General features: G+C 71.7%; 51 protein-coding genes (2 of these 51 cut by a window edge). 27 read left to right on the top strand and 24 right to left on the bottom strand.

The genetic code is table 11. The features are described 5' to 3' along the window. A protein-coding gene (locus KV102_RS19690; RefSeq protein WP_220344523.1) for a M15 family metallopeptidase crosses the window boundary here: on the top strand, window positions 1-254 show its end. The gene continues 1,105 nt to the left of window position 1, outside the view; the window shows 254 of its 1,359 coding nt (coding positions 1,106-1,359); the start codon falls outside the window, past its left edge; the stop codon is at window positions 252-254. A 17-nt stretch (window positions 255-271) separates the two neighbouring features. Here KV102_RS19690 and rsgA read toward each other — a convergent pair whose 3' ends face one another. After that, a complete protein-coding gene (gene rsgA / locus KV102_RS18160) occupies window positions 272-1,276 on the bottom strand; it encodes a ribosome small subunit-dependent GTPase A (protein WP_220344521.1) in 1,005 nt (334 codons plus the stop codon). 54 nt (window positions 1,277-1,330) lie between these two features. On the opposite strand from rsgA, the gene KV102_RS18155 reads away from it, so the two are divergent. From KV102_RS18155 to msrB, 8 genes are all read left to right on the top strand, one after another. Then, window positions 1,331-2,977, top strand: coding sequence for an acyl-CoA dehydrogenase family protein (locus KV102_RS18155; RefSeq protein ID WP_220347116.1), 1,647 nt, complete (start codon window positions 1,331-1,333; stop codon window positions 2,975-2,977). Between the two features lie 346 nt (window positions 2,978-3,323). Further along, window positions 3,324-5,006: a nitrite/sulfite reductase gene (locus KV102_RS18150; RefSeq protein ID WP_220347115.1), complete on the top strand. Its 1,683-nt coding sequence runs from the start codon at window positions 3,324-3,326 to the stop codon at window positions 5,004-5,006. After that, window positions 5,003-5,161, top strand: coding sequence for a hypothetical protein (locus tag KV102_RS18145; protein ID WP_220344516.1), 159 nt, complete (start codon window positions 5,003-5,005; stop codon window positions 5,159-5,161). Before KV102_RS18150 ends, KV102_RS18145 begins: the two co-directional genes overlap by 4 nt. Further along, on the top strand, window positions 5,158-5,883 hold the full coding sequence (locus KV102_RS18140; RefSeq protein WP_220344514.1) for a phosphoadenylyl-sulfate reductase: 726 nt from the start codon (window positions 5,158-5,160) through the stop codon (window positions 5,881-5,883). The genes KV102_RS18145 and KV102_RS18140 overlap by 4 nt, the downstream gene beginning before the upstream one ends. Before the next feature lie 46 nt (window positions 5,884-5,929). Beyond that, entirely contained in the window at window positions 5,930-6,679 is a 750-nt protein-coding gene (locus tag KV102_RS18135; protein ID WP_220347114.1) for a sirohydrochlorin chelatase, read from the top strand. A gap of 60 nt (window positions 6,680-6,739) precedes the next feature. Further along, window positions 6,740-7,504: an SDR family oxidoreductase gene (locus tag KV102_RS18130; protein ID WP_220347113.1), complete on the top strand. Its 765-nt coding sequence runs from the start codon at window positions 6,740-6,742 to the stop codon at window positions 7,502-7,504. 47 nt (window positions 7,505-7,551) lie between these two features. Beyond that, window positions 7,552-8,109 (top strand): hypothetical protein, encoded by a 558-nt coding sequence (locus KV102_RS18125; protein ID WP_220344510.1) that lies wholly within the window; start codon window positions 7,552-7,554, stop codon window positions 8,107-8,109. A 90-nt stretch (window positions 8,110-8,199) separates the two neighbouring features. Continuing rightward, the gene (gene msrB, locus KV102_RS18120) at window positions 8,200-8,607 is read left to right on the top strand and encodes a peptide-methionine (R)-S-oxide reductase MsrB (protein WP_220344508.1); all 408 of its coding nucleotides are present in this window, start codon (window positions 8,200-8,202) and stop codon (window positions 8,605-8,607) included. A 70-nt stretch (window positions 8,608-8,677) separates the two neighbouring features. Here msrB and hemQ read toward each other — a convergent pair whose 3' ends face one another. Genes hemQ through hemE form a run of 3 tightly spaced genes read right to left on the bottom strand, consistent with a single transcriptional unit; the run spans window position 8,678 to window position 11,923 of the window. After that, complete coding sequence (gene hemQ, locus KV102_RS18115; protein WP_220347112.1) at window positions 8,678-9,382, bottom strand: hydrogen peroxide-dependent heme synthase; 705 nt, start codon at window positions 9,380-9,382, stop codon at window positions 8,678-8,680. Between the two features lie 4 nt (window positions 9,383-9,386). After that, the gene (gene hemG, locus KV102_RS18110) at window positions 9,387-10,799 is read right to left on the bottom strand and encodes a protoporphyrinogen oxidase (RefSeq protein ID WP_308290368.1); all 1,413 of its coding nucleotides are present in this window, start codon (window positions 10,797-10,799) and stop codon (window positions 9,387-9,389) included. Window positions 10,800-10,807: 8 nt separating this feature from the next. Next, window positions 10,808-11,923 (bottom strand): uroporphyrinogen decarboxylase, encoded by a 1,116-nt coding sequence (hemE, locus tag KV102_RS18105; RefSeq protein ID WP_220347111.1) that lies wholly within the window; start codon window positions 11,921-11,923, stop codon window positions 10,808-10,810. A 71-nt stretch (window positions 11,924-11,994) separates the two neighbouring features. Between hemE and KV102_RS18100 the strand changes: the two genes are divergently transcribed. The 6 genes from KV102_RS18100 (at window position 11,995) to secD (ending at window position 18,820) form a co-directional block, all read left to right on the top strand. Then, window positions 11,995-12,597, top strand: coding sequence for a DUF3000 domain-containing protein (locus KV102_RS18100; RefSeq protein WP_220344502.1), 603 nt, complete (start codon window positions 11,995-11,997; stop codon window positions 12,595-12,597). Next, window positions 12,594-13,826 (top strand): ribonuclease D, encoded by a 1,233-nt coding sequence (locus KV102_RS18095; RefSeq protein WP_220347110.1) that lies wholly within the window; start codon window positions 12,594-12,596, stop codon window positions 13,824-13,826. The genes KV102_RS18100 and KV102_RS18095 overlap by 4 nt, the downstream gene beginning before the upstream one ends. Window positions 13,827-13,846: 20 nt before the next feature. Then, the gene (locus KV102_RS18090) at window positions 13,847-14,446 is read left to right on the top strand and encodes a hypothetical protein (RefSeq protein ID WP_220347109.1); all 600 of its coding nucleotides are present in this window, start codon (window positions 13,847-13,849) and stop codon (window positions 14,444-14,446) included. 163 nt (window positions 14,447-14,609) lie between these two features. Further along, on the top strand, window positions 14,610-16,007 hold the full coding sequence (locus KV102_RS18085; RefSeq protein WP_220347108.1) for an NAD(P)/FAD-dependent oxidoreductase: 1,398 nt from the start codon (window positions 14,610-14,612) through the stop codon (window positions 16,005-16,007). An 82-nt stretch (window positions 16,008-16,089) separates the two neighbouring features. Beyond that, the gene (locus KV102_RS18080) at window positions 16,090-16,446 is read left to right on the top strand and encodes a hypothetical protein (protein ID WP_220344497.1); all 357 of its coding nucleotides are present in this window, start codon (window positions 16,090-16,092) and stop codon (window positions 16,444-16,446) included. 67 nt (window positions 16,447-16,513) lie between these two features. After that, window positions 16,514-18,820 (top strand): protein translocase subunit SecD, encoded by a 2,307-nt coding sequence (gene secD / locus KV102_RS18075; RefSeq protein WP_220344495.1) that lies wholly within the window; start codon window positions 16,514-16,516, stop codon window positions 18,818-18,820. 114 nt (window positions 18,821-18,934) lie between these two features. Here secD and KV102_RS18070 read toward each other — a convergent pair whose 3' ends face one another. From KV102_RS18070 to KV102_RS18045, 6 genes are all read right to left on the bottom strand, one after another. After that, a complete protein-coding gene (locus tag KV102_RS18070) occupies window positions 18,935-19,465 on the bottom strand; it encodes a DUF6636 domain-containing protein (protein ID WP_220347107.1) in 531 nt (176 codons plus the stop codon). Window positions 19,466-19,520: 55 nt separating this feature from the next. Next, entirely contained in the window at window positions 19,521-19,964 is a 444-nt protein-coding gene (locus KV102_RS18065) for an SRPBCC family protein (RefSeq protein ID WP_220347106.1), read from the bottom strand. Next, window positions 19,961-22,579 carry an ATP-binding protein gene (locus KV102_RS18060; RefSeq protein ID WP_220347105.1) on the bottom strand — a complete coding sequence of 873 codons (2,619 nt, stop codon included), beginning with the start codon at window positions 22,577-22,579 and terminating at the stop codon, window positions 19,961-19,963. Before KV102_RS18060 ends, KV102_RS18065 begins: the two co-directional genes overlap by 4 nt. Window positions 22,580-22,590: 11 nt before the next feature. Next, window positions 22,591-23,724, bottom strand: coding sequence for a metallophosphoesterase (locus KV102_RS18055; protein WP_220344488.1), 1,134 nt, complete (start codon window positions 23,722-23,724; stop codon window positions 22,591-22,593). A gap of 163 nt (window positions 23,725-23,887) precedes the next feature. Further along, the gene (locus KV102_RS18050) at window positions 23,888-24,673 is read right to left on the bottom strand and encodes a ribokinase (protein WP_308290373.1); all 786 of its coding nucleotides are present in this window, start codon (window positions 24,671-24,673) and stop codon (window positions 23,888-23,890) included. Window positions 24,674-24,732: 59 nt separating this feature from the next. Beyond that, entirely contained in the window at window positions 24,733-25,770 is a 1,038-nt protein-coding gene (locus KV102_RS18045; RefSeq protein ID WP_220347103.1) for a nucleoside hydrolase, read from the bottom strand. 179 nt (window positions 25,771-25,949) lie between these two features. Here KV102_RS18045 and KV102_RS18040 point away from each other — a divergent pair, with 179 nt between their 5' ends. Both KV102_RS18040 and tgt read left to right on the top strand, forming a co-directional pair. After that, window positions 25,950-26,876, top strand: a complete 927-nt coding sequence (locus KV102_RS18040) for a hypothetical protein (protein ID WP_220347102.1) — start codon at window positions 25,950-25,952, stop codon at window positions 26,874-26,876. Between the two features lie 19 nt (window positions 26,877-26,895). After that, entirely contained in the window at window positions 26,896-28,107 is a 1,212-nt protein-coding gene (gene tgt, locus KV102_RS18035; RefSeq protein ID WP_220347101.1) for a tRNA guanosine(34) transglycosylase Tgt, read from the top strand. Between the two features lie 39 nt (window positions 28,108-28,146). On the opposite strand, the gene KV102_RS18030 is transcribed toward tgt, so the two are convergent. Both KV102_RS18030 and KV102_RS18025 read right to left on the bottom strand, forming a co-directional pair. Continuing rightward, window positions 28,147-28,872 (bottom strand): queuosine precursor transporter, encoded by a 726-nt coding sequence (locus KV102_RS18030; RefSeq protein ID WP_220347100.1) that lies wholly within the window; start codon window positions 28,870-28,872, stop codon window positions 28,147-28,149. Window positions 28,873-28,882: 10 nt separating this feature from the next. Next, window positions 28,883-30,124, bottom strand: a complete 1,242-nt coding sequence (locus KV102_RS18025; protein ID WP_220347099.1) for a geranylgeranyl reductase family protein — start codon at window positions 30,122-30,124, stop codon at window positions 28,883-28,885. Between the two features lie 74 nt (window positions 30,125-30,198). On the opposite strand from KV102_RS18025, the gene KV102_RS18020 reads away from it, so the two are divergent. The 3 genes from KV102_RS18020 to KV102_RS18010 all read left to right on the top strand — a co-directional run bounded on the left by KV102_RS18020 (window position 30,199) and on the right by KV102_RS18010 (window position 33,175). Continuing rightward, window positions 30,199-31,737 (top strand): ATP-dependent DNA ligase, encoded by a 1,539-nt coding sequence (locus tag KV102_RS18020; RefSeq protein ID WP_220347098.1) that lies wholly within the window; start codon window positions 30,199-30,201, stop codon window positions 31,735-31,737. A 17-nt stretch (window positions 31,738-31,754) separates the two neighbouring features. After that, window positions 31,755-32,171, top strand: coding sequence for an MmcQ/YjbR family DNA-binding protein (locus KV102_RS18015; protein WP_220347097.1), 417 nt, complete (start codon window positions 31,755-31,757; stop codon window positions 32,169-32,171). Between the two features lie 179 nt (window positions 32,172-32,350). Further along, a complete protein-coding gene (locus tag KV102_RS18010) occupies window positions 32,351-33,175 on the top strand; it encodes a hypothetical protein (protein ID WP_220347096.1) in 825 nt (274 codons plus the stop codon). Window position 33,176: 1 nt separating this feature from the next. Here the strand turns inward: KV102_RS18010 and KV102_RS19410 are convergent, their stop codons facing one another. Together KV102_RS19410 and KV102_RS18000 are read right to left on the bottom strand one after the other, a co-directional pair. Further along, on the bottom strand, window positions 33,177-35,999 hold the full coding sequence (locus tag KV102_RS19410; RefSeq protein WP_220347095.1) for a helix-turn-helix transcriptional regulator: 2,823 nt from the start codon (window positions 35,997-35,999) through the stop codon (window positions 33,177-33,179). A gap of 52 nt (window positions 36,000-36,051) precedes the next feature. Continuing rightward, on the bottom strand, window positions 36,052-36,948 hold the full coding sequence (locus KV102_RS18000; protein ID WP_220347094.1) for a sulfurtransferase: 897 nt from the start codon (window positions 36,946-36,948) through the stop codon (window positions 36,052-36,054). 24 nt (window positions 36,949-36,972) lie between these two features. Between KV102_RS18000 and KV102_RS17995 the strand changes: the two genes are divergently transcribed. Beyond that, a complete protein-coding gene (locus tag KV102_RS17995) occupies window positions 36,973-37,629 on the top strand; it encodes a thymidine kinase (RefSeq protein ID WP_301022708.1) in 657 nt (218 codons plus the stop codon). A gap of 3 nt (window positions 37,630-37,632) precedes the next feature. Here KV102_RS17995 and KV102_RS17990 read toward each other — a convergent pair whose 3' ends face one another. From KV102_RS17990 to KV102_RS17970, 5 genes are all read right to left on the bottom strand, one after another. After that, window positions 37,633-39,033, bottom strand: a complete 1,401-nt coding sequence (locus tag KV102_RS17990) for an adenylate/guanylate cyclase domain-containing protein (RefSeq protein WP_220347093.1) — start codon at window positions 39,031-39,033, stop codon at window positions 37,633-37,635. Further along, window positions 39,026-40,756: an FAD-dependent oxidoreductase gene (locus tag KV102_RS17985; protein ID WP_220347092.1), complete on the bottom strand. Its 1,731-nt coding sequence runs from the start codon at window positions 40,754-40,756 to the stop codon at window positions 39,026-39,028. The genes KV102_RS17990 and KV102_RS17985 overlap by 8 nt, the downstream gene beginning before the upstream one ends. 54 nt (window positions 40,757-40,810) lie before the next feature. Next, on the bottom strand, window positions 40,811-41,938 hold the full coding sequence (locus tag KV102_RS17980) for an alkaline phosphatase family protein (protein WP_301022680.1): 1,128 nt from the start codon (window positions 41,936-41,938) through the stop codon (window positions 40,811-40,813). Beyond that, complete coding sequence (locus tag KV102_RS17975; RefSeq protein ID WP_220344468.1) at window positions 41,935-42,570, bottom strand: DUF5998 family protein; 636 nt, start codon at window positions 42,568-42,570, stop codon at window positions 41,935-41,937. Before KV102_RS17975 ends, KV102_RS17980 begins: the two co-directional genes overlap by 4 nt. A gap of 65 nt (window positions 42,571-42,635) precedes the next feature. Then, window positions 42,636-45,347 carry a bifunctional GNAT family N-acetyltransferase/acetate--CoA ligase family protein gene (locus KV102_RS17970; RefSeq protein ID WP_220344467.1) on the bottom strand — a complete coding sequence of 904 codons (2,712 nt, stop codon included), beginning with the start codon at window positions 45,345-45,347 and terminating at the stop codon, window positions 42,636-42,638. A gap of 118 nt (window positions 45,348-45,465) precedes the next feature. Here KV102_RS17970 and KV102_RS17965 point away from each other — a divergent pair, with 118 nt between their 5' ends. Next, window positions 45,466-47,925 (top strand): DNA topoisomerase (ATP-hydrolyzing) subunit A, encoded by a 2,460-nt coding sequence (locus KV102_RS17965; RefSeq protein ID WP_220344466.1) that lies wholly within the window; start codon window positions 45,466-45,468, stop codon window positions 47,923-47,925. Between the two features lie 2 nt (window positions 47,926-47,927). Here the strand turns inward: KV102_RS17965 and KV102_RS17960 are convergent, their stop codons facing one another. Continuing rightward, window positions 47,928-48,356 carry a VOC family protein gene (locus tag KV102_RS17960; RefSeq protein WP_220344465.1) on the bottom strand — a complete coding sequence of 143 codons (429 nt, stop codon included), beginning with the start codon at window positions 48,354-48,356 and terminating at the stop codon, window positions 47,928-47,930. Window positions 48,357-48,406: 50 nt separating this feature from the next. On the opposite strand from KV102_RS17960, the gene KV102_RS17955 reads away from it, so the two are divergent. The 3 genes from KV102_RS17955 (at window position 48,407) to KV102_RS17945 (ending at window position 51,503) form a co-directional block, all read left to right on the top strand. Further along, the gene (locus KV102_RS17955) at window positions 48,407-49,102 is read left to right on the top strand and encodes an LppX_LprAFG lipoprotein (protein WP_220347091.1); all 696 of its coding nucleotides are present in this window, start codon (window positions 48,407-48,409) and stop codon (window positions 49,100-49,102) included. Then, window positions 49,099-50,943 (top strand): MFS transporter, encoded by a 1,845-nt coding sequence (locus tag KV102_RS17950; protein ID WP_220347090.1) that lies wholly within the window; start codon window positions 49,099-49,101, stop codon window positions 50,941-50,943. Before KV102_RS17955 ends, KV102_RS17950 begins: the two co-directional genes overlap by 4 nt. 62 nt (window positions 50,944-51,005) lie before the next feature. Further along, window positions 51,006-51,503, top strand: coding sequence for a carbonic anhydrase (locus tag KV102_RS17945; protein WP_220347089.1), 498 nt, complete (start codon window positions 51,006-51,008; stop codon window positions 51,501-51,503). 37 nt (window positions 51,504-51,540) lie between these two features. Here KV102_RS17945 and KV102_RS17940 read toward each other — a convergent pair whose 3' ends face one another. Further along, complete coding sequence (locus KV102_RS17940; protein WP_220344461.1) at window positions 51,541-51,972, bottom strand: VOC family protein; 432 nt, start codon at window positions 51,970-51,972, stop codon at window positions 51,541-51,543. Window positions 51,973-52,012: 40 nt separating this feature from the next. Continuing rightward, complete coding sequence (locus KV102_RS17935) at window positions 52,013-54,088, bottom strand: type IIA DNA topoisomerase subunit B (RefSeq protein WP_220347202.1); 2,076 nt, start codon at window positions 54,086-54,088, stop codon at window positions 52,013-52,015. A gap of 275 nt (window positions 54,089-54,363) precedes the next feature. Between KV102_RS17935 and KV102_RS17930 the strand changes: the two genes are divergently transcribed. After that, window positions 54,364-54,594 (top strand): hypothetical protein, encoded by a 231-nt coding sequence (locus tag KV102_RS17930; RefSeq protein WP_220344459.1) that lies wholly within the window; start codon window positions 54,364-54,366, stop codon window positions 54,592-54,594. Window positions 54,595-54,707: 113 nt separating this feature from the next. Here KV102_RS17930 and KV102_RS17925 read toward each other — a convergent pair whose 3' ends face one another. Together KV102_RS17925 and KV102_RS17920 are read right to left on the bottom strand one after the other, a co-directional pair. Next, a complete protein-coding gene (locus KV102_RS17925) occupies window positions 54,708-56,810 on the bottom strand; it encodes a glycoside hydrolase (protein WP_220347088.1) in 2,103 nt (700 codons plus the stop codon). Between the two features lie 103 nt (window positions 56,811-56,913). Then, window positions 56,914-57,267: a hypothetical protein gene (locus KV102_RS17920; RefSeq protein ID WP_220347087.1), complete on the bottom strand. Its 354-nt coding sequence runs from the start codon at window positions 57,265-57,267 to the stop codon at window positions 56,914-56,916. A 74-nt stretch (window positions 57,268-57,341) separates the two neighbouring features. Here KV102_RS17920 and KV102_RS17915 point away from each other — a divergent pair, with 74 nt between their 5' ends. After that, a protein-coding gene (locus tag KV102_RS17915; protein WP_220347086.1) for a DUF456 domain-containing protein crosses the window boundary here: on the top strand, window positions 57,342-57,671 show its 5' portion. It continues 153 nt past the right edge of the window; only the first 330 of its 483 coding nucleotides appear in the window; the start codon lies at window positions 57,342-57,344; the stop codon falls past the right edge of the window.

Genomic DNA, 57,671 nt, shown 5'->3' with positions numbered 1-57,671 from the left:
ACAGCACGGGGCGCAGCATCGACCTCAACACCTGGGAGAACCCGTACCGCTCGGCGTGGGGCCTCGTCCCCAACCGCGACTGGGACTCCCGACGCAGCCCGGCGGCGTTCGTCTACCGCAGCCGCAACCATGCGGTGGTGCGGATCTTGGCGCGGCACGGGTTCCGGTGGCTGGGGAGCGCGGATTGGCAGCACTTCCAGTACTCCGGTCGCGGTGCTCGCCACCTGCCGGCGCCGAAGACGTTCTGGGACTGACCCGCCCCGGTCCTGGTTCAGTGCCCTCGCTCGCGACGCAGGCGGCGCTGGGCCCGGGTCGCGCGACGGAGGTGCCGGTTCTGCTCGGCGGCGAGGCGGGCGTCGGCGCGTCGTCGGAGCCACATGGCCTCACGCTGCAGCGCCTCCCAGCTCTCGTACCGCCGCAGGCTCAGCGTCCCGTCGTCCAGCGCCGCGCGCACTGCGCAGCCGGGCTCGACGTGGTGGCCGCAGTCGGCGAAGCGGCACGACTCGACGAGGTCCTCCACGTCGGCGAACGCACCTGCCAGCCCGTCTGGATCGGTGACTCCGACGCCACGCAGACCGGGTGTGTCCACGACCCAGCCGCCACCGGGGACCGCGACCAGCTCGCGCCAGACTGTGGTGTGCCGGCCCCGGCCGTCCGCTCGGATCGACGCCGTCTCGATCAGCTCCTCTCCGGCCAGCGCGTTCACCAGCGACGACTTCCCCGCGCCGGACGAGCCCACGAGGGCGAGCGTGGCACCGACCGGAACGAGCGCCGCGACCTCTGCGACCCCCTCCCCGGTCCTGATGCTGCAGACCATGACGTCGGCGCCGAGCTGCGTCGCGACGTCCTCGGCGACGTCGCCGGCATCCGGCGCGAGGTCGGCTTTGGTGAGCACGACACGCACGGACGCTCCGCTCGACCAGGCGACCACCAGCAACCGCTCGACCTTCTCCAAGGACGGCATCTGGTCGAGCGCGACGACGACCCCGACGGTGTCGACGTTGGCGGCGAGCGCCTGGCGCCGCGAAGACCCTCCCGGCTCCGCCCGCTCCAGCAGCGTCCGTCGGGGCTGGACCTCGACCACGGCACGGTCGTCGCCGTCCACGGCGACCGTGACCCAGTCGCCGACGCACGGAGCGTCCACCGGCTCGGAGACGGGGACGGCCACCCGCGCGGTCACCGCGTCACCGTGAGGCTCAAGAACCCGGACCTGTCCGCGGTCGACGCGGACCACCCGGCCGCTCCAGGCCGTCGCGCCGCCGTTCTGCGTCTCCATGAGCCTGACCGTACGAACGGCCGGCAGCGCGCGCGAACGATTTAAGGTGTCGCCATGGACCCGTTGCAGCGTGCCTCCACCAACCAGGCCGCCCCTCTCGTCGGCTACGACGCGGTGAGCTCCGACGCCGCGCTCGTCGCCGCGGTGCGGGCGTTCGCCGGTGACGACGCCCCGGCAGTCCTCTCGTCGCTGGAGCCCGTCGGACGGCTCGCCGGCTCGGCGGAGGCCCGCGAGCACGGGATGCTCGCCAACCAGAACGGGCCCGTCCACCACCCGGTCGACCGCTACGGCAACCGGGTGGACGAGATCGCGTTCCACCCGTCCTGGCACTGGATGATGAGGCAGGGGATCGGGTTCGGGCTGCACGCGACACCGTGGGTGAGCGACCAGCCCCAGCCGCACCTGCGGCGTGCTGCGGCGTACGTCGCGTGGACCCACAACGACCCGGGGCACGGCTGTCCGCTGACCATGACGTACGCCGCGGTCCCCGCGCTCCGCGCCGACGACGCGCAGGCCAAGCAGTGGACGGCACTGCTCGCCTCCACCTCGTACGACTTCGGGCTGCGCAACCCCGCGGAGAAGACGGGGATCCTCGCCGGGATGGGGATGACGGAGAAGCAAGGCGGCTCCGACGTCCGGACCAACGTCACGACGGCCACGCCGACGGCCGTCGACGGTGAGTACGTGCTGCACGGTCACAAGTGGTTCACGAGTGCTCCGATGAACGACCTCTTTCTGGTGCTTGCGCAGGCGCCGGGCGGACTCACCTGTTTCGTGGTGCCGCGGGTGCTCCCCGACGGGACGCGCAACCCGCTCCAGGTCGTCCGCCTCAAGGACAAGCTCGGCAACCGGTCCAACGCGTCCTCGGAGCTGGAGTTCGCCGGCACCTGGGGAGTCCGGCTCGGCGACGAGGGCCGCGGTGTCCGGACGATCATCGAGATGGTGGCCTCGACCCGCCTCGACTGCGTCCTGGGCTCGTCGGCGCTGATGCGCCGCTCGGTGGCGGAAGCCACGTGGCACGCCGCGCAGCGGTCCGCGTTCGGCGCGCCGCTGTCGCAGCAGCCGGCGATGCAGAACGTCCTCGCCGACCTCGCGATCGAGTCCGAGGCCGCGACGCTGCTCGGGCTCCGGCTGGCCGCGAGCGTGGAGAGGTCCGACGACGAGCACGAGAAGGCGCTGCGCCGGATCGCGCTGCCCCTCGCGAAGTTCTGGGTGTGCAAGCGCACGCCCTTCCACGTTGCGGAGGCGCTCGAGGTCCTCGGCGGCAACGGCTACGTCGAGGAGTCCGGCATGCCGCTGCTCTTCCGAGAGTCGCCGCTCAACTCGATCTGGGAGGGCAGCGGCAACGTGAACGCGCTCGACGTCCTCCGCGCCCTCCAGCGTGAGCCCCAGGCGCTCGAGGCGTGGTTGACCGAGATGGGTGCCGTACGGGGTTACGACCCGCGCGTCGACGGCATCGTGGACGACGTGCTGGTCGAGCTCGCCGATCTCGACGACGCCGAGTTCCGGGCCCGGCGCATCGCCGGTCAGATGGCGGTCGCGCTGCAGGCGTCTCTCCTCATCCGCCACAGCGATCCGGGGGTCTCCGACGCGTTCGTCGCCTCGCGGATCGGGGGCGACTGGGCGGGCGCCTTCGGGACGCTCCCCCGCGGGGTGGAGGCGGCCCGCATCGCCGAGCGGGCCACGCCCGTCCTCGGCTGATCTCCGCCCCGTCATTTCGGTCACGCCGTTGGGTTAAGCCGTTGCCGCTGTGGTGCGGGTCACAAAGACCCCTGTCGATCCCTGCAACGGCGGGAGGAGAGACGGCAAAGTCTCATCATATGGATGAGGATCTCATCTTGTGAGATGAAGCGTTGCTCTCGACGGGGTACCCGGCGCAGACTGACGACCATGCTCACAGCGCAGACGACCCACCTGGCGGTACGCCGTCACGTGGACTTCGGTCGGATGCGCAGCATGATGTGTCGCTGCGGTTGATCGTCCCCGCCCCGGCCCTCTGACGCGCCGGCTGACCATCGCACCCGAGCATTCTTCGACAGGACGCCACATGACCGCGACCACCGACGCCCCCGTGCGCGTCGCCCGCCCCCGCCGCGCCAAGGGCGACGGCCAGTGGGCCCTGGGATACCGCGAGCCGCTCAACGCCAACGAGCAGTCCAAGAAGGACGACAACCCGCTCAACGTGCGTGCTCGCATCGAGAACATCTACGCCCACGGTGGGTTCGACTCGATCGACAAGGCCGACCTCCGGGGACGCTTCCGCTGGTGGGGCCTCTACACCCAGCGCAAGCCCGGCATCGACGGCGGCAAGACTGCCACGCTCGAGCCCGAAGAGCTCGAGGACTCCTTCTTCATGCTCCGCGTCCGCATCGACGGAGGCCAGCTCGACCTGCGCCAGCTGCGGACCATCGCCGGCATCTCGACCGAGTTCGGCCGTGACACCGCCGACCTGACAGACCGCCAGAACGTGCAGTACCACTGGATCCGCGTCGAGGACATGCCCGAGATCTGGGACCGGCTGGAGTCGGTCGGGCTCAGCACCCAGGAGGCCTGTGGCGACTGCCCTCGGGTCATCCTCGGCTCCCCCGTCGCCGGCATCGCCTCCGACGAGATCATCGACGGCACCTGGGCGGTCCAGGAGATCGAGCGCCGCTACATCGGTGACCCCGAGCTCTCCAACCTCCCCCGCAAGTTCAAGACCGCGATCAGCGGGCACCCGAGCCACGACGTCGTCCCGCAGATCAACGACGTCGCCTTCACGGGTGTCGTGCACCCCGATCACGGCCCAGGCTTCGACCTGCTCGTCGGAGGCGGCCTGTCGACCAACCCGATGCTCGCGCAGCGCCTCGGCGCGTGGGTCCCGCTCGAGGAGATCCCCGAGGTCTGGCACGGCATCGCGTCGGTCTTCCGCGACTACGGCTACCGGCGGCTCCGGACCCGCGCACGCATCAAGTTCCTCATCGCCGACTGGGGCCCGGAGAAGTTCCGCGACGTGCTCGAGAACGAGTACCTCAGGCGCAAGCTCGTCGACGGGCCCGAGGCGCCCGCACCTCGTACGCCCGGGGACCACGTCGGCGTCCACCGCCAGGTCGACGGCAGCTACTACGTCGGCGTCGCGCCGAAGGTCGGTCGCGTGACCGGCACGATCCTCTCCCGGCTCGCCGACGTCGTGGAGGCCCACGGGAGCAACCGGATCCGTACGACGGCCCAGCAGAAGCTGCTCGTCCTCGACGTCGCCCCCGACAAGGTCGACTCGTTGGTCGCCGAGCTGGCCGCGATCGGTCTGGAGGCGGACCCGTCGCCGTGGCGCCGCAACACGATGGCCTGCACGGGCATCGAGTTCTGCAAGCTCGCGATCGTCGACACCAAGAACCGCGCGGACCTCCTCATCGACGAGATGCAGCGCAGGATCCCCGAGCTCGACGAGCCGATCACCGTCAACGTCAACGGGTGCCCCAACTCCTGCGCCCGGATCCAGACCGCCGACATCGGTCTCAAGGGCCAGCTGGTGCTGGACGGCGGCCGACAGGTCGAAGGCTTCCAGGTCCACCTCGGCGGCGCCCTCGGCCTGACACCAGGCTTCGGGCGCAAGCTGCGTGCGCACAAGGTCACCGCGGAGGCGCTCCCCGACTACGTGGAGCGGGTCGTCCGCGGATACCTCGACCACCGCAGGGACGACGAGTCGTTCGCCGAGTGGGTCTCCCGAGCCGACGAGGAGCAACTGCGATGAGCGGGCGCGCGGCTCCCTTCCACTGCCCCTACTGCGGCGACGAGGACCTGCGTCCTCACGGGACCCGTCACGGCGCCTGGGAGTGCCGCGCCTGCCTCCGCGCCTTCTCGCTCTCGTTCATCGGGTTGATCCCCGCGGGGGGTGACGTCGCATGACGCCCACCGCGATCCGTCACGACGTCCCCGCGCGGTCCACCGAAGAGCTCGAGGAGCTCGCCCGCATCGCCGGACCGGAGCTCGAGCTCGCACCGGCCGAGCTGATCCTGGAGTGGGCGGTCGAGCACTTCGGCGACCGCTTCTGCGTCACGTCGTCGATGGGTGACGCCGTCCTCGCCGACATCGCGAGCAAGGTCGCTCCGGGGCTCGACCTTGTGTTCCTCGACACCGGCTACCACTTCGCGGAGACCATCGGGACCCGCGACGCCGTCGAGGCCACCGTGCCGGTCAACCTGATCACCGTCACGCCCGTACAGAGCGTCGCGGAGCAGGACGCCGCGCACGGCAAGGACCTGTTCCGTACCGATCCCGACCTGTGCTGCGCGCTCCGCAAGGTCAAGCCTCTCGAGGAGGCATTGGCCGGCTACGACGCATGGGCCACCGGACTGCGCCGGGACGAGACGCACAGCCGCGTCATCGCCCCTGTCGTGGGGTGGGACGGCCGCAAGGGCAAGGTCAAGGTCTCTCCGCTCGCACGCTGGACGGCCGACGACGTCGACCGCTACATCGCCGAGAACGGCGTCCTCGTCAACCCTCTGCAGTACGACGGATATCCCTCGATCGGGTGCTGGCCCTGCACCCGGCGTGTCGCTCCGGGCGACGACGCCCGTAGCGGACGCTGGGCCGGCACCGGAAAGAACGAGTGCGGCATCCACCTCTGATGCCGCACACCACTCTTCGACACCCTCTCGGAAGGAGGAATGCACCATGACCGCCCCTGCACTCGTCACTCTCGCTCACGGGAGCCGTGACCCCCGCTCGGCCGCAACCATCGCATCACTGACGGAGTTGGTCCGGTGCATGCGTCCGGACCTCCGCGTGGAGGAGTCCTACCTCGGGCTCTCCGAGCCGTCACCCCTCACGGTGATCGACCGGCTCGTCGCCGAGGGGCACGACGAGGTCGTTGTCGTCCCGCTCCTCCTGACCCACGCCCACCACGCCAGCGTCGACGTCCCCGCCGTCGTCGAGGCGGCGCGGCGTCGCCATCCTCACGTCCGGGTGCTCGCGACCGACGTCCTCGGCATCCACAAGAGCTTCCTCGGCGTGCTGGACCTCCGGTTGCGCGCGGCCCTTCGCGAGGCCCGAGCCACCGAGCTCGACGGCCTCGTGCTCGCAGCGGCCGGGTCCTCGAACCCGCTCGCCAACGCACACGTCGCCCGCGTCGCCCGCGCCTGGGGCGCCCGCCACAAGCTGCCGGTGATCGCGGCCTTCGCCTCAGCGGCACCGCCAGCAGCGGGCGAGGCGGTGCGGGAGCTGCGCCGTGACGGCAAGCGTCACATCGCCGTCGGGTCGCTGTTCCTCGCCCCGGGCTTCCTGCCCGACCGGGCCACCGAGCTCGCCCTCGAGGCCGGGGCGGTGGCGGTCTCCGACCCGCTCGGCGCAGCACCCGAGCTCGCCGAGGTGGTCCTCGCCCGCTACGCCGTCGGCGCAGTCGATCTGGTCCCGATCCCGGCCTGACGCGGTCGGCCGCGCCACGCCTGCGCTCGGTCTGCCGCTCAGGCGCGGCAGACTGAGCGCATGACGACCTCGGGCGACTCTCCAGCCACTCCCCTGCGTCTCGGCTCCGCCGTCGTGCACGGCGCCACGGGATACGTCGGGCGGCACCTCGTCCGCGCCTTGCTGCTCGAGGACGTGACGGTGCTCGCGGTCGGCCGATCCGACGCCGGGCTCGACGCGGTGCGTGAATGGCTGGGTGAGGCCGGCGCCCTGATGCGTCCGGTCGTCGCTGACGTGTCCACCGACGAGGGCTCCCACTACGTCGCCGATCAGCTGCGCCGGCGCGGTGGGATCGACGCTGCCTTCGCCGCGATCGGGGGGTGGTGGGAGGGCCCCGACCTGGTGGATCTCGACACCGCCACCTGGGACGGTCTGCTCCGGAGCCACCTGACCGCCCACTTCCTCGCGGCGCGGTCGACGGTGCCGTCCCTGGCACCCCAGGGGTCGGCGTACGTGGCCCTCAACGGCATCGCGACCCTGAAGCCGGAGGCCGGATCGGGACCCGTGAGCGTCACCGGAGCGGCACAGAGCATGCTCCTCGAAGTCCTGCGGGCGGAGGAGGACCGACCGCGGGTCCGCTTCCACGAGCTCTGCGTGGTGAACCCGGTCGTCGACGACGGTCAAGCCCCGGACGCGCGCGAGGCCGTCGTCGAGATCACCGACGTCACCGCCGCCGCCCTCCGGCTCGCCCGCGCCGGCGATCCCACCGTCGTACGCACCGAGCTCGGGCAGTGGCAACCGGCACCCGCCGCGACACCCCACAGCGGTGACTCGGCGGTAGGCTGACCCCGTACCGACCGCAGTCGGCGGACTCGTCACGAAAGGCCTCACCGATGACCGAGCCCACCCAGGACGCCCGCACGCCGTACGACGTGGCGGTCCTGTTCGAGCAGGAGCTCTCCGAGCTCGACGCGCGTCAGCTCACGTCGCTGCACGAGGGTCTCGACGACCCGGTCGTCTATCACCTGCTGCTCCCGGTCGAGGACGCTGCCGCGACGATGGCGACCTCTCTCGGCGTGCTCGGTGGAGCCGATCTCGCTATGCCCGACTCGCAGACGGTCGGAGACGTCGACAATGCGATCGTCGAAGCCGGCCAGGAGTCGTTGCAGCGCTCGATCGACCTGATCGTCGCTGCGGGCAAGGCCGACACGACCGCACGCGGCGCCCTGACCCACGACGACCCGGTCAGCGCGCTCGCCGACCTCGTCACGCGGGTGGGGGCCGAGGAGGCGATCATCTTGACGACGTCGCACGTGTTCTCGGAGTTCTTCCACGTCGACTGGGCCTCGCGCGCCGAGCGCAAGCTCCACGTGCCGACGCTCCGTCTCATCGAGCACGAGAGCTTCGACGCGCAGTCGGCCGGTGCAGGCGAGGGCGCTTCCCTCATCTGACGCTCGCGGGTCACCCCCTGGCGCTCGCGGGTCACCCTCTGGCGCCCGCGGGTCACCCTCTGGGCGTGTGCTCGTCCGTACGATGGAGGCATGGCGTACCAGGTCGAGAAGACGGATGACGAATGGCGTGTCGAGCTCACGCCCCAGGAGTTCCACGTGCTGCGGGAGGCGGGGACCGAGCGCGCGTTCAGCAGCTCCTACGAGACCGACGAGACCCCCGGCGTGTACGAGTGTCGAGCGTGCGGCGCGGAACTGTTCCGCAGCGACACGAAGTTCGACGCGCACTGCGGTTGGCCGGCGTTCTTCTCACCGCTGGCCGGAGATCGCGTCGAGCTGATCGAGGACGTGTCGCTCGGCATGCGGCGCGTGGAGGTGCGCTGCGCGAGGTGCGGCTCGCACCTCGGTCACGTCTTCGAGGGTGAGGGCTTCCCGACGCCGACCGACCAGCGCTACTGCATCAACGGTGTGAGCCTTCGGCTCGTCCCTGACGCATCCTGACCCGCGGACCCCAGACAGCGACCCGCGGGCCCCAGAAACTGACCCGCGAGCGCAAGACAGCGACCCGCGGTCAGGGAAGGGTGTCGACGAGCTCGGCGACGGTGCGCAGCCGACCCGTGTAGAACGGGATCTCGTCGCGCACGTGCAGCCGCGCCTTCGAGGCCCGCAGCTCGCGCATGAGGTCGACGATGCGGTGCAGCTCGTCGGCCTCGAACGCGAGCAGCCACTCGTAGTCGCCGAGCGCGAACGACGCGACCGTGTTGGCCCGGACGTCGGGGTACGGCGCCGCCATCATGCCGTGCTCGCGCAGCATCTCCCGGCGCTCGGCCTCGGGCAGGACGTACCAGTCGTACGACCGCACGAACGGGTAGACGCAGAGGTACGCCTTGCCTCCAGGCTCGGTCATGAACGCCGGGGCGTGCGAGCGGTTGAACTCCGCCGGGCGGTGCAGCCCCATCTGTGACCAGACCGGAGCCAGTCGCTCACCCAGGGCCGTACGGCGGAACGCATGGTAGGCGTCCTGGAGCGCGTCGGCGCTCACGGCGTGCCACCAGATCATGACGTCGGCGTCCGCGCGCAGCCCTGCGACGTCGTACGCACCCCGCACGACCACGTCGGCGTCGGCCAGCTCCGCGAAGAGCTCCTCGACCTCGGCGATCACCTTCGTCCGGTCCGCGATCTCTCCGAACGGCGTCTCCAAGCGGAACACCGACCACATCGTGTAGCGGATCGTCCCGTTCAGGGCCTCGTGGTCAACCTCGGGCGTCGTCGTCATGGCTTCATTGTCCCCCTCGGCCCACGGGACCCTCGAGGTGGTCGCAGATGCTCCGGGCGGCGGCCTGGGCGGATGCGACGACCGCCGGGATCCCGACCCCGCCGTACGCCGCGCCGCACACGGCAAGCCCGGGCGTGCGGCCGACGGCGTCGGAGATCTGGTCGACTCGGGCGAGGTGCCCCACGGTGTACTGCGGCAGACCACCGCCCCAGCGCTGGACATCCGCGTCCACCAACGGCCCCCGGAGGCCGATGACCTCGGCGAGGTCGGACACCGCCGTCGCCACGAGGTCGGCGTCCTCACGCTGGAGGACGTGCTCCTCACCCGCCCGGCCGAGAGAGGCGCGCAGGATCATCAGGTCACCGGTCCGGCGCCCCAGCCAGCCCCACTTCCACGACGAGAATGTCGCCGCCTTGATCGCCTTCCCCTCCACGGGCGGGACCAGGAAACCCGATCCTGCGGCGGTGGCGGCCACCTGGTCGCGGGGCACGGCCAGGGTGACGATCGCCATCGAGGCGTAGTCGACCTCACGCAGCAGCCGCGCCGCCACCGGGACGCACGGCGCCAGCAGCCGCGCAGCAGGCGCAGCCGGGGTCGCGACGACCACGGCATCGACCTCCACCACCTCGGCGGCGTTGGCGGGGCCGACGACCAGGCGCCACCGACCGAAGCCCAGCGCGCTGATCTCACGCACGGTCGCGCGGGAGCGTACGACGATGCTCGGGTGGTCGACCACCGCGGCGGGCAGCTGCCACATCCCGCCCTCGAGGCCCGCGAAGACCGGCGGAAGATCCTTCGGCGCCGCTGCCGACTGCTCGGCGGCGGCGTGCGCGAGACGCCGTCCGCGGTGGTGGAGCGCCCAGATCGCCGGCGCGGCCGCACGCACGGAGAGCTCCGAGGCGTGACCGGCGTACACACCGCCGAGAAGCGGCTCGACCAGCATGTCGACGACCTCCCGCCCCAGACGCCGCCCCACGTACGACGCGACAGACACGTCGTCGGCGGGCTCGGGCAACGGCAGGTCGGCGCGGGCGCGCAGCATGCCGGCGCGACTGAGGACGTGGGTCTCGGCGAGCGCGTCGAGGTCGGTGGGAACGCCCATCACCGACGGCGGGATCGGGCGCATCTCACCGCGCGCCCAGAGTGCCGCCGCGACCGGCTCGGGATGGACGAGACGCTCCCCGAGACCCACCTCGCGGGCCAGACGCACCGCCTCGGGACGCCGGTTGAGCATGGACTCCGCCCCGACGTCGACCGTGATCCCGGCGACCTCCGTGCCCGCGAGCTTGCCTCCGACCCGGTCAGAGGCCTCGAAGAGGGTCACGACGGCGTCGGGCAACGCCTCCACCACGGCGCGCGCTGCCGTCGCGCCCGCCAGGCCGCCACCGACGACCGCCACGCGCACGGGGGACCTCACCGGCACGCTCAGCGCAGCTCGTAGGCGTGGACGTGGTCGACCAGGCGCTTGAGGGCATCGGGGTCGGTGGCGGGGAGCACGCCGTGACCCAGGTTGAACACGTGGCCGCGTGCCTTGCTCCCGGCATCGAGGATCGCATCGGCCTTGGCCTTCATGATGTCGTCGGGTGCGAACACGACCGTCGGGTCGAGGTTGCCCTGGACCGACCGGCCCGGACCCACCCGTGCGATCCCGTCGTCGAGCGCGACCCTCCAGTCGACGCCTACGACGTCGGCTCCCGCGTCACCCATCTCGGTGAGCAGCTCGCCGGTGCCGACACCGAAGTGGATGCGCGGCACATCGAGGTCGGCGACCGCATCCAGCACGGTCTTCGCGTACGGCTTGACGTAGCGGACGTAGTCCTCACGGGAGAGCGAGCCGGCCCAGGAGTCGAACAGCTGCACCGCCCGGGCACCGGCCTCGACCTGCACCCGCAGGAACGCGGCCGCGATCGAGGCGAGCCGACCGAGCAGCGCGTCCCACGTCTCCGGGTCCCGGTACATCAGCTCCTTGGTCAGCCGGTGGTCGCGCGACGGCCCGCCCTCGATCAGATACGAGGCCAGCGTGAACGGTGCGCCGGCGAAGCCGATCAGCGGCGTGTCGCCGAGCTCGCCGACGAGCCCGCGCACGGACTCCGTGACGTACTCGACGTCGCTCGGCTCCAGGTCGCGCAGCTGCTTGGCAACGGCCTTGGCCGTACGGATCGGCGTCGCGACGACGGGGCCGGTGCCGGGGACGATGTCGAGATCGACTCCGATCGCCTTCAGCGGCACCACGATGTCGGAGTAGAAGATCGCGGCGTCCACGCCGTACCGGCGCACCGGCTGCATCGTGATCTCGACGACCATCTCGGGCCGCGTGCACGACTCGAGCATCGGGACGCCCTCGCGGAGCTTGCGGTACTCCGGGAGAGAACGCCCGGCCTGACGCATGAACCACACGGGCACATGGGTGGGCTTCTCCCCCCGGCACGCGGCGAGGAAGGCACTGGTCGTCTTCGGCGTCGTCCCGTCCTTCGCAGGGCTGGGCGCGGCCGTGGTCGACGACGAGGCCTCGGGCTTGTCGTCCTTCTGCGGGGCACTCACCCTCCGATCCTCGCAGGTCGAACGGCGCGTCGCTGCGTCAGGTCTGACGCTCCGCGAACTATGGTGGAGGCATGGCAGCACGCAACGAGCTCGACGGTCAGCCGTCCGAGTTCATCGAGGCTGTCGCTGCCCTGCGAGACGCGGAGCTACGTCCCGAGGTGGTCTGCGAGGAGCTGGCAGCACCCCGTCGGATCGCGCCGTACTCGTACGCGCAGAGCGGCGATGTCACCGCCGATGGCGACGAGGTCGGCACCGGCCGGCTCGTCCTGCTCCACGACCCGGCGGGCAACGACGCCTGGCAGGGCACGTTCCGGCTGGTGACGTTCGCCCGCGCCGAGGTCGACGCCGAGATGGCCAGCGACCCCGTGCTTCCCGAGGTCGGCTGGAGCTGGCTGGTCGAGGCGCTGTTCTCCCAGGGTGCCTCGTACGTCGCGCCCAGCGGGAGCGTCACGACCGTCCGGACGGAGGGCTTCGGAGGGATGGAGGAGGACGGCTCCAGCGCGCAGCTGGAGATCAGAGCCTCGTGGACACCCCTGTTCGGCACCGGTGACACCCTCGCCTCGCACGCCGTCGCGTGGAGCGAGCTCTTGTGCACCGTGGCCGGGCTCCCCCCGTTGGCCCCTGGTGTGCTGACCCTGCCCCGACGCGGGCGCGAGGGACGGCCGCCGCGGTGACCTCCGAACCCGACGACTCCCCCACCGAGGAGGTCGTCCTCCCGCCCCTGCAGCTGCACGACCCCCTCCCGGCGGTGGTCGACGACGCGCAGGCCCTCCAGCGCGTGCTGGACGCCCTCCGCCACGGGACCGGCCCGGTCGCGATCGACGCGGAGCGCGCCTCCGGATACCGCTACTCGCAGCGGGCGTACCTGATCCAGCTGCGCCGTGAGGGAGCTGGGACGGCTCTGGTCGACCCGATCGCGTTCGAGGACCTCCATGAGCTCGACGACGTGCTCGCCCCCACCGAGTGGATCCTCCACGCGGCCACCCAGGACCTGCCGTCTCTCGCGGAGGTCGGCCTGCGCCCCCGTGCGCTCTTCGACACCGAGCTCGCCGGCCGACTCCTCAACCTCCCCCGCGTCGGCCTGGCTGCGCTCGTCCAGGACGTGTACGGGATGAGCCTGGCCAAGGAGCACTCCGCTGCCGACTGGTCACGACGGCCACTCCCCGAGCCGTGGCTCGTGTACGCCGCCCTCGACGTCGAGCCTCTGGTCGGGCTGCGCAACGCCCTCGAGGAGCGCCTCGAGCGGGCCGGCAAGCTGGAGTGGGCCCACGAGGAGTTCCAAGCACTGCTCCACTTCGCCGGTCCCGCGGTCCGGACGGAGCCGTGGCGGCGGACGTCCGGCATCCACAAGGTCCGTGGGCCGCGACGGCTCGCGCTCGTGCGAGCCCTGTGGGAGGCGCGCGACGTCATCGCCCGCGAGCGCGACGTAACCCCGGGGCGGATCCTCAACGACGCCGCGATCGTCACGATCGCCCGCACCGCGCCGGCGAGCCGCCAAGAGCTGCGTGACCTGGAGGTCATGCGCAGCCGCGGAGCGCGCCGCTACCTCGACACATGGGACAGTGCCCTCGCCGCCGCCCGGGACCTGCCGGAGTCAGAGCTGCCCTCCAACGCGTCGAGCGACGCCGACGGTCCTCCGCCTGCTCGCGCGTGGCCCGAGCGGAACCCTGAGGCTGCCGCCCGGTTGGCGGCGTACCGGACCGCTCTGACGGCGATCGCCGAGCGCCACGACCTGCCTCTCGAAAACCTTCTGACACCCGACATCCTCCGGCGGCTCGCCTGGGACGCGACGGTGGCACCGGACCGCGACGCCGTCGCTGCGTTCCTCACCGACCGTGGTGCCCGCCCGTGGCAGGTCGCTCTCACCGCCCAGGCGCTCGCCGAGGCGCTCCGCGCGCTCTGAGCACCCACTACGCTGGCCGGGTGGCTGAGTTCAAGAAGCCGCTCGTCGCGGCTCCCGAGCTGTTCGCGGCGCGCCAGGCTGACCAGGACCCGGTGGCACGCGCGGAGGCTGGCGCACGCGTCGCCCACCTCCTGGTCCGTGGCGCCCGAGACGCCTCCGACCAGGCCACCACCGAGAGGGTCCTGGCACTGGCCGACGAGCACGGGCTCGACCTGCTCGCCGAGCTGTGGGCCGACGCCCCCGGCGACTCGCTCGCCGGTGCGCTGTGGCGCCTGTACGTGTTGCGCACCTGGGTGCGACGCGACGCCGTCCAGGCCGCCCGCGAGTTCGACGCCGGCAAGGCCCACGCGCCCGTCGACGAGGTGGTCGCCGGTGTCGTCGATCCCCCGGGACCGCAGGAGGTCGTCGCGCTCGCCGACGCGGTCGTGCGCGGTGTCGTGACCAACGACCTCGCCGACACCCTCGACCGGGCAGCGGCGTTCGCCCGGATCGTCGGGGTGGGCAGGGCCGCGCTCGGTGAGGACGACCACGGCCAGGCCATCAGCGCGTCACGGCTCGTCGACACCGCCGCCGCGTTGGAGAGTGCCGCCCGGAATGAACGCCGAGGCAACCTGGTTTAGTCTGGGAGTGCGCCGGGCTGCGGTTGCCCCGGGTCCCAAAATTAGCCGCTACGAGCGGCCACGCGCCGTGAGGTGCTCCCAGCCCGGCGCACTAGCCTTCTCCCCTCCCTCGTCCCGCCGATCGGTGCTGCGGGATGTCCCTCGGTGAGCGATGCTCGCGTCTATGGACACTGCTCCGTACGGCCGTACAGGCTCCACCGTCGACGTGGTGGTCATCGGCACGGGTCCCGGCGGCGAGGCGGCGACGGGGGCGCTCGCACGCTCCGGGCTCGACGTGGTGGCGGTCGAGGACGGACTCGTGGGAGGCGAGTGCCCCTACTACGGCTGCATCCCCTCGAAAACGCTGATCCGCTCCGCCGATCTCCTCGCGTCGGCCCGTCGAGCCGACGGCGTGGCCGGTGAGGTCGCCGTGACCCCGCGCTTCGCCGACGCCTACGCGCGGGTACGGGACGTCACCGCCGACTGGGACGACTCGGCGTCGGTCGCACGGCTCGAGAGGGCGGGCGCGACGATCGTACGGGGGACTGCGACCCTCACCGGGCCGCGGACGGTCGCCGTCGGTGACCGGACCTGGTCGGCTCGCCGGGGTGTCCTCCTCGACGTCGGGACCCGTCCGTCGGCACCGCCGATCGACGGACTGGACGGCACGCCGTACTGGACCAACCGCGACATCCTCCGGAGCCCCGACCTCCCCCGATCGCTGCTCGTCCTCGGCGGTGGCGCGGTGGGGCTGGAGCTCGCACAGGCGTACGCGCGCTACGGCACGGTGGTCACCGTCGTCGAGTCCGGGCCACGGCTCCTCGCGCACGAGGAGCCGGAGGCGGGGAACCTGGTCGTCGGCGCCCTGCAGGCCGACGGAGTCACGGTGCGCACCGGGAGCCCGGTCGCGGCGGTGGCGTACGACGGGGAGCGCTTCGCCATCACCCTCGATGACGGCTCCGACCTCGACGCGGAACGGCTGCTGGTCGCCACCGGGCGGACTCCCAACACCGACCGGCTGGGCCTCCAGGAGCTCGGTGTGCCCACCGAGCACGGATTCGTCACCACCGATCCGCACCAACGGGTCCTGAGCGGCGGCGCGGTGGTGGACGGGCTGTGGGCGATCGGGGACGTCACCGGCCGCGGCGGGTTCACGCACGTCTCGATGTACCAGTCCGCGATCGCCGTGGCGACGATCACCGGTCAGAAGGGCCCTGGTGCCTCGTACCGCGCGCTTCCTCGTGTCACCTTCACCGACCCCGAGATCGGCGCGGTCGGACTCACCGAGGAGCAGGCACGCCGCCGCGGGCTCCCGGTGCGTACGGGGATCACCGACCTGGCAGCGTCCTCGCGGGGCGCGACGTACGGACCGGGTGCGAGCGGGCTCATCAAGGTCGTCGCCGACGCCGAGCGCCGCGTGCTCGTCGGAGCGACCTCCGCGGGGCCGGCGGGCGGGGAGATCCTCGGAGCGCTCACGGTCGCGATCCAGGCCCGGGTCCCCGTGGAGGAGCTGCTCCGGACCATCTGGGCCTATCCGACGTTCCACCGCGCCATCGGGTCCGCCCTCGCCGACCTGTCGTGAGCGTGAGAGGCGGAGGACGGCGGGAGTGACCACGATCACCTCGACGGAGGAGTGCCCCCTCCTGTCCGGTTAGACTGGTCAAATGCTCAGGACCGTCCCGCGCCTGCCTGCCGTGATGCTTGCGGCAGCGCTGTCAGGACTCCTGCTCATGCTCGCGGGTCCGGCCTCGACCGCGACCGCTCGCAGCCAGACACCCGCGCCGTCCGACGCACGCAGCTCTGCCGACCGCGCCGTGACGGTGACCAAGGTGACAGTGCACAAGGTCGACGTCGGGGCTCGCGCCCATCACGACCAGAACGGGCTCGGGCCCGACCTCGCGGCGCTCCCTGCTGCCCACATCGGCGGCACGGCAGTGACTGCCCGCAGGGTCCTGGCTCTCGACGATGCGGCGTCGGCCGCTACCGCCTCACCCGAGCGCAGCCGCGCGCCGCCCCGCTGACGGACGACCTCCACAGTCCTGACCGCGCTGACCGCGGTCGCCACGTCAGCAGATCCCGGAGCCTTCCGTGTCACGTCCCGATTCTCGCGCGCCGTTGTGGCGCGCTCTGGCGGCCCTCACCGTCCTCGTCATCTCGGCAGTCGTCGCCCTGAACTTCACCCCCCGCCTCGGTCTCGACCTCAAGGGCGGGACACAGATCGTCCTGGAGACCCAGGACACCGAGCGCGTGAAGGCCGACGGCGAGGCGACCGACCGTGCGCTTGAGGTCCTGCGCGGCCGCGTCGACGCCCTCGGTGTCGCCGAGCCCACCCTGGCTCGCTCCGGCGAGAACCGGATCATCGTCGAGCTCCCCGGCGTCCAGGACCCGCGCGAGGCCGCCGAGGTCATCGGCCAGACCGCCCAGCTGACCTTCCACAACGTGATCGGCCCGGCTCAGGAGGGCGCCAAGCCCGCTGAGGGGCAGCAGATCGTCGAGGACGAGGACGGCAACCCGATCATCGTCGGCCCGCAGCTGCTCGACGGCAACGGCGTCTCCAGCGCCAAGGCCGAGCAGGAGCAGCAGTCGCTGCAGTGGGTCGTCAACGTCCGCTTCAACGGGGAGGGCACCCCCGGCTGGAAGCAGCTCGTCAACGAGGCGTGCGCCAACACCGCCGGCGGGCAGCGCATCGCGATCATGCTCGACAAGAACGTCATCTCCTCCCCCGCCGTGCAGCCGAGCCTCTGCGCCGGCCCCGGATCGACCACCAGCATCACCGGTGACTTCTCGGCCGACTCGGCCAAGGATCTGGCCGTCCTGATCGAGGGCGGCGCGCTCCCCGTCCCGGTCGAGGTCATCGAGCAGCGCACGGTCGGCGCGACCCTCGGCGACTCCGCCATCGAGGCGTCGATCGAGGCGGCGCTCATCGGCGTCGCGCTCACCGCGGTCTTCATCATGCTCGTCTACCGCCTCATGGGCTTCCTGGCGAGCATCGCCCTCGGCACCTACGCCCTCCTGTCCTACGCGATGCTCGTGTGGCTCGGGGCGACACTCACCCTTCCCGGCCTGGCGGGCTTCGTCCTCGCCATCGGCCTCGCGATCGACGCCAACGTCCTCGTGTTCGAACGAGCGCGCGAGGAGTACGCCCGGCGGACCGGTGAGGGCTTGCCACGAGCGCTCGACACGGGCTACAAGAAGGCCTGGACGGCCATCCTCGACTCCAACGTCACGACCATCATCGCCGCGGGACTGCTCTTCTTCTTCGCCAGCGGGCCCGTCAAGGGCTTCGGTGTGACGCTGACGATCGGCACGATCGCGTCGATGGTCTCGGCGCTCGTCATCGCCCGCGTCCTCACCGACTGGGCCGTACGACGGTCCTTCGCCCAGAAGCGCCCCGGCATCACGGGTCTCACCGGGACCGGCAAGTTCCGCACGTGGCTGGTGACCAAGGGACCGTTCATCCTGAAGCGCTCGGGCCTGCTCGTCGGGCTCACGCTCGCCGCGATCGCCGTCGCCGTGACCGGCGTCGTCACCCAGGGGCTCAACCTCGGCGTCGAGTTCACCGGCGGCCGCGTCCTGGACTACAAGGTCAGCAAGCCCATCACCACCGACGCCGCCCGTACGGTCGTCAGCGATGCCGGCTTCCCGAGCGCGGTGGTCCAGGAGAGCGGTGGCGAGTCCGGCGACCAGAACAACATCACGGTCCGCACCGACAAGATCACCGACGACGAGGCCGTCAAGATCGAGGACGCCCTGGACGAGGCGGCCGGTCCCGTCACCAAGGAGCGCGACGAGCTGATCGGCCCGAGCCTCGGCAAGGAGCTCCGCAACCAGGCGATCATCGCGTTCATCATCGCCCTGGCCGCCCAGATGCTCTATCTCTCGATCCGGTTCCGATGGACGTTCGCGACCGCAGCCGTGCTGGCGCTCGCCACGACAGTGGCTCTGGTGGTCGGCATCTTCGCGTGGTTCGGTGAGCCGGTCGACGGGGTGTTCCTCGCCGCGATCCTCTCGATCATCGGTCTCGACGTGAACGACACCGTCGTCGTCTTCGACCGCATCCGAGAGAACCTGCGAGAACGCAAGAAGGGCGACAGCCTGCGCCGGATCTTCAACGACTCGATCATGCAGACGGTCCCCCGTACGGTGAACACCGGCCTGGGCGCGATCTTCATCCTCGCCGCCCTGGCGATCCTCGGTGGTGCCTCGCTCCAGCCGTTCGCGATCGCCCTGCTGCTCGGTCTCACGCTGGGCACGCTCGGCACGGTCTTCGTGGCGTCGCCGATCGCCGTCCTCCTCGAGGAGCGGTTCCAGCCCAAGGACAAGGCCGACCGCGTGGCGGCTGCGGACCCGTACGCGACCGTGCCCGCGGGTGGTCGCGAGAGCGGCGCGCTCTGACCGGACTCGCGTCGCTCTGACGCGGGCTCGCCCCTGACGAGACGGAAGGACCCGCCATCGGGCCGCTGCGGCGGCCCGATGGCGGGTCCTTGTCGTCGTGTCGGGTGGCGCGCCTCAGAAGGTGCCGGCGCGCTCGCGCGAGACGGTGAAGCCCTCGTCGGTCTCGGTGTTCAGGCACGTGATGCCCGTGCGCTGACTGGTGCACCCGAAGGAGCCGAGGGTCGTCGACTTGCCGTAGGCGAGCTCTGGGGAGTTGCCGGCGAGCGTCGGCGCGTCACAGCTGAAGAAGCCGCCCTCGTCGTCGACGACCAGCGTGCGACCCCATCCGTCCTCGCAGCCCTCCGGCTTGGGCGGGGGCGAGAAGTCGAAGTCGCCGATGTCGCAGCGCGCACCGTCGGTGTTGAGCCGGCACACGATGTTGCCGCTCGGGCTCCGGAACGCCCTCATCGGACCGACGTCGTCGGTCAGGTCGGTCGCGACGTCGTCGAGCGGGAGCTGCGCGGTGCGCGGCGACGTCGTCGGGGCGGATGCTTCGGCCGCTGGCTCGGCGTCGGCCAGATCGGACGCGGAGCCGCAGCCACCGAGCGCGACCGCCAGGAGAATGGCGGCGCCACGGGCGAGCACGAACGACCTCGATCGGTGCACATCTGTCCTTCCGTACGGGCTGGTTCGTCGGCCACTCTAGGTGACCGCCCGACGGCTACGACGAGAGGTAGCGGGCGAGACCGACCTGACCGCGACGCATCATCGCCGTGTGGTTGAGCCGGAGGACCGGGGACACGAGGCTGCCGATCGCGTTCATCCACGGCTCGGTCGTGACGACCTCCTGCGAGTAGCGGAGGACCGTGGTCTCGCGGTCGGCGCCGAGCCGCCAGCTCGCCCAGCCCTCGAGGTCACCGGCGATCTCGGCGAGCAGATGGCGTGACGTCTCGTCGACGCGGGTCCGGTGGAGGGTGAGGTGGAGCGTGTACGGGAGGGTCGCTCTGATCGCCAGCCGCGCGGTGTCGTCGTCGATGCCGGTGACGTGACGCACGTCGGGCCACCACACGGCATAGCGCTCGAGGTCGGCGACGGCGTCGAAGGCCTGCGCGACCGGCGCTGCCACCCGCCACGTGCTGGCGAAAGAGTAGTGCCGTGGCTTCATGACAGGGTGAGCCGCTCCGTGCGGGCGCCGCCGACGGACTCGAAGCGCCGGGGCTGACAGGTCAGGAGCACAACCTGTGCCGAACGGCCGACATCGTTGAGGACCACCGCGAGACGCTCCAGACGATCGGGGTCGGAGAAGCCGAGGGTGTCATCGAGGATGACCGGAGCGCCCTCGTCGGGGTCGACCAGCTGTGCGCAGGCGAGGCGTCCGAGGACGGCGAGCTGCTCGCGGGCGCCGCCGGACAAGGAGCCGAACGGGACGGTGCGTCCCCGCAGCGTCCGGGTCTCGATGGCGAGGTCGGTGCTGACCTCGACCTCGAAGTCGGGCCCGAAGACGACCTTGCCGAGTCTGTCGATGCGTTGCTTGAAGGGCGCGACGTAGTGGCGCTGAGCCTCGTCGCGGTGCCGCAGCAACGTGGCGCTGAGAAGGTCGGCGGCCTGCGCCGATCGGGCGAGGCGCCGGTGGGTCGCGCTGGCGACGGCCAGCGCGGCTTCGACGTCGGTGAGCCGGTCGTGGATGCCCTCGGCCGCGCGGTCGTCGAGGAGCGTCTGCAGCTCGACGCGGCGTTCGTCGGTCCTGGTGAGGTCGCGGTCAACCCCCTCGACGAGCTCGCGGGCGTTGGCGAGCTCCATCGCGAGAGTCTCCGGGGACGCGGCCTCGAACGTGGCCCGCGACGCCCTGCTCGTCGTCCTGGCGCGCTCGTACGCCTCGTCCGCGGCGACCACGGCTTCGGTGAGTGCCTCGTCATCCACCTCTGCTCTGGCGGCAGCCAGACGCGCCGTCTCGCGCGCCAGCTCGTGCTCGGCGCTCTCGAGCTCCTGCCGAGCTCGAACCGAAGCCTCGCCCGCCACCGAGAGAGCCTCACGCGCACCGTCGTGGGCGTCCCGCGCGGCCGCCGCGTCGGCGTCGGCGTCCTCCGCGGCACTGCGGGCGGCGTCCGCGGCAGCCTCGAGGGCGTCGCGCTCGCCTTCGGAGCTGGGGTCGGAGCTGGGCTCGGCGCTGGGCTCGGCGCTGGGGTCGGAGGGGCGTCGTCGCTCGAGTGTGGCCAACCGGAGCTCGAGATCGTCCAACGTCGTGCCACCGAGGGCGTCGGAGAGCGAGTCCTCGGCAGTGGCGCACTGGGACTCGGCAACCCGACGACGCTCGTGCGAGGACCGGGCCTCGTCCAGAGAGTCCACCCCGGCCTCGTGGAGAGCCACGTCGAACGCCGCGCGCGCCCGCGCGACGCGACGGTCGAGATCTGCGGGCGGCGTGCCCGGACTGACCACGACCTCGACCACCCCGTCGACGGTGATCCGGACGTCGTCGAGGACCGAAGCCTCGTAGGTCTCGCCGACGACCTCCGCACCCCCGACGTCGACCCGGTGGCCGCCGAGGGGACGGACCGACACCCGCGCGGCGGCGGCGTCGCGCGCGCCGACCGCCACCTGGACGTCCGTCGACAGGTCGGTCAGGCGCGCCAGCACCGCGTCGTCGACGCGGAGGACCTCACGCTCGGCCCGTGCGCGGGCGCACCGCTCCCCCGCCTCCCTCGCACGGCGGACCCGCTGAGCGAGCGCGGTCCGCTCGAGCTCGTCCCGGTGGCGTGCCACGGCGAGCGCGGCAGTCTGTGCAGCATGGCGGGCCACACGTGCGCGCTCGGTGGCGACGCCGACCTCTCGTCGCGCGTCGTCCTCGGCCGTGCGGGCGTCGGAGTGAGCCGCCACTACCTCCGCGACACGCGTCCGCAGCGCGTCGATCGTCTCGGCACGGCGAGCGAGGTCGTCGACCATGCTGCGGCGGTCGTCGCGCGCCCGGACGGCGTGCGACAGGGCGCGCTCTGCCACCTCGAGGTCCTCCTCGGAGCGGCGCAGCTCCTCGCGCAGCGTCTCGAGAGCCCGGACGGCGTCCTCCGAACGGCGAAGACGAGCGTCGGCCTCGATCGACAACGTCGACAGGCGCGCGTGCTCATGCTCGTTGGCCGCGTAGTCGTCGACGTAGCGGTCCATCTCGGCGCTCCGGGCACGCAGCCGCGCAGCCTCGGCCTCGAGCTCCACGATCTCGGCCGCTGACTGTGCGTGAGCCCCCCGCGGCTTGCCTCCCGCGGTGAGGAGACGGTCGCGCTCGGCGAGAACGGCGGCCATCAGCGCGTCGTGGTCGCCGGTCGCGCCGGCCGAGTCGTCCAGGGCGCGGTGGAGCGCGGAGATGCGGGCGAGCTCGGGCTGGTCGAGCGACTCGCCCTGGACGATCTCGAGCGCCTCCCACAGGTCGACGTCGACCGTCTCGCTCAGGATCGCTGCGAAGCGCTGGTGCGCCTCGTCGCCGCTGTGCTGCTCTCGCGAGGGCGCGGTCACGTCCAGCTCGGTCATCGGAGACTTGAGCCAGCGCTTGCGGTAGACCAGCGCGTACGGGCCGGTGCGCAGCTCGACCTCGGCCTCCGGTCCGACGTCGAGCCCGACGGGCTTGACGTCGCGGACCGCCTGACTGCGCGAGCTGGACTTGGTGGTGCGGAGCAGACGGACCGCTTCGGCGACCGACGACTTGCCCGCCTCGTTGGGTCCCACGACCACCGTCACGCCGTCGCCGAACCGGACCGTCGACTCCTGAACACCCCTGAAGTGCCGCAGCGTCACCCGCACCAGCCTCATCGGCCGGCCCCCGCGAGCCGGTAGAGCAACCCGAGCGCGTCTTGTGCCACGGTCGCGTCCGGTGCGTCGGAACGGGCGAGCTCGGCGAGCTCGTCGAGAGCGGCCTGAGCGAATCCGCTGAGACCGAGATCGGCGAAGTCGTGACCGTCAGGCAGGACGACCAGGTCCGTGTGCCGTTCCCAGGCGTCGAGCCGTGCGAAGAGGTCGCTCCCGTGCTCGAGAACGCCGTCGAGCCGCGCCATCTCGGCCGTGGAGAGCGTCCCGCTCAAGGCCAGCCACACGGCCGTGCGGTCCTTGTCGGGCATCTGCTCCAGCCGATCGGCGAGTCGGTCGACGTCCTCGGAGGAGGCCAGCTCCTGCTCGACGACCTCGAACCGCCAACGGCCGACCCGGACCGGATCCACGGTCACGGCCCGCGACTCCGGGTCGACGTCCACGACCAGCACGTTGCCGGGATCGTCCTCGCGGCGCGACGTGACCTCGGGAGCACCGGCGTACCAGATGCGGGACTCGATCTCGGTGGTCGAGTGGCGGTCGCCGAGGACGGCGACGTGAGCGCGGCCGGAGTCGAGTGCCTTGGTGAGGGTGGGCACGTCGATCGCCGCGAGCGCGTCACGGTCGGGGTTGAACGTGCTCGCCACGCCGTGTCCGGCAACCACGCGCACCAGATCGCCCGACGTCGGCCGGAGTCCGGCGCACGCGTCTGCCACCAGGTCACGCGTGGGGTGCTTGCCGAACCACGGCGCACCGACGACCTCGGCACCCTCGACCACCGTGAAGGGGGCGCTGTCGCGCAGCACGTGCACGTGGTCGGGCTTGCGCTCGGCGAAGACACGCGAGTCGTAGATCGACGCGGCGTCGAGCGGGTCGTGGTTGCCCGGGAGCAGCACGACCGGCACCGAGAACCCTCGGAGAACCTCGAACGTCCGCGCGACGATCGCCCGGTCGAGCTGGTTGGACTCGAAGACGTCGCCGCAGACGACGGCGAACGCAGCGTCGCGCTCAGCGGCGAGGTCGCCGATCCGCCGGACGGCGTCGAGCCGGGCCTGCTGGAAGCGCGCACGCGCCTCGTCGCCGAGGAACCAGGCGGTCATGCCGAGCTGCCAATCCGCTGTCGCGATGAAGCGCATGCATCCACCTCCGGGGTCCGTGCGAGCCTCCGAGCAGGCTCCCTCGGAGCCTAGTGACGAGGGCGGACAGGTTGAGGGACGCGCGCCGGGCTGGGGACGGCCGGATCGTGTGGACAACACCACTCCCGTCACGCCCGCCACGCCTGCCGGGCGGGCCCTGGTCTCAGCCCGGCTGGGCACCGAGCCAGGTGGTCGCCTCCGCGCCGGCAGCCACGGCGGCCCCGAGCGCGCCAGCACGCCCCTCCCCCGCGGCCAGCGCGGCGGCGAGGGCCCCGGCGAACGCATCCCCGGCACCGGTCGTGTCCACGACCTCGACCCGTGGCGGCGTCGCCGAGTCCTCGCCCCAGCGTGCGCCCGCGGACCCGAGCGTGACGCAGAGCGAGACGGCGTCGTACTCCCGCGCCTCGTGCTCGTTGACCACCAGCGGGTCGGCGAGCGCGAGCAGGGACGGCGGCAGCGGTCGTACGGGCGAGGCGTTGAGCACGAGCCTCGTGCCCGCCTCCCCCGCGACCTCCGACACGGCGTCCACGGCGTCCTGGCCGATCTCGAGCTGCACCAGCACCACGTCGGCCCCGCGGATCGCGCCGGCGGCGTCGCGCACGTCGGCGGCCGTGAGTCGGGCGTTGGCGCCGGGGGCCACCACGATGGTGTTCTCTCCCCGGCCGTCCACGACGATGAGGGCCGTCCCGGTCGCCACGTCAGGCGTGGTCCTCAGATGGGTCACGTCGACTCCCGCCGCGGCCAGCGCGTCACGGTACGCCCGACCGTCGGCGTCGTCACCGACCCTGCCCACCAGGGCGACCGAGGCGCCCGCGCGGACGGCACCGATCGCCTGGTTGGCGCCCTTGCCGCCGCGGGCTCGGCGAAGATCCCCACCGAGGACGGTCTCGCCGGGCGAGGGATGGCGGCGGACCTCCGTGACGAGGTCCACGTTGAGCGATCCCACCACCGCGACCCGCGCTGACGTGCGCGACCGCGGGGCGGGATCCGGGCGGAGCTCCGCACGCGTCACCGTTGGACCGCCCGTGCCGTGTCGTCGCCGTGCGACGCCTGCGGGCCGGCGCAGATGGTGGTGAGGAACAGGTCACGTGTGGCCTCGTGGTCGACGTCGACCGCCACGTCGACCAGATGGCCGAGGGAGTCCACGCCGTGCACCGAGTCCTCGCCGAGCACGTAGCGCCGGTCGACGACCGTCTGCCCCCGGGTGAGGCCCGGCGCCAGTGCGACGTGGACCGGCCAGCGGCGAGTCGTGAGCAGGCCCGGGGACGCGACCGAGCAGACGGCACCGGCATCGCCCACCAGGCCGCCGTGCCCGACCCGGGGGTCGCTGCGGATCACCTCGTGCGAGTGGGCGAGCAGCCGTCCGGCCAGCGCGACGGCAGGGTCGGGGTCGTCGCGCAGCACCTCATACGTCTCCGCCTCGACGACGACCCGCGAGAAGACGTCCAGCCCGTAGAGCGTGACCGGAACCCCGGAGGCGAGGACGATCGCCGCCGCCTCCGGGTCGTGCCAGACGTTGAACTCGGCGACAGGCGTCGCGTTGCCCCCCTCTAGGGCTCCGCCCATCGCGACGATGCCTCGAAGGTTCTCCTTGACCTCCGGGTAGGCCCTCAGGAGCAGCGCCACGTTGGTCATCGGCGCCAGCGGGACGAGCGTCACCGGGTCGGGAGAGTCGAGGATCGTCATCCGCATCAGCTCCAGCGCCCCGCCCGCGAACGGCATCCGCGAGGAGGACGGGAGCCGTTGCCCCCCGAGCCCATCGGCGCCGTGGACGTGCCGGGCGTCGCGGGAGCCGCCGAGCAAGGGCTGCTCGGCTCCCCGCGCCACGGCCACGTCGGGCGCGTCCAGGGCGTCGAGGACCGCCAGCGAGTTCGTCACGACCTGGTCCACGTCGGTGTTGCCGGCGACGCAGGTGATCGCCCGCACGTCGATCGCAGGGTGCCGGACCGCGAACATCAGGGCCAGTGCGTCGTCGACGCCGGTGTCGACGTCCAGCACGACCGGGACGGGCGGCGTGGTGCTCGGCTCGAGCGGGGGGTTGCTCATGCCCACACCGTAGTCCCGGCGACATGTGCGCGATCCCACTTGGACGGGTCGCTCGACTTCGCTAACGTCGAAGGTTGGCGCGGAGCCGGCCGCTCCCCGGCCCGACCCCGCGCTCGACCACCGAACCACCCCCGAGATCAGGGGTACGAGACGTACGCGCATGTCGCGGGAAGGGATGTATGGCGGCCAAGAAGCCCGAGTTGGATGCCGAGGACGACAGCGGAGGTGTCCTTTCGGGAGTCTCCTCCAGCCAGGTCGTCGGGAGTGCCCTCGCCGCGATGACCGCGGCCGTGGCGGGCTCGTTGCTCGGCGTCGCCGGCACCCTCATCGGCGCGGCCGTCGGCTCCGTGGTGGCCACCATCGCCGGCACGATCTACACGAACTCCCTGCGCAAGAGCCGCCAGCTGGCCCAGGCCGCCCGGCTCACGAGCCTCGCGACGATGGCCAAGCGCGATGTCGGTGCGGGTGCCGGTGCCGGCGGTACGGCCGTGCTGCCTGTCCCCGAGGCGCTGGACGAGGTGGGCCAGCCCGGCGACGGTGGTGTCGAGGACACCGTCGACCCGGAGACCGCCGTCGACGCGCCGGACGACGGAGCCGAGGTGGAGGCCGACGGCACGGACACCGAGGCCGCCGACCCCGATGCCGCCTCCAAGCGACTGATCTCGTGGCGCGGAGTCGCGGCGGCCACGGTCGCGAGCCTGCTCCTCGCCCTCGGAGGCATCTTGGCGTACGAGGCGATCGTCGGGCACCCGATCGGAGACAGCGGCAAGTCGGGGACCACGTTCAGCAACGTCGGGACGACGTCGGACGACGGCAAGGACGGCGGCGGCGACAAGGACGGTGGCACCGACCCCTCCCCGTCGTCGACGCCGTCGACGACGGATTCCGACCCGGACGAGCCCGCCCCGACCGACGAGGTGACCCCGCCGGCCGAGGAGGCCGTCCCCCAGCAGCCCGGGCCGACGACCGAGCCCACTCCCGAGCCGTCGACACCCTCGACGGAGCCTGCCCCGCAGCCCGACAACCTCGACGAGGATCCGTCCCTCGGCCAGCCGTCGCCGGCTCCCGCTGCCGACGAGGCGACGCCCTCGTCGTTCGAGGGATGACCGCTGGTTGGATGGTCCGGTGACATTCAACTTCTCGGTCGGTGACCGCCTCGGCGAGACCGTCGACGGCGCCCAGGGCCGTACCGGCGTGATCTCGACACCGCACGGCGACATCCAGACACCGGCGTTCATCCCCGTGGGCACCAAGGCCACGGTCAAGGCGGTGCTGCCCGAGACGATGGGCGAGCTGGGGGCCCAGGCGCTGCTGGCCAACGCCTACCACCTCTATCTCCAGCCCGGCTCCGACATCGTCGACGAGGCTGGCGGGCTGGGTGCCTTCATGAACTGGCGCGGTCCGACGTTCACCGACTCGGGCGGCTTCCAGGTGCTGTCGCTGGGGGCCGGCTTCCGCAAGGTGCTGGCGATGGACACCACCGACCGTACGGCCGACGACGTCATCGCCGACGGCAAGGAACGGCTGGCCCACATCGACGACGAGGGCGTGACGTTCAAGAGCCACATCGACGGGTCCAAGCACCGGTTCACCCCCGAGGTGTCGATGCGGATCCAGCACCAGCTGGGTGCGGACATCATCTTCGCCTTCGACGAGTGCACGACCCTGATGAACACCCGCGGCTACCAGGAGCGCTCGGTCGACCGCACCCAGGCGTGGGCGGTCCGGTGCGTCGCCGAGCACGAGAAGCTGACCGCAGAGCGGGCCGGCAAGCCGTACCAGGCGTTGTTCGGCGTCGTCCAGGGCGCGCAGTACGAGGACCTCCGGCGGCGGTCGGCACGCGGCCTGGTGGAGCTCGGGTTCGACGGGTACGGCATCGGAGGCGCGCTCGAGAAGGAGCAGCTGGGCACGATCGTCGGCTGGGTCAGCGAGGAGCTTCCGGAGGACAAGCCGCGCCATCTGCTCGGCATCGGCGAGCCGGACGACCTCTTCACCGGGATCGAGAACGGTGCGGACACGTTCGACTGCGTGAGCCCCTCGCGGGTGGCGCGGTCGAGCCGGGTCTACACCCACGACGGTCAGCGCAACCTGGCGGTGGCGTCCTCGCGGCGGAGCTTTGCGCCGATCGACGCGGAGTGCGACTGCTACACGTGCGCGAACTACACCGAGGCGTACCTGCACCACCTGTTCAAGGCCAAGGAGTACAACGCCGGCACGCTGGTGACGATCCACAACGAGCGCTTCATCGTCCGGCTCGTCGACCGGATCCGCGCGTCGATCTCCGACGGCACCTACGCCGACCTCAAGGCGGACTTCCTCGGCCGCTACTACGCCTAGCCCGGCGGCCCTGGCCGCGCGCGGGCGGTGGTGGCCGGGTCAGCGCCAGTACGAGGGCTCGCGGGACTTCAGCCAGCGGATCACGAGCATCGTCACCGGCATGACGAGCAGCTCGACGCAGACCTTGTAGACGAACCCGATGACGGCGTAGTTCCAGAACTGGCCCCACGTCGTGATGCCGATGACCGACGCGGCGATCGCGCAGAAGATCAGCGTGTCGGCCAGCTCGCCGGCCCCGGTCGAGGTGGCGAGCCGCGCGAACAGCCCTCGCTCGGCGGTACGCGCCTTCATCCTGACCAGCACCACGCTGTTGAGCAGCTGGCCCACCACGTATCCCGCGAGACTCGCCAGCACGATCTGCGGAACGAACCCGAGGACGCTCTCGTACGCCCCCTGGTTCTCATAGAACGACGCTGCAGGCGCTTGCTGGACCACCCAGAACGTCACCGCCGCGACCACCGCCATCGCGAAGCCGGTGATGATCGCCCGGCGCGCCGCCCGGAACCCGTACACCTCGGAGATGACGTCGCCCAGGATGTAGGCGAGCGGGAACAGGAACGCACCGCCGTCGGTGATCACCGGCCAGAGCTGCAGGCCGCCGAGCGTCCAGCTCCCCGACCCGATCTCGATGCCCTTGGTCGCCACGATGTTGGAGACCACGAGGACGACGCAGAACGCCGCGAGGATGACGTCGAAGTGGGTCGACCCCCGCGAGGCATAGCGGACGACGCGGCGGTCGGTGTCCTCGGGCGCGCGGAAGGTCATGCGCGCGGCCTCACGCGAACGGCTGCCGGCGGTCGACGCGCAGCGACATCCGGCCGGCCCAGCGCCACAGCCGTGCGACGGCGTCGCGGTCCTCGTCGGTGACGAGGTTGCCCATCAGCCGCAGCGCGATGGTCATCAGTGCGTACGAGCGCATGCCGACGGGGCCGCCGTACGTCACCACGCCCGGGACGGTCAGGAGCCCCGCGAGTCGGCGCGCGATCGAGAACGCCTCGCCGTAGTGCTCGCGCAGGACCGCCGGCCACGCGGTCGCCAGGTCGGTGCCGGCGGCGAGCTCGTCGGCGACCAGCCGGCCGGTCTCGAGCCCGTAGTCGATCCCCTCGCCGTTGAGCGGGTTCACGCATCCGGCGGCATCGCCGATCAGCGCCCAGTTGGCACCGGCGACACCCGACACCGCGCCGCCCATCGGCAGCAGCGCCGACGTCGGGGCGCGCAGCTCGTCGGCCAGCTCCCACTCCGTACGGCGCAGGCGGGCGTAGTGCTCCATCAGCGGTCGCAGCTGGACGTTGGCGGGACGCTTGGAGGTGGCGAGGGTGCCGACGCCGAGGTTCACCTCGCCGTCGGCCAGCGGGAAGATCCAGCCGTAGCCGCTCAGGACCTCGCCCTGTTCGTCGCGCAGCTCGAGGTGGCTGGAGATCCACGGGTCGTCGCTGCGGTCGGACTTCACGTACGACCGCGCAGCGACGCCGTACGCGGTCTCGCGGTGCCACTCGCGGCCGAGCACGCGGCCCAGCGGGGAGCGGACGCCGTCGGCGACGACGAGGCGGTCGCACGCCACGTGGTGCGGGCCGTCGGTGGTCTTGAACACCACCTCCCGGACCCGGTCGCCGTCCCTGACCACGTCGACCGCGCGGGCGCCGTCGAGCGGGGTCGCGCCCGCGTCGAGGGCCGCGGCGCGGATGTGCGCGTCGAGCTCGGTGCGCGGGACCGCGGAGCCGTGGTCGGGCAGCGACCCACCCGGCCACGGGAGCATCAGCGTCTGGCCGAACCCGGAGGCACGGAGTCCGCGGTTGGTGCCGTGGCGACGGATCCAGGGGCCGAGGTCCAAACGGTCGAGCTCGGCGATCGCTCGCGGCGTCAGACCGTCGCCGCAGGTCTTGTCTCGCGGGAAGCGGGCGGCATCGGCCAGGACCACGTCGAGCCCGTGCCGCGCAGCCCACGCAGCCGCGGCAGAGCCGGCGGGACCGGCACCGACGACGAGGACGTCGGTACGGGTAGGAAGGTTGACGCTCACGCGCTCGATTGTGTCACCCTGCCGCAGCGCCGCGATCTTCCGGCGTGTCTGTGCCGCGCAGCACAATGGGTCGCATGCTCCTCGCCGACGTCGTCGCCACCTCTCGGGCCGTCGCCGCGACACGGTCGCGCCTGGCAAAGCGGACCGCGCTGGCCGACCTGCTGCGCGGGACACCACCGGAGGACCTCGAGGTCGTGGTGACCTACCTTGCGGGCGAGCTCCGCCAGCGCCGTACGGGGTTGGGCTGGGCGTCGTTGCGCGACCTGCCGCCGCCGGCCGAGGAGCCGAGCCTCACCGTGGCCGAGACCGACGCGACGTTCGCGGCGATGGCCGGGCTGTCGGGACCGGGGTCGCAGACGGCGCGTGCCGAGACCGCGCACGACTTGTTCGCGAGGGCGACCGCCGACGAGCAGCGCTTCCTCGCGGGACTCGTCTCCGGTGACGTCCGGCAGGGCGCCTTGGACTCCGTCGTCCTCGACGCGGTCGCGGAGGCCGCTGACGTGCCGGCTGCCGCGGTGCGGCGGGCCGCGATGCTGCAAGGGGCGAGCGCGCCGGTCGCCGTCGCCGCTCTGACGGGTGGCGCCGAGGCCCTGGCTGCCGTGATGCTCGAGCCGGGTCGCGCCGTACGCCCGATGCTGGCGTCCTCGGCGCCCGACGTGGCCGCCGCGCTCGACAAGGTCGGTCCCGCGCTACCGGCCTCGGTCGACACCAAGCTCGACGGCATCCGCATCCAGGTCCACCGGGTCGGCGACGACGTCCGTGTCTACACGCGCAGCCTCGACGACATCACCGAGCGGGTGCCTCAGATCGCCGAGACCGTGCGCGGGCTCGCCGCCGACCCCCTCGTCCTCGACGGTGAGGCACTCATCGTCGAGCGCGACGGGCGGCCCGCTCCCTTCCAGGACATCGCCTCGCTCGGAGCGACCCACCCCCGTGACACCGCACCCGACCTGCGCTCCGGCGAGGACGTCCACGTGCTGTCCCCGGTGTTCTTCGACGTGCTGCACGCCGACGGCGACGACCTGCTCGACCGCCCGTTGCGTGAGCGGCTCGAGGTGCTGGAGCGGATCGCGCCCGGGCTCGGCGTCCCCCGTCTCCAGACCTCTGACGCCGAGGAGGCGCAGGAGTTCTTCGCCGAGGCCGTGCGCTCCGGCTACGAGGGGGTAGTCGTGAAGTCGCTCGACGCCCCGTACGACGCGGGCCGGCGCGGCGCGGCCTGGGTCAAGGTCAAGCCCCGCCACACCCTCGACCTCGTCGTGCTCGCGGTCGAGTGGGGGTCGGGGCGCCGCAAGGGCTGGCTGAGCAACATCCACCTCGGCGCGCGCGACCCCGAGGGTGGGTTCGTGATGCTCGGCAAGACGTTCAAGGGGATGACGGACGAGATGCTCGCGTGGCAGACCGAGCGGTTCACCGAGCTGGCCGAAGGACCGACCGACCGCCACGTCGTCCCGCTGCGACCGGAGCAGGTCGTCGAGATCGCCTTCGACGGCGTGCAGCGATCGCCGCGCTATCCCGGCGGTGTGGCGCTGCGGTTCGCACGCGTGCTGCGCTACCGCGACGACAAGACACCCGACGAGGCGGACACGATCGACGCCGTACGCGCGCTGGGCTGACGGGACGGAGACACCAGGTGACGGCACGGTCCCGGACGGCGCGCGAGGCCGACATCGAAGATCTCGCGATGGCGCTCCCCCGCGCCGAGAAGGTGCCCGGGTGGGGCGGGCTCCCCCGCTATCAGGTGAGCAAGAAGTTCTTCGTCGGCTACCGTTCCTCGCGTCCGGACGCCGTCGACGCCGCGACGGGCGAGCGGCTGACCGACGTGCTGGTCTTCAGGGTGCCCGACGAGAGCGACAAGCTCGCCCTGGTCCACGGTGACGGGCCGTGGTTCACGACCGACCACTTCAACGGGCACAGCTCCGTGCTGCTCCGGCTGGCGCACCTCGGCCAGCTCACCCGAGCCGAGCTCGCCGAGGTGATCGAGGACGCGTGGCGGTCACAAGCGCCGAAGAGCGTCGTCGCGCGTTGGCAGGGAACCCGCACCGACTGACCAAACGATCACTCCAGTGGGCAGACGGGAACGGTGTTCCAGCGCTACAGTCCGGCCGTGGACCTCGACCTCGAGACGCGACAGGCCCTGCAGCGTTTGGTGTGGACTCTCCTGACACCGCTTGCCGCGAGCGTGTCCGCGGTGGCGTGTGGAGGCAGCGCACCCCACGAAGGTCAGCCATGACGGCTGAGGAGGAGGTCCGCAGCGCGTTCGCTGCGCGCATCATCGGCATCGCCCTGGCCTGCGTCCTCGTGGCCGGTGCCACCGTCTACTGGGCCGTCGACCCATTCCGCGCCCAAAGCGGCCTGCGCGACCTGCGCCACGCGCGCGACCTCGTGTCCACGCAGGAACCCCAGAGAGCCGTCGTCGTCGACAGCGAAGACGTGCCCGCGAAGGAGTACGAGGATCTCGGCTGGGGCATTGCCGTCGTACGACTGCCCGACGGCTCGTATGCCGACCTCTGGACGATGGACGTCGGCTTCGCCGTCTTCTTCGGCGCGCCGGAGGAAGGCGAGCGCCTGACCGTCCTGGTCGACCCCAAAGACCCGACGTGGGCCGCGAGCGTCGCGGACGCGGACGCTTCGGCGCTCTCGCAGGCGCGCTACCTGTTCGTCAGCTTCTTCCTGCGGCTCGGGCTCGTCCTCCTGGTCGCGCGCGTGCTCCTCACCTGGGGGGCACGGATCCCGTTCCGTGCGTACCGCGCGCTGCGACGCCCTCGCGACCACGTCCGTGCAGAAGTGGTCGCGGTCATGTCGAGGGCCCGGCGAGACGAGGAGCGCGTCACCCTGCGCATCCGCGTGGGCGATGACGACTACAGCTGGGACGCGACTCTCCCGCCAGGATGCGTCCCCTACGTCGGCGGCTTCCTCGAGCTGCGCGGCGACGTGCGCGACGGCGGCTGGGTGATGGCGGGCGACCCGGACCACGGCTTCGCGTACCCGCGGACCACGCTCCGCAAGTGGGGCGCAGCGCCGTCAACCCGCTCGTGGCACCCCGCAGTCTGACTCACTCCCCCGGCGCGCCCGAGCGCGCCCTCACCGCGGCCTCCGTGCGACTCGCCACCCCGAGCTTGCGCAAGATCGCCGACACGTGCACCGACGCCGTCTTGCGGCTGATGAAGAGCCGCTCGCCGATCTCGCCGTTCGACAGCCCTTCGGCCACCAGCGCCAGCACCTGCCGCTCGCGCTCCGTGAGCTCGTCGGGGTCCCCGCGCCTACCGACCGCATCCAGCCCTCCGCTCTCGAGCACGGCCTCCGCCCGCTGCACCACGAGCCCGGCGCCGATCGCGCTCCCTGCCGCGACGGCCTCCGTCAGACGCTCCCGCGCGCCCGCGCGGTCCCCCTCAGCCAGCAACGCCTCTCCGTCGCGCAGCAAGGCGTACGGGCGCAGGTGGGCGGGACCCGGCGCGTCGGCCACCGCCGACCACGGTCCCTCACCGAGCTCGGCGGCGACGGCACCACCCCATGCGGCGAAGGTCGGCCAGGACGCGCACTCCTCGGCGATCGCGCGGTACGGCGCGACGTCGGGCGCCGCGCCCACGTCCTCACGGCGGAGCACGGCGATCGCTCGCGCCGCGACCGCGACGACCGGAAGCTCGTCACCCGGGCTCCGGTCCTGACCTTGACGCAGCAGGATGTCGGAGGCGAGCCGCAAGGCCTCGTCCGGGTCACCCCGCAGCAGCGCCATCTCCCCCAGCGTCGCGGTGACCCGCGTCCGGACCTGCTGCTCGAGCCTCCCGAACCGCTCCCACCCGGCGAGCTTGGCCCGCGCGATCGCCTCGGACGCGTCCAGCTCGCCCCGCCACATCTGGAGCCACGCCCAGCGCTCGCGCAGATACATCGCGAACATGCTGTCCGACACGAGCGGGATCGCCCGCTCGTACCAGGCTGCGGCCTCGTCCCACCGACCCAGACCGATCATCGCCTCGGCGGCGTTGCCCTCGAGCATCGCATCGGTGCTCCACCCGGACCCGAGCGCGCGCGAGCGCCGCGCCCCCTCCGAGGCGAGACCGAGCGCGATCTCGAACTCGCCTCGCAGGAGGTGGCAGTGGGAGGCGTTGACGTAGTAGCGCGACAACGCCCTCCAGTCGTCGACGGCGAAGTCACGAGCGCGTTCGAGGTCGTCCAGACCGCCCACGTCCCCGAGCGACACACGGGAGACGCCGCGCATGTTGAGCGCCAGCGACGCGCTGGACGTCGCCCCCGCTGCCGTCGCCGTCTCGAAGCACTCGGTCGCGCTCGCGATCGCCTCGCGGGAGCGGCCGTCGAGCATCCCGTCTCGCGTCTTCGTGACGAGGAGCAGCGCGCGCACCTCGTCGTTCTCGCCCGGACCCACGAGGGCGAGCGCCCGCTCGAGGAACGCGCGCCCCTCGGTGCTGCCGGCCTGCGCGGCGATCACCGCCGCGTTGTCCAGCGCCCGGGCCAGGCCGTCCGTGTCGTCGGGGGGCCATTCGGCGAGGGCCTGCTGGCACAGCGCGAGCGCACGGTCGAGCCGGGTCGTCGACCGCACGGAATCGGCGACGCCGATCACGAGCTGGTGATGGGAGACGCCGGCGGCCTCCTCGGCGTCCGGGACCATCTCCCAGAGGTCGAGCGCGCGCTCGCCCAGGGTCGCGGCGGTCGTCCAGGAGCCCGCACGGTCTCCTGCCTCCTGGCCCCGGACGGCGGCCGCCAGCGCACGGTCGGGCACCCGCGCGCGCCACCAGTGCTCCGCGATCTCGGACAGGCGCGCGACGGTCGTCGGATACGACTCGAGAGCGTTCGCGTACGCCGAGTGCAGGCGGCGACGCTCACCGGGAAGGAGCTCGGAGAGCACCGCCTCCTGGACCAGCGCGTGCCGGAAGGCGTAGCCGTCCTCGTCGCCCTCGAGCACCGCGGCTGCCACGGCCTCGCGGGCGGCGCCCTCGGCCGCAACCACGGCATCAGGCCCGAGGGCGTCGGAGAGAAGGTCGTAGGAGGCGCGCGGGCCGGCCGCGGCCACCTGCCGGCAGAACTCCTGCGCAGCCGGTGACAGCCGCGAGTAGCGCAGGAGCAGCAGGTCGCGCAGCGAGTCGGGGAGGTCGGTGCCGAGGAAGCCGACGAGCTCCTCGACATAGAAGGGGACGCCCTCGCTGCGGTCGATGAGGTCGGCAAGGCCGGGCCCGACGTCGTCGTCTCCGAGCAGCGCCGCGGCGAGCTGGGCGATCTCGCCCTCGTCGAGGCGCGGGACGGCGAGCCGGGTGACGAGTCGTGCGCGCTCGAGCTCGGCCAGCATCGACCGCAAAGGGTGCCCCCGGCCCACGTCGTCGCTGCGGTAGCTCGCCACGAGCAGCAAGGCACTCCCCTGCGGCAGCCGTGCGAGACGGTCGACCGTCGCCCGGGTGGCGTCGTCGGCCCAGTGGAGGTCCTCGACGACCACGACGAGCGGCTGGCGCTGCGCCACCGAGGCCAGCAGCCCCGCCACGACCTCCGGCAGCCGCCCAGGGCTCGCCTGCACGCGCACGTCGATCAGCCGCGGCGCCACCAGCCCGAGCGCGTCCGCGCTCGGCCCGGCCTCGTCGAGCGTCCGGTCGGCGCCGAGCGCACCGACGACGTCGCGGACCAGGCCCTCGAGCGCCGCGTACGGCAGCGGTCCGGAGCCTGAGTCGGCACACGCACCGGACACGACGAGCGTGTCGCCGCTCTCGCGCAGCTCGGAGACGAGCTCACGGAGCAGCCGGCTCTTGCCGATGCCGGCCTCCCCGGCGACGAGGACCGAGCGGGCGGCGCCCCGGCGCGCCTCCGCGTGCGCCTCACGCAGAACGGCGAGCTCTGGGGCGCGGCCGACCAACGGTGCACGGACGTGAGCCATGGCCTCATCGTGCCGTACGCCGCGGTCAGACCGGCCTACTCCGCTCGCCTCCCTATGTGGCTTCGGAGTCCCCCGTCGCGACCGGCCGGGACGGGTCGCTCACCCACTCGCTCCAGGAGCCGGGATAGAGCGCCGCGTCGACGCCCACGCGCCGCAGCGCGAGCACCTCGTGCGCCGCGGTGACGCCCGATCCGCAATAGACGGCGACCTCGTGCCCTGGCACGACACCGAGGTCCACGAACCGGTCCGCGAGCACCTCTGCCGGGCGCCAGCGTCCTGCGGCGTCGACGTTGTCGAAGGTCGGCGCGCTCACCGCTCCCGGGATGTGGCCCGCGACGGGATCGACCGGCTCGACCTCTCCGAGGTAGCGAGGCGTCACGCGGGCGTCGAGGAGCACGCCCTCCCTCCCGACCCGCGCAGCGCCGTCGGCATCCACGACGGGAAGGTGCCCAGGATCTGCGGCGAAGTCCCCCGGCTCGGGTGTCGGGGTCTCCGTGGAGACCGCCATCCCCGCCGCCTCCCACGCCGCGAACCCGCCGTCGAGCAGCCGTACGTCGCGGTGGCCGTGATAGGTGAGCAGCCACCACGCCCGGGCGGCGGAGGTGCCGTCGTCCGCGTCGTACACGACCACGGGAGCGCCCGCCCGTACCCCGTGCGCCCGCATCGCTGCCGCGAACCTGTCGGCGTCCGGCAGCGGGTGACGCCCGCGGCGGCCGTCGCCCGGCGGGTCCGCGAGCTCGGTGGCCATGTCCACGTACGAGGCTCCGGGCACGTGACCGGCCTCGTAGGCGGCCCGGCCGGCGCTGCCGCCCAGGACGTAGCGCACGTCCAGCAGGGTCACCCCTCCCCGGCGCAGCATGGTGTCGAGCTCACCCACTGTGAGCAGGGGCTCCCGGAGCGGATCGGCTCGGTCGTCGGACGAGGGCTCGGCGGAGGAATGATCGACCATGGCGACACGGTAGCCTCGTGCCTCGTGGCGAGCCTCCTCTTCTTCACCGGGACGATGGACAACGGCAAGTCGACCCTGGCGCTCCAGACCAATCACAACCACGCGGCCCGGGGACGCGTCGGCCGGATCTTCACCAGTCAGGACCGTGCCGGCGACGGCCGCCTATCGAGCCGCCTCGGACTCTCCACCGACGCGATCGAGGTGGACCCCGACTTCGACTTCTGGGACTACGTCGTCCGGTCGCTGACCGGTGGTGGGCGGATCGACTACCTCATCTGTGACGAGGCGCAGTTCTACACGACCGCCCAGGTCGAGGCGCTGGCGCGGATCACCGACGAGCTGCAGATCGACGTGTTCGCCTTCGGCATCCTGACCGACTTCCGGACCCGCATGTTCGAGGGCTCGGTGCGCCTGGTGGAGCTGGCCGACCGGATCCAGCCCCTCCAGGTCGAGGCGCTCTGCTGGTGCGGCAAGCGGGCGACCCACAACGCCCGCACGGTGAACGGTGTGATGGTCACCGAGGGTGACCAGATCGTCATCGGCGACGTCGACGAGCCCGGCTTCCCCACCCCGCAGGTCGGGTACGAGGTGCTGTGCCGCCAGCACCACCGGCGTCGCATGACGACGGCGCGGGCCCGTGCGGTCACGACGCTCAACGACCCGCTGCCGTTCAACGGCTGAGGCTCACCGCTCGACGGCGAGCAGCCGGAACACCTCGACCGCCTCGCTCTTGCCCTTGAGCTCCAGGGCACCGAGGGGCTCGGTGACGACCCCGGAGAGCAGCTCGAGGGTCGCCGCGCTCACCGCGACGCCGCCCGCGGGCGCCTTCCCCTCGATCCGGGACGCGGTGTTGACCGTGTCGCCGATGACGGTGTGCGTACGTCCTCCTGCGGTGCCGAGCACGCTCACCGAGACCGGACCCGAGTTGATCCCCACCCGGAACCTCGGCCATCCGGGATGCTCGCGGACAACGGCCTCGGTCGCCTCCTGGAGCGCCAGGCCGGCGAGGGCCGCGCGACGGGCATGGTCGGGCTGGTCTCCTCGCCGGTTGAAGGTGACCATGAGCGCGTCGCCGATGATGCGGTCGACGTCTCCCCCGTAGCGCCCGACCACCGGCGGCACCGCCACCTCGAAGAACGTGTTGAGCATCTGCGTGACCTCCTGGGGCGCGTGGGCCTCGGAGAATGTCGTGAAACCCTGGAGGTCGGCGAACAGGATGCTCATGTCCCGTCGTCCCTGGGTCGTCTCGTCGAGATAGAGAGCGGCGAACCGCTCCTCGTGCCACTGGCGCCGGGCCGTGAGGGCGACGAGCAGCACGGCCGCGAGCACCAGGAGGTGCCACTCCCACCACGACAGGTGCCAGCTCCGGGAGAAGGCCACGGCGACCGACGCCTCCGCCAGCAGCAGGAACGCCGAGGCGACGGCGAGCGGCAGCGCGTTCCGGCGACGCCTCCAGATCCTCAGATAGCGCCACGCGGCGACGCTGTGCCCGACGATCGCCGCGCCCGCGATCGCGGACAGCATGCCGTCGACCTCCTCGGGCACGGGACCGGCGTCGAACGGCCAGATCTCTGTCAGCGACAGGACCGCCCACCCGACGACGACCGCGGCGACCACCGCCCGGATCACCCCGGCCCGCTGGACGAGGGGGACGTCACGCTCGCCGCCGAGGTCGCTGCCGGACCACACCGCGAACACCGCACCCAGCGCCAGGCCCACGGGCGTCGCGAGCACGAAGCCCGCGTTGGGAGTGGTGAGGAGGACGCCCGGCGTCGCCAGCGCGTGCAGCCCCAGGAACAGTGCGGTGACCAGGAAGGCGTACGAGGCGAGCAGCACGCGGGCGTCACCGCGCTGGAGGGCTGCGGCTCCCATCGCGTACGCCAGGACGGCGCCGATCACCGCGGCCGACAGGACCAGCCAGAAGTGAGCGGGATGGTCCTCCCAGGCGATGTCGATCTCGGGTTGCCACATCAACAGGGCGAGACCGAGCAACGGCAGCGCGAGGCACACGCCCAGACCGATCGCGCCGGTCCGCCCACCCGGGGACGGGCGGCCGCTCGGCGCCGCGCGGTGGCCCTCAGGCATCGCCCTCGGCCAGACACTCGTGAACCTGCGAGACCACGACCGACCCCTCGCCCACCGCGGAGGCGACACGCTTGACCGATCCCGAGCGCAGGTCACCGACGGCGAACACGCCCGGGAGCGTCGACTCGTTCGGCCGTGGCGGCCGGTCCCGCGGCCAGGTGCCGTCGGTCACCGCGTCCATCCCGGCGAGCAGGAAGCCGCGGACGTCCCGGCGCACCTCCTCGGGCAGCCAGTCGGTCCGTGGCTGGGCACCGATCATCAGGAACAGTCCGTCGCACCGCTCCTTGTGCTCGGCGCCGCTGGAGCGGTCGCGGAGCACGACATGCTCGAGCCAGCCCTCACCACCGCCGCCGACGACCTCCGTCCCGGTCAGGACGGTGATGTTGTCCGCAGCGGCGATCGCGTCGACGAGGTACTGCGACATCCCCGCCTCGAGCGACGCGGCCCGAATCACCAGGCTCACGTGGGCGCAGTAGCGCGCGAGGTGGAGCACCGCCTGACCGGCGGAGTTGCCACCGCCGACGACGACCGCCCGCCGCCCGGTCATCGCGTGCGCCTCGGAGACGCTCGCCCCGTAGAACACCCCGGCACCGCTGAGCGTCTCCAGCTCCGGCACTCCGAGGCGGCGGTACGAGACGCCGGTCGCCAGCACCACCGCCCGCGCCGTCACCGTGCCCACGTCGGCGATGTCGAGCTCGAAGCCGCCGCCCTCGGCCAGGCGCCGCAGCGCGACGACCTCACGCATCAGGAGGACGTGCGCCCCGAAGACCCAGGCCTGCTGGTAGCCCCGCTGGGCCAGCTCGGCCCCGCTGATGCCGCGCGAGAAGCCGAGATAGTTGCGGATCAGCGAGCTCGATCCGGCCTGCCCACCGATCGCCTCGCGCTCCACGACCAGGGTGCGCAGGCCCTCGGACGACCCGTAGACGCCTGCGGCGAGTCCGGCCGGGCCCGCACCGACGACGACCATGTCGAACGAGCGGTCGCCCGCCTCCTGACCCAGCGACGTCGGGACGCCCCAGGCCTCGGCGATCTCGACGTCGCTGGGATCACGAAGGACCGTGCCGCCGAGGGCCGGCATCGTCACGAGCACGTCCACGCCGGTGAGGTCGTGCCCCCGGTCGCGGACGGCCCGCTCGGCGTCGTCGGCCAGCGCTGTGCCGCGCTCCCGGAAGGCGTGTGGGATGCCGTTGCGTACCAGCAGGCTGCGGACCCCGGCGGCCCGCGCCGACTCGCGTCCGGCCACGACGACCACCTCGCGCAGGGTGGTCGCGTCGCTGCGGGACCACTCCTGGACGAACTCGGCGACGGTCCGGTGGAAGAGCTCGTCGCGTGACGTCCACGGTTTGAGCACGTAGTAGCTGACGCCACCGACCGCCACCGCCGACAAGATGGTGCGCGCGGCCTCCCTGCTCGCCCAGGCGCCCCACGGCACCAGCATCGCCCGCCGTGCGTCCGGGTGGAGCCGTCGGGCGGCGTCGAGGACGTCACGGCGGTCGTCCGGGTCCAGCGCGTGGTCGACGAGGACCACCGCGACGGCGGCCGAGCGGGCGTGCGCGCGCTCCAGGGTGCGGACGGCCTCGTCCGCGGTCAGCTCACCGCGGATACGGAAGTCGCTCCCGAAGGCACGCGTGAGCTCGCCTTCGACGCGTTCGAGGAGAGCCGGGTCGCGGTCGACGGCGAGCAGCAGCGGACGCGCGGAGTCCCCCGCGCGGGCATGGGCCATGAGCGCACGCTATCCAGGGCGCAGTCCGCCGACCACGTCCTTTGCAGTCTCCGCTCAGACGTCGACGAGCAACGGCACGCGCATCTCGGCCGGGGTCACCGACCCGTGGAAGCCGGCCATGCGGAGCTCGATCCCGAAGTGACGCGACGAGAACACGCCGAAGTCACCGAGCGAGGCCACCACGACGTCGCCGATCCGGGGACGGACGGCGTCGTCGATCGAGCCGAACCAACCGGCGGCCTCGGCCTCGTCCCTGGTGAGGACCAGAGCCTGCTCTCCGACGCGGTCGCGCCAACGACCGGCGACCTCGTGCTCGGCACCGGACCGCGTGTAGAGGTGGCGGAACCGCGCCTCACCGGCGAAGACCGTCACGTCGGTCAGCAGCTGGGGCTCCGCCTCGACGTCGAACCGTCCGGCGCGCGGGAGGTCGAGCATCCCGTGGTCGGCGGTGACGAGCATCGCCGTCCCCGACCCGAGCTCGGCACGCAGGTCGGCGAGGTCGTGGTCGATGCCGCGCAGGCGGTCACGCCACTCCGGGGAGGTGCAGCCCTTCTCGTGGCCGGTGTGGTCGAGCGTCGACTCGTACGTGTAGACCAGCGACCCCGGCGTCGCCTCGGAGGCCTCCACGACCACGTCGAGGCGCTCGTACACCGAGCCGAACGGGTGGAACGGCACCCCGCCCTGGCTGCACACGGTCAACCCGCTGCCCTCGAACTCGGCCTTGTTGACCGTCGACGTCGGGATGCCGGCGGCGTCGATGCGCTCGAACATCGTCGGGTACGGCTGCCACTGCGAGGGGTCGACCTGAGGGTCCCAGCGCAGCGAGTTCATGACGCGGTCGGTGCCGGGGATCCGGCTCGTGTAGCCGACGACGCCGTGGCGCCCGGGCGGCAGCCCGGTGCCCAGCGACGTGAGGCTCGTGGCGGTGGTCGACGGCAGACCACTGAGCAGCGGCTCACGGTCGAGGAGACCCGCGAGGTACGGGGCCGCATCAGCGTGCTCGGCGAGCAGGTCGTAGCCGAGCCCGTCGACGAGCACGACCACGTAGCGCTCGGCGGGGGGCAGCCCGAGGGTGTCGGTCCAGCTGGGGACGCCCATCGCCGCCGCGACGCTCGGGAGCACCGAGGTCAGAGCACGGGCGTCGTAGTCGACGGCTGGAAGCACCGTCCCGGCAGCCGTCACCGCGGACGGCTCGTCGCCGCCGACAGCTCACGGGTGAAGGCGAGCAGACGCTGCACGGCGGCACCGCCGTCGGCGGCCGCGCTGACGCGCAGCGAGAAGTCGTCGGCAGTCGCCGAGCCGGTGTATCCGTGGTCGGCCTCGCAGTCGGGGTCGGAGCAGGCGGCCGGCTCCAGGTCGAGACGCCGTACTGCGCCCCAGCCGATCGTCAGGACGGCCTCGGCAGGGTCGTTGGACCGGTCCGAGGTGACGGCGGTGGCCGTCGGAACGGTGCGGGTGACCACGACCGAGTCGACGGCGCGCAGCGGCACCGCCTCGGTCGTCGTCGAGGTGTAGGGCTCCGGCAGCACGTCGTCGGCCGGGTGCTCGTCGGTGTGGGCCAGGACCAGGCGTGTGGGCGTCAGGGTCAGCACCGTCATGTGGCGGCGCACCTCGTCACCGTCGAACGTGGGCTCGTGGTGGAGCACGTACGCGAGGACGGGCTCGCCCGCGAGCGCATCGGCGATCCCGGCGGCCACCACCTGCGGGTAGTAGCCGGTGGTCTCGATGTCGGCGCTCAGCGTGGCGGTGCGGTCGCCCGGCTGGTCCGAGGTCTCGGTCTCGGGCCGCTGCGGCAACGGATGTCGGTTGGCCATGTCTACCAGTCTCCCACTGTCACGGAAGTCACGTCGGCCCCTCCCCGGAACCTGGCGCCGCCACCTCATGCGCCGGCCAACGTGTCTCCGAGGCCGGCCGGCGTGCTGAGGCGCCGCACGTACCAGTCGCGCCGGGTGTCGGTCGGCTGCGCGACCCGTGCGCGCGCCTTGAGGACGTGGTGTCCCGCGGGGCTCGCGACCACCGGCTCGAGGCTCAGCTCCGACACCTCGGGAAGGTCGTCCTTGAGCGCGGCGACCCGCTGCAGGAGGTCCTCGATGGACTTGAGGTCGGCACGAGGTCCGCCGCGGTAGCCGAACAGGAGCGGCGCCGACTTCAGCTCGCGGATCATGCTGGCGACGTCGACGTCGGTGACCGGCGGGATCCGGTACGAGCGGTCCTCGAGCAGGTCTGCAGCCGCGCCCGAGAGCGCGAACGACAGCACCGGCCCGAAGAGCGGGTCCTCGACCGTACGGATCGACATCGGGACGCCGGGAGGTGCCATCTTCTGGACGACGAACATCGCGCGCTCCGGCGGGCCGATGTCGGCGGTCATCACCGCCCACGCCTCACGCATGTCGTCGGCGTCAGCGATGTTGCGCCAGACGTGGGTGAGATCAGGGCGTGCCCGGACCGTGTCGGCGGTCGCCTTGAGCACGACGTTCCATTCGAACTGCTCCCCTGCCGCGATCGCGGCCTCGAGCGTCGGAGCCGGCTCCCAGTCCCACAGGTCGATGCCGTACATGGCGAGCAGCTGGTGCACCTCGTCGTCGGTGAGCCATCCGCCATCGGGGTTGCGAGCGAGCCCGGCGCGGACGAGGTCGCTGGCGGCCGTACGGTCGACGTCGTCGTAGTGGGCGATCACGCCCTGCTCGCTGCCTGCCCATTGCGCATAGCTGACGACGCGCGCCAGTGCGCGTACGGCGGACTCAGGCGCCGAGTACGACGGGACCGAGCCGCGCCCCGCCGCCCCCTCGACGTCGGGGACGCGCAGCAGCTCCGGCACCCCCTCGGTGCCGAGGAAGGTCGAGACGATCGGCTTGTCGGACTGCTCCCCCACGGCAGCGAGCACGTTGGCGACCTCCTCGCCGGAGGTGTTGACCGGCGGGATGTAGACGGCCACGATCGCGTCCACCTCGGGGTTGTCGATCGCAGCGTCGAGGGCGGCCTCGAAGTCGTCGGCACCGGCGCTCGCGCCGAGCGCGATGGGTTCGGCGACGGTGAGTCCGGACGCGGCGGCGGCGTCGGCGACCAGCAGCGCCAGCGCGTCGCTGTTGCCGACCACCGCGACCCGCGGACCGCGCGGCAGCGGCTGGTGGGCGAGCAGCTGCGCGACGTCGAACATCTCGCCGAGCGTGTCGACCTGGATGACGCCCGCCTGACGGAACATCGCGTCGACCGCCGACTGCGGGGCCGTCGTCTTGCGCACGGCATGCCCCACCGGGACGCCCTGAGTCGAGCGACCCGACTTCACGGCCACGATCGGCTTCTTGCGGCCGACGCGCCGGGCGATGCGGGAGAACTTGCGCGGGTTGCCGATCGACTCGAGGTAGAGCAGCACGACCTCGGTCGCGTCGTCCTCCTCCCAGTACTGGAGGAGGTCGTTGCCGGAGACGTCGGCGCGGTTGCCCGCGGAGACGAAGGTGGACAGTCCGAGGCCCCGGCGGTCGACGTTCTCGAGGATCGCGAGACCCAGCGCGCCGGACTGGCAGAAGAACCCGACGCGCCCGCGCGGCGGGATGATCGGCGACAACGACGCGTTGAGGCGTACGCGTGAGGAGGTGTTGATGACCCCCAGGCAGTTCGGCCCGACCAGACGCAACCCGTACGACCGGGCGAGCCCGACCAGACGACGCTGACGCCGGCGTCCCTCCTCGCCGATCTCGGCGAATCCCGAGGAGATCACGACCAGGCCGTGGACGCCCTTGGCGGCGCAGTCGAGCACGACCTCGGGGACCGACTCGGCGGGGACGGCGATGACGGCGAGGTCGACCTCGCCCGGGATGTCCTGGACCTTCTTGTAGGCCGGGAGACCGGAGACCGCCTCCGCCTGCGGGTTCACCGCATAGACGGCGCCGGCGAAGTCGCCCAGCACGAGGTTGCGGATCATGCCCTGGCCGATGGTGTCCTGACGCCGGCTGGCACCGATGACGGCGACACTGCGGGCGTTGAAGAAGCGCTCGATCGAGGCGGCCTCGGCCCGGTGCTCGCGGGACTGCATGACCCCGATCGCGGTCTCGGTCGGGTCGATCGAGAAGACCAGACGCATCACGCCGTCCTCGACGCTGCGCTCGACCTGGTAGCCCTGGTCGCGGAAGACCTGGATCATGCGGACGTTCGCCGGGAGCACGTCGGCCACGAACCGGTGGATGCCCATCTCGCGGCCGGCCTGCGCCAGGTGCTCTAGCAGCAGCTGTCCGAGCCCGCGTCCCTGGTGGTCGTCCTCGACGAGGAACGCGACCTCTGCCTCCCCTTCGCCGACCGCGTCATAGCGCCCGACGGCGATGATGCTGTCGCCGATGGTCACGACGAACGCGACCCGGGTCAAGTAGTCGACCACGGTGAACCGCTTGACGTCTCGGTCGGAGAGGGTCGGGTACGGGGCGAAGAACCGGTAGTACTTCGACTGCTCCGAGACGCGGGAGTAGAAGCGTACGAGCTCGTCGGCGTCCTCGGGGATGATCGGTCGGAGGTGGGCGGTGCCGCCGTCACGGAGCACCACGTCCGCCTCCCAGTGCTCGGGGTAGCGGTCGTCAGGTGCGTCGGATTGCTCGGCCACACCCAGAATCTACCGTCTGCTGCCCGGGTCACGGCGTCGCGACCCAGGGTCGTCGAGACGATGGCCTAGGGTTCTCTGGAGCGCTGACCGAGGCAGCGACCGACGAGAGAGGACGTGCATGGCCCGTCGTACGCCGAGCGCCCCGCCACCGGCCGACTACGAGGAGCACATCCTCGACGTCGACGTGCGCGAGGAGATGCGGTCGAGCTTTCTGGAGTACGCCTACTCGGTCATCTACTCCCGTGCGCTGCCCGATGCCCGCGACGGCCTGAAGCCGGTCCAGCGTCGGATCCTCTACACGATGGACGACATGAACCTGCGGCCCGACCGCGGGACGGTCAAGAGCGCGCGCGTGGTCGGCGAGGTCATGGGCCGCCTCCACCCGCACGGAGACGGGTCGATCTACGACGCGCTCGTCCGGATGGTCCAGCCGTGGTCCCTGCGGCTCCCGCTGGTGCACGGCCAGGGCAACTTCGGCTCTCCCGACGACGGTCCCGCCGCGATGCGCTACACCGAGTGCCGGATGGCGCCGCCGGCGACCGCGATGACCGAGAGCATCGACGAGGACACCGTCGACTTCCGGCCCAACTACGACTCCCGCGAGGAGGAGCCGTCGGTCCTGCCCGCCGCGCTCCCCAACCTCCTCGTCAACGGAGCGTCCGGCATCGCCGTGGGCATGGCGACCAACATGGCGCCGCACAACCTCGTCGAGGTCGTCCAGGCCCTGCGCCACCTGATCAAGAAGCCGGACGCGTCCCTGGACGACCTGATGCGCTTCGTTCCCGGCCCTGACCTCCCGACCGGGGGCAAGATCGTCGGTCTCGAGGGCATCCGAGAGGCCTACGCGACCGGCCGAGGCAAGTTCATGATGCGTGCGTCGGCCCAGATCGAGAGCATCACGCCCCGCCGCAAGGGCATCGTGATCAAGCAGCTCCCCTACAACGTGGGGCCCGAGAAGGTCATCGAGCGGATCAAAACCCTGGTCCAGTCCAAGAAGCTCCAGGGCATCTCCGACCTCAAGAACCTCTCCGAGGCCGACATCAACCTGGTGATCGAGGTCAAGAACGGCTTCAACCCTGACGCGGTGCTCGCTCAGCTCTACAAGATGACGCCGCTGGAGGACTCCTTCGGGATCAACAACGTCGCCCTCGTCGACGGGCAGCCGCGCACTCTCGGGCTCAAGGAGCTCCTGGAGGTGTTCCTCGCCCACCGCCTCGACGTGGTGCGACGCCGCAGCGAGTTCCGCCGCCGCAAGGCCGCCGACCGCCTGCACCTCGTCGAGGGGCTGCTGATCGCGATCCTCGACATCGACGAGGTCATCCAGCTGGTCCGGAGCAGCGACACCCGCAGCGAGGCGCACGAGCGGCTCAAGTCCGTCTTCGACCTCTCCGACGTCCAGGCCTCGTACATCCTCGACCTCCAGCTGGGCCGGCTGACCCGGACGTCACGGATCGAGCTCGAGCGGGAAGCCGACGAGCTCCGAGCGACGATCGAGCAGCTCGACGCGATCCTGGCCGATGAGACGATGCTCAGGGGCCTGGTGTCGGACGAGCTGGGCGAGGTCGCCAAGAAGTACGGCACCCCTCGGCGTACGGTCCTGCTGGAGAGCGCCGGTCAGGCCGTCACGGCCGCCGTTCCGCTCGAGGTCACCGACGACCCCTGCTACGTCCTGCTCTCCGCCACCGGTCTGCTCGCACGCACCACCGACGACACGGTCCCGGAGATCGAGTCCGGGCGCCACCTCCACGACGTCGTCGCCTCGGCCGTCCGTACGACCGCCCGCGGCGAGGTCGGGCTCCTCACCTCGGCGGGCCGCGTCATCAAGCTGTCGGTCATCGACCTCCCCGGTCTTCCCCCCACCGCGGCCGCGCCCAACCTCCAGGGCGGCGTGCCGCTGACGGAGATGACCACGACGGGTCTGGGCCCGGACGAGCGGGTTCTGGCCCTCACGACGTTCGACCCCGAGTCGCCAGGGCTGGCACTCGGCACCCGCAAGGGGATCGTCAAGCGGGTCAAGCCCGACTACCTCGCCAGCAAGGACTCGTGGGACGTCGTGTCGCTCGACGACGGCGACGAGGTCGTCGGTGTCCGCGAGCTCCGGACGGGTGACGAGGAGCTCTGCTTCATCACCACCGACGCCCAGCTCCTGCGCTTCCCCGCGTCCGTGGTGCGACCTCAGGGGCGTACGGGTGGCGGGGTCGCGGGCATCAAGCTCGCCGCGGGGGCGTCGGTGCTGTTCTTCGGAGCCTTCGAGCCGGTCGAGGACGCCCAGGTCGTCACGATCGCGAGCGCCGCAGGGACGATCCCGGGCACCGAGGCCGGGTCGGTGAAGGTGACGCCGTTCGACGCCTACCCCGGCAAGGGGCGCGCGACCGGTGGCGTCCGCTGCCACCGTCTCCTCAAGGGCGAGGCGGCCCTGGTCCTCGCGTGGGCCGGCCGTGGTCCGGCGATGGCCTCCGGCTCGGGCGGCGCGGCAGCCACCCTCCCGGCCGTCGACCCGCGCCGTGACGGGTCCGGCACGCCCGGTGCCCAACCCGTGCTGGCCGTGGGCAGCCCGGTCGCCACCCAGATCGGCTGACGTCAGCCCTCGGCGCCCTTGTGGTGGGCCTCCTGGACGTGCCAGGAGTTGCCGTCCGGGTCGTCGAGGTAGACGTAGGACATGAAGTCACGGTGCTCGGGGTCGACGCCGGGCGCCATGCCGCCGGTCGCGACGTCGAAGTGCTGGATGCCGGAGCTCACGACGCCTCGTCCCTCGAGCTCCGCGTAGGCGGCCTCGATGTCGTCCACGACGAGGTGAAGGCCCTTGGTCGCGCCAGGCTCGGCCCCGTTGAGGCCGACCCCGAACGTGACCGAGCACCCCGAGCCGACAGGCGTGACCTGGACGACCCGGAAGTCGTCGCTCGGCTGATGGTCGACGTCCAGGTGGAAGCCCAGACTCTGGGTGTAGAACTCCTTGGCCCGGTCGACGTCGGTGACTCCCAGGATGATGTTCTCGAGCTTCCAGTCCATCGGCTCGTCCTTCCGGTAGGTCGGTCACGACAGCCGCCTATGCTGACGCCATGCCGAAGTCTGCCAGCCTCGCCCTCCTCCTCTCCACGGTATTCCTGGCAGTAGCGGGGTGCTCCGGGGACGACGGCACGGACGAGCCCGCACGCGATCCCGGCGAGCGGCTCGCTGCCGCTCGTACCGTGCTCGACGACGCCGAGAGCATCAAGCTCGATCTCGCGACCAAGAGCCTTCCGTCGGGCGTCACCGGGCTCCTCGAGGCCAAGGGGACGGGCACCCACGCTCCCGCTTTCGAGGGTGACGTCAAGGTCTCGCTCAAGGGCGTGCCGGTCAACGCCGAGGTGATCTCGGTCGACGGCACCGTGCACGCCAAGACCGGCTTCGCTCCCGACTTCCTGCCGATCGATCCGGCGTCGATCGGCGCGCCCGACCCGGCGACGCTGATGCGGACCGACGGCGGCGTCTCCTCGCTCCTGACCGAGACCGACGACGTCTCGACCGACGGCGAGAGCCGCGACGGTCGAGACGTGCTGACGACCATCAGTGGCACGATCGACGGCGCCGTGGTCCGAGGGCTGATCCCGACGGCTCAGGCCGGAGCGACGTTCGACGCGACCTATCGCCTGACCGACGACGACGTCCTCCGCGACATCACCCTGGAGGGTCCGTTCTACAAGGACGTCGAGCCGGTCACCTACACGGTCGCCGTCACCGCCTCCGACGACGCGGTCGAGATCACCACACCGTGAGCGAGCCGTCCGCGGCCGCGGCACCGGTCGCGAACCCGGCGGCGCGCCTCCTGCTCGCACTCGCCGCGGTCGCGGTCGCGTTCGCCGCCGCCGACACGTACGTCGTCGTGATGGCGTTGCCGGACATGATGACGGCCGGTGGGCTGGGGCTCGACGAGCTGCAGCAGGCAGCGCCGATCGTGTCGGGCTTCCTGCTGGGCTACGTCGCGGTCCTCCCCCTCGTCGGCCGGATCGCGGACATCCGTGGACGACGCCCCGTCCTCGTCGGCTCGCTGGTGCTCTTCGCCGTGGGGTCCGTCGTGACCGCTGCCGCCGACGGGCTCACGGTGATGGTCGTCGGTCGGTTCCTCCAGGGCGTCGGGGGTGGCGGGCTCGTTCCGGCGACACTGGCACTCGTCGCGGACCTGTGGCCCCCGCGCCGGCGTGGTGTCCCGCTCGGCATCGTCGGCGCGGTGCAGGAGCTCGGGAGCGTCCTCGGCCCGCTGTACGGCGCCGCGGTGCTCGCGGTCGGCGACTGGCGCGCGATCTTCTGGTTGAACTGTGCCGTCGCCCTCATGCTGGCTGCGGCGATCGCGGCCTCCGGCCGGATGCTCGCCCTGTCTCGCGAGCGAGAGTCTGACGAGCGAGGGGCGGGCGCCGGCTCGCCGGGCGAGAGAGGGGCGGGCGCCGGGTCGCCGGGCCGCGACGTCCTCGGCGCCGTCCTCGCCGTCCTCGCCGTCACGGGCCTCGCGCTCGCGATCGGCCAGCCCGACCGCGTGCGCAACGACGTCGAGCTCGGGACCCTGCTCCTCCCCCTCGTGGCGGAGTCACGCTGGACGACCCCGGTCGCGCTGGCGACGTACGCACTCGCCGCCGCCTTCGTCGCCCGTCAGCTGACGGCCCGGCGGCCGCTGATCGCGGTACGCACCTGGCCGGCGACGGTCCGCGCCGTCGACCTCGTCGGCGCCGCGCTGCTCGGCGTCGCGCTGGGCTGCGTGATCGTCACGTTCGCCTCGGCCGATCCCGAGCAGAGCGTCGTGTCCCCCAACGCTCCCCTGCTGCTCGGCGCGGCCGCTGTCGCCACCGCGGCCTTCGTCGTTCGACAGCGCACGGCTGCCGCACCCCTCATCCCCCGCCGTACGCTGCGCCAGCGCCCGGCGTGGGGCGCGCTGGTCGTGTCGCTGTTCGTAGGAGCGGCCTTGATCGCCGCCCTCGTGGACGTCCCGTTCTTTGCGCGGCTGACCGAGCACCGCGGCTCCCAGCTGGCCGCCGCCCTCGTGCTCGTCGAGTTCCTGGTGGCGATCCCCGTGGGTGCTGTCGTGGGCGGTTACGCCACCCGCCGGGTCCGCCCGGCGTGGATCGCCGGCGCGGGGATGACGCTCGCATGCGGGTGCTTCGTCGCGATGGCCGGCTGGGACGGTGACGCGCTCGCCCACGTGTCGTCGGCAGTCGTCCTGGCGCTCGCCGGCCTCGGCTTCGGTCTCGCCGTGGCCCCGGTGAACGCCGCGCTGCTCGACGCGACCCCGGACGAGACGCACGGCGTCGCCTCGGCGCTCGTCGTCGTGGCCCGGATGGTCGGCATGCTGGTCGGGATCTCGGTCCTGACGTCCTGGGGGCTGCGGGCCTACTACGACGCGGTGGACCGGATCCCTCCCCTGTCCGAGGTCTGTCCGGGGTCCGCCACCGCGTGCAAGGCCTACAACGCCGAGCTCGTGGACGCCGGCATCGTCCAGCTCAGCACGGTCTTCGCCGGCGCCGCGGTGTGCGCGGGTCTCGCGGCGGTCGCGGCCGTCCTGCTGCTCGACGTGCCTCGACGCCGTACGAAGGACGCCGCAACCAGGGAGCGGCCGTCGGGGTCGTGATCCTCATCACGAGGGCTGCTCCTGATCCACGCTCCTCCGCGACTGGTCGTACGCTCCTGCCCATGAAGGACGACTTCGACGACCTCCTCGCCGCCAACCGCCGGTACGCCGACGCGTTCGACCTGGCTGGGTTCGACGGCGTGGCCCGAGCCGGCATGGCGATCGTGACGTGCATGGACTCGCGCATCGACCCGCTGCGGATGGTCGGCCTCGAGCCAGGTGACGCCAAGATCCTGCGCAACCCGGGAGGGCGTGTCACCGAGCAGGTCCTGGTCGCTCTCGTGCTCGGCGCGAACCTGCTGAAGGTCGACCGCGTGATGGTCGTCGAGCACACCCGGTGCGCGATGGCGAGCGCGTCGGAGTCCGATCTGCAGGCACGGATCGGCGATGCCACCGGCACGGATGCGACGTGGATGTTCCTCGGGGTGATCAACGACCAGCGCGCGGAGCTGGCCGAGTCGGTGCACAAGATCGACTCGCACCCGCTGATCCCGCCGCACGTGAGGGCCGGCGGGTTCCTGTACGACGTCGACACAGGGCTGCTCGAGCAGGTCGTCTGATCGCGGCCACCCCGCGTCACGACGACGTACGCCCGCCTCAGCGCGGGCGTACGGTCGTCCCGCCCCAGGTCTCCGGACGCAGGTCCTCGACGGTCTCGGTGAACAGCCAGCGGTGGCCGGCCAGGTCCTCCGCGGCGTACTGACGTTCGCCGTACTCGAAGGTGATCGGCTCCATCACGATCGTCGCGCCATGCGATCGGGCATGGGCGCAGTGCTCGTCGACCGCATCGACGCGGACCAAGACCTCGTGGGTGACCTCACCGGCGCGAGGGGGCCGTTGGTCGTGGCGGACGTCAGCGACGATCACCGCCCCGTCACCGACGCCGAGCTGCGAGCGATGGTCCTCGCCGATCCGCACGTGCTCCTGGAATCCGAAGGCCGACTCGAGCCACTCGACGGCCGCACGGACGTCGGGATAGACGAGGACCGGGACCACCGTGGCGGCAGGAATCGAGCGATTGCGTCTCATGCGCTCCATGCTGCACCCGGCGTAGGCCCCGAGTCACGCCTTACGCGTCGATGCGGTCCGCGTCCAGCTCGTACGCTCCCTGGACGATGAACTCCTTGCGCGGCGCCACCTCGTTGCCCATGAGCAGCTCGAACACCGCGCTCGCCTCCTCGGCGTCGTCCACCGTGAGACGCCGGAGGGTGCGGCGCCTGGGATCCATCGTCGTCTCCTTGAGCTGGTCGGCGTCCATCTCACCGAGGCCCTTGTAGCGCTGGATCGGGTCCTTCCAGCGCAGGCCCTTCTTGGTGAGCTCGGCGAGCTTCCGCTGGAGCTCGGGGTCGGAGTAGGTGTAGACGTACTTGTCCATCCCCTTCTTGGGGTTCGACAGCTCGATCCGGTGCAGCGGCGGCACCGCGGAGTAGACGCGGCCCTCTTCGACGAGGTCGCGCATGTAGCGGAAGAACAGTGTTGCGAGGAGGCATCGGATGTGGGCGCCGTCCGCATCCGCGTCGGCCATGAAGATGATCCGGCCGTAGCGCGCCTGCTCGGCGTCGAACGTGCGCCCCGACCCTGCGCCGACGACCTGGATGATCGACGAGCACTCGGCGTTCTTGAGCATGTCGGCGATGGAGGACTTCTGGACGTTGAGGATCTTGCCGCGGATCGGCAGCAGCGCCTGGAAGTCCGACGAGCGGGCGGCCTTGGCCGTACCGAGCGCGGAGTCGCCCTCGACGATGAAGAGCTCAGTGCGGTCGTTGTCGTTGCTACGGCAGTCGGCCAACTTGGCCGGGAGCGAGCTGGACTCGAGGGCGCTCTTGCGGCGCTGCGTCTCGCGCTGCTGTCGGGCCATCTCGCGGGTGCGGGCGGCCGCGACGACCTTCTCCATGACGGCGCGCGCCTTGGCCTTGTGAGCGGTCTTGTTGGACGTCAGGAACGCCTTGAGCTCCTCGGAGACCACCTTGGCGACGATCCGGGTGACCGGCGGGGTCCCGAGGACCTCCTTGGTCTGCCCCTCGAACTGGGGCTCGGCCAGCCGGACCGTGATGACGGCCGTCATCCCCTCGAGGATGTCGTCCTTGATGACGTCCTTGTCGTTGGCCTTGAGCTGGCGGTTGGCGCGCAGGACCTCGTTGAAGGTCTTGGTCAGCGCTCGCTCGAACCCGCTCACGTGCGTGCCGCCCTTGGGCGTGGCGATGATGTTGACGTAGGACCTGGTCACCGTCTCGTAGCCGGTCCCCCACCGCAGCGCGATGTCGACGCCGAGGTCGCGCTCGACGTCCTGGGGACTCATGTGGCCCTTGTCGTCGAGCAGCGGAACGGTCTCGGTGAAGTGACCGCTGCCCGACAGCCGCAGCACGTCCGAGACAGCGGGGTCGGGGGCGAGGAACTCGCAGAACTCCGTGATGCCTCCGTCGTGCTTGAACGACTCCTTGAGCGGCGCGTCGCCGCGCTCGTCGCGCAGCACGATCTCGAGACCCGGCACCAGGAACGACGTCTGCCGGGCTCGGGCGACCAGCTCCTCGTACGAGAACTCCGCACCCTTGATGAAGATCTGGTGGTCCGCCCAGTAGCGGACGCGTGTGCCGGTCGTCGCCTTCTTGATGCGCCCGAGCTTGCGCAGTCCGCTTGAGGGCGTGAAGGGCGCGTCGGAACCCTCGCCGTCGAACGAGCCCGGTGCTCCGCGGCGGAACGACATCTCCCAGCGCCCACCGTCCTTGGCGACCTCGACGTCGAGCCGCTCCGACAGCGCGTTGACGACCGAGGCGCCCACGCCGTGGAGACCGCCGGTCGCGACGTACGAGCCGCCGCCGAACTTGCCGCCCGCGTGGAGCTTGGTGAAGACGACCTCGACACCGCTCAGCCCGGTCTTGGTCTCGGTGTCGACGGGGATGCCTCGGCCGTTGTCCTGGACCTCGACGGAGCCGTCGGGATGCAGCACGACCTCGATCCGGTCGCAGAACCCACCGAGCGCCTCGTCCACCGCGTTGTCGATGATCTCCCAGAGGCAGTGCATCAACCCACGGGTGTCGGTCGAGCCGATGTACATCCCTGGCCGCTTGCGGACGGCCTCCAAGCCCTCAAGGACCAGCAGGTTGCGGGCGTTGTACTCGGTGTCGATGACAGGCTCCTTATCCACACGCTCCGGGGTCGTCCGGCGCGTCGGTGCCAAATCTACCCAGCCCGTACGACGCCCTCGGTGCACCGTACGGCCCTCGCGGCGCGGCGTGTCGTACGCCACACCGCAGGTCGCCACGTGGCGTCGTTGCCCGCTGCGGGTACCGTCGAGTTGTCGAGCCATTCGCGAGGTGATCCGCTGCGGGAACACGCGCTCATGGTTGGATGTTGAAGCAGAGGAAGGCACTGAAGCCTTCCGCCCCTGAAGAACCGTTGTTCGGAGAGAAGAGGTCAGACGTGACAGCTACTGTCGCCCCCACCGCTGCCCTCAGCGCCGCTGATCGTTGCGACCGTTGTGGAGCCCAGGCCTACGTCCGTGTTGAGCTCGCCAACGGCTTCGAGCTGCTGTTCTGCGCCCACCACGGCCGCGCGCACGACGCCAAGCTTCGCGAGGTCGCGGCGAACATCCACGACGAGAGCGACAAGCTCACGGCCACCCCGGCGAACGCGCCGGCCGAGGAGCACTGAGCCTCGGCGCCGCCGACGCCTGAACGAGCGTGATGAAGGGGCCCCGTACCTGGTGGTACGGGGCCCTTCTGCGTGTCGGTCAACCTGATGGGCTCCCCGTCACGCTGCGCCTCTCACTGGGCCCAACGCGGTACGACGGCGAGTCCGTCGATCACGATGGACCCGGGCCGCGACGCAGCGATCGAAACCGATCCCCCGCGGCGCGCGGCGTCGTCGAACCGCCACACCTGCCGGAACCGCGTAGGCCCGCGTTCACCGAAGACGAAGTTCACGTTTCCTCGAGGGCGGAGGTGTCCCGCGCCCATGCTGGGCGTCCGCTTGTAGACGACGTAGACGATGGAGCCCGCCTCGACCCCGCGCAACGTCAACCGCCCGCTCTTCGTGAGTCGTGTCGCGACACGGTTGAGGTGGCGCCGGTCGCGCACCTTCTTGGTCACCCCGCTGCGGCGGAGCGCCCGGTCGTCGTAGGGCCGGGACATGCACCCGACGCCGGACCATGCCGAGACTCGCCCAGCGCGGTCGTGCGCCCGTGCCTGCACGCACACGGCCTTCCCCCTGGGGATCGCCAGCCGGACCGACGGAGACTGCCTCCGTGTCAGCGCCCGAGACGTCCGCCATGACCGTGACATCCGTGAGGCGGTCTGCGAGGTCGTCGAGTAGCGGACGTCGTACGAGGCGACTCCCGAGTCGGCATCGAACGCGGACCACCGGAAGGTGTGCGCCGTACGGAGGCTGAAGGACTTCCCGCCGGTCTGGTACGGGCCGTCCGGCGCCGCCTGGTCCAGCATCCACCGTGTCGTGGCGACCGGTGAGACGCGGCCGGCGGCGTCGGTGGCACGGACCCGGAGGGACTGGTCTGAGCCGTGAAGGTGCGGATACCACTCTCTGAGGTTGTGCGGGCTCGTGCACGGCCGGAACTCGTTGGCGCCGTACGCGCACTCGTACATGAGCCACGCGTCGGCCGCGTCGGCATCGGCTCCGGTGAACCGGACCACCTGATCGGGCTTCGTCGTCACCGCGGGAGGGACGGCGGTCAGGCGTACCGACGGCGCACGCGTGTCGGGGAACGAACGCAGGAGGGTCGACCCGTGCATGGTCAGGACTCCATCGGACGCCACGGCGACCGAGGTGCGCGAGGCATCGGCGAGGAATCCCGACGTCATGGACGAGACCACGCGGTGGTGCTCGCTGATGAAGCCCCAGGAGGCGCCACCGGTAGATCGCCTCAGGGAGAGGCCATCACCGCTGGCGACGAGGTTCTCACCGTCCGCAGCGAGGTCGACGACCTGAGTAGCCGACAGCCACGCCAACGAGGCCGCCGGGCTCCACGTCGTTCCGTCGAGGGACGTCCGGACGTCGCCGCGGCGGCGGCTGGCCTCGAGGTGCGACCCAGCAAGAGCGATCCGACCGCTCGGCGTAACCGCGACTCGAGGCACGGCAGCATCGTCGCTCGAGGTGGCGAGGCCGTGCGCGGCCCCCCAGGTGGCGCCCGCGTCGTCGGAGACCCTGACCGACCACGTGCCGCCCCCGGATGCCAACACGACGACCGCCCTCGTGCCCTCGATTCCGACGTCGAGGCTGCCGTTGCTGGTGCCGACGACGACCGGCGTCGACCAGCTCGCACCTGCGTTCTCGGTGCGCATCGACATCACGGTCGAGCCGACGCGGAATGCGAGCACCCCTCGTTCACCCGAGGCCGCGAGGCGCAGGTTCACCGGCCTCTGGGCGACCGCGAGATCGTGGCTCGTGGGCGTCTGGCGGATCCAGCGCTGGACTCGTACGACGTGCGTTCCGGGACCCGCCACCGCCGGAGAAGCGGTGAGCACGGTGGCCGCCGAGACGGCGACCACGGGCGTGCTCGCGGCGTCGTCGACGATCTGCGGCGGCCCGAACGTGCGGCCGGCGTCGCTCGAGACGCGCAGGTAGCTCCGTGACCCGCAGGCACTCCTGGTGCACGGACGCCAGCGCGCCGCGACGACCGTCCCCTCGGCATCAACGTCAACGAGATCGTGGGTCTGCGGCGACCCGTGACCGAGCGCACTCGCGAGGTTCGTCACCGCCCAGCCGGTCTGGGTGCGGATGGGTGCCGGCTCTGCGGCCGCCGTCGTCTCTCCCACGGCGCTTCCTGGCGCGAACGCCAGGGCCCCCGCCACCAGCACCCCGCCGAGCGAGGTCGCCAGGATTGCCGCGAGCCGCGGCCGTCGTCCGATCTTCACGTGACCCTCCAGTCAGGTCACGCCACCGTGACTCTCAGACGTTGTTCTACCGCACCTCGGGGGTCACCTGACAGTGGCGGGGGTAACGATTCGTAACAGCGTTTCAGGGACAGTCCGTACGCCCGAACTCGACGTCGTCGCCGTCCCGGTCCGGAGTGAACCGATAACAGACCCGCTCCACCTCGTCCTGTGGACCGAGCCACCCGTCCGCAACCGTGCGCTCGTACCGGACCACCACGGCCCGGTCGTCCCGGTCGCGGGTGCCCTCGACCGCTGCGACACGCCCGTTGCGGACCCAGGTGCCCAGCTCCTCCCCCGTGTCGGCTCCCCGGAAGAGCCCGAGGTTGAGCCGGTTGCGGTCGAGGTCGGCCGCCTTCCAGTGCCAGGAGTGCTCACAGCCCGCAAGCGCCAGCGCGAGCGGCAGCACCGCCGCTGCCGTACCGCGTCTTCGCATCACCCGTCCGATCCTGTGCCGTCCCCACACCGGACGGCAGCGTCGTCGTACTCAGATCGCTCTGGCACCCTTCCCCCATGGGAACCCTCGGCACCGTCCTCGTCGGCCTCGCAATCCTCGTCGGGCTCGCGGGGATCATCGTCCCGATCCTCCCCGGGTCTTTGCTCATCTGGGCGGCGATCGTCGTCTGGGCGATCGCGGTGGGCGAGCCGACCGGCTGGGCCGTCCTCGGGGTGGCGACGCTCGTGTACGCCGTCGCCCTCGTGGTGCAGTACGCGATCCCGGGCAAGCGGCTGAACCGGGCCGGGGTTCCTGGACGCGCCATGCTCGTGGGCGGCCTGTGCGGGATCGTCGGCTTCTTCGTCGTTCCGGTGCTGGGCCTGTTCCTCGGCTTCGTGCTGGGCGAG

Origin of the sequence: Mumia sp. zg.B53, assembly GCF_019550935.1 — a bacterium.
Taxonomy (GTDB): Bacteria; Actinomycetota; Actinomycetes; order Propionibacteriales; family Nocardioidaceae; genus Mumia.
Note: the sequence above shows the minus strand (reverse complement) of the source record. Positions and strands in the feature narration are given on the sequence as shown.

What these genes read in the sequence shown, in the direction of transcription:
- rsgA (WP_220344521.1), bottom strand. Translation starts at nt 1,276, where the DNA reads ATGGAGACGCAGAACGGCGGCGCGACGGCCTGGAGCGGCCGGGTGGTC.
- KV102_RS18155 (WP_220347116.1), top strand. Translation starts at nt 1,331, where the DNA reads ATGGACCCGTTGCAGCGTGCCTCCACCAACCAGGCCGCCCCTCTCGTC.
- KV102_RS18150 (WP_220347115.1), top strand. Translation starts at nt 3,324, where the DNA reads ATGACCGCGACCACCGACGCCCCCGTGCGCGTCGCCCGCCCCCGCCGC.
- KV102_RS18145 (WP_220344516.1), top strand. Translation starts at nt 5,003, where the DNA reads ATGAGCGGGCGCGCGGCTCCCTTCCACTGCCCCTACTGCGGCGACGAG.
- KV102_RS18140 (WP_220344514.1), top strand. Translation starts at nt 5,158, where the DNA reads ATGACGCCCACCGCGATCCGTCACGACGTCCCCGCGCGGTCCACCGAA.
- KV102_RS18135 (WP_220347114.1), top strand. Translation starts at nt 5,930, where the DNA reads ATGACCGCCCCTGCACTCGTCACTCTCGCTCACGGGAGCCGTGACCCC.
- KV102_RS18130 (WP_220347113.1), top strand. Translation starts at nt 6,740, where the DNA reads ATGACGACCTCGGGCGACTCTCCAGCCACTCCCCTGCGTCTCGGCTCC.
- KV102_RS18125 (WP_220344510.1), top strand. Translation starts at nt 7,552, where the DNA reads ATGACCGAGCCCACCCAGGACGCCCGCACGCCGTACGACGTGGCGGTC.
- msrB (WP_220344508.1), top strand. Translation starts at nt 8,200, where the DNA reads ATGGCGTACCAGGTCGAGAAGACGGATGACGAATGGCGTGTCGAGCTC.
- hemQ (WP_220347112.1), bottom strand. Translation starts at nt 9,382, where the DNA reads ATGACGACGACGCCCGAGGTTGACCACGAGGCCCTGAACGGGACGATC.
- KV102_RS18100 (WP_220344502.1), top strand. Translation starts at nt 11,995, where the DNA reads ATGGCAGCACGCAACGAGCTCGACGGTCAGCCGTCCGAGTTCATCGAG.
- KV102_RS18085 (WP_220347108.1), top strand. Translation starts at nt 14,610, where the DNA reads ATGGACACTGCTCCGTACGGCCGTACAGGCTCCACCGTCGACGTGGTG.
- KV102_RS18080 (WP_220344497.1), top strand. Translation starts at nt 16,090, where the DNA reads ATGCTCAGGACCGTCCCGCGCCTGCCTGCCGTGATGCTTGCGGCAGCG.
- KV102_RS18065 (WP_220347106.1), bottom strand. Translation starts at nt 19,964, where the DNA reads ATGAAGCCACGGCACTACTCTTTCGCCAGCACGTGGCGGGTGGCAGCG.
- KV102_RS18055 (WP_220344488.1), bottom strand. Translation starts at nt 23,724, where the DNA reads ATGCGCTTCATCGCGACAGCGGATTGGCAGCTCGGCATGACCGCCTGG.
- KV102_RS18045 (WP_220347103.1), bottom strand. Translation starts at nt 25,770, where the DNA reads ATGAGCAACCCCCCGCTCGAGCCGAGCACCACGCCGCCCGTCCCGGTC.
- KV102_RS18040 (WP_220347102.1), top strand. Translation starts at nt 25,950, where the DNA reads ATGGCGGCCAAGAAGCCCGAGTTGGATGCCGAGGACGACAGCGGAGGT.
- KV102_RS18030 (WP_220347100.1), bottom strand. Translation starts at nt 28,872, where the DNA reads ATGACCTTCCGCGCGCCCGAGGACACCGACCGCCGCGTCGTCCGCTAT.
- KV102_RS18020 (WP_220347098.1), top strand. Translation starts at nt 30,199, where the DNA reads ATGCTCCTCGCCGACGTCGTCGCCACCTCTCGGGCCGTCGCCGCGACA.
- KV102_RS18010 (WP_220347096.1), top strand. Translation starts at nt 32,351, where the DNA reads ATGACGGCTGAGGAGGAGGTCCGCAGCGCGTTCGCTGCGCGCATCATC.
- KV102_RS19410 (WP_220347095.1), bottom strand. Translation starts at nt 35,999, where the DNA reads ATGGCTCACGTCCGTGCACCGTTGGTCGGCCGCGCCCCAGAGCTCGCC.
- KV102_RS18000 (WP_220347094.1), bottom strand. Translation starts at nt 36,948, where the DNA reads ATGGTCGATCATTCCTCCGCCGAGCCCTCGTCCGACGACCGAGCCGAT.
- KV102_RS17990 (WP_220347093.1), bottom strand. Translation starts at nt 39,033, where the DNA reads ATGCCTGAGGGCCACCGCGCGGCGCCGAGCGGCCGCCCGTCCCCGGGT.
- KV102_RS17985 (WP_220347092.1), bottom strand. Translation starts at nt 40,756, where the DNA reads ATGGCCCATGCCCGCGCGGGGGACTCCGCGCGTCCGCTGCTGCTCGCC.
- KV102_RS17975 (WP_220344468.1), bottom strand. Translation starts at nt 42,570, where the DNA reads ATGGCCAACCGACATCCGTTGCCGCAGCGGCCCGAGACCGAGACCTCG.
- KV102_RS17965 (WP_220344466.1), top strand. Translation starts at nt 45,466, where the DNA reads ATGGCCCGTCGTACGCCGAGCGCCCCGCCACCGGCCGACTACGAGGAG.
- KV102_RS17960 (WP_220344465.1), bottom strand. Translation starts at nt 48,356, where the DNA reads ATGGACTGGAAGCTCGAGAACATCATCCTGGGAGTCACCGACGTCGAC.
- KV102_RS17955 (WP_220347091.1), top strand. Translation starts at nt 48,407, where the DNA reads ATGCCGAAGTCTGCCAGCCTCGCCCTCCTCCTCTCCACGGTATTCCTG.
- KV102_RS17945 (WP_220347089.1), top strand. Translation starts at nt 51,006, where the DNA reads ATGAAGGACGACTTCGACGACCTCCTCGCCGCCAACCGCCGGTACGCC.
- KV102_RS17940 (WP_220344461.1), bottom strand. Translation starts at nt 51,972, where the DNA reads ATGAGACGCAATCGCTCGATTCCTGCCGCCACGGTGGTCCCGGTCCTC.